Origin of the sequence: Arthrobacter gallicola, assembly GCF_014836775.1 — a bacterium.
Taxonomy (GTDB): domain Bacteria; phylum Actinomycetota; class Actinomycetes; order Actinomycetales; family Micrococcaceae; genus Arthrobacter_B; species Arthrobacter_B gallicola.
Genome location: NZ_JACSQD010000006.1, coordinates 230,506 through 285,404, shown reverse-complemented (window position 1 = coordinate 285,404; position 54,899 = coordinate 230,506). Strand labels below are relative to the sequence as shown.

Here is a 54,899-nt window from a genome sequence, read left to right as displayed (position 1 = left end):
CCTCGAGCACGAGCTTGAACCCGGACTCCGGCACCTCACCAAGAGGTACCAGGTCCACCGCGTCCTGCTCCGGATCGGCGTCCTGCCAAAGCTGGACCATGCCTTCGCCCAAGGGCCCGTCGCGCAGCCAGGTGCGCGGCACGATGTTCCAGCCCAAAGCCTCAGACACCAGGTAGGCGGCGACTTCACGGTGGGCCAGGCAACCGTCGGGGAAATCCCACAGCGGCTTCTCGCCCGCAATGGGTTTATAGACAACTTCCGCGTCGCCGATGCTGCCTAGGAACGTGGCGTTCGACGCCGTCGTAATCCGCCCGGTGAGTGTCAGCTCATCGGTGAGCAGGTCAGGCTCCGGCATTAGTTTTCGGGGAGGGCGCAGGTGTGGCCGTCGTCGTCGATCGGCTGTCCGCAGATCACGCAGATCGGACGCCCGGCGCCCACCACTTCCCGCGTGCGCTTCGCGAAGGCCCGGGCAGTGCCCACCGGCATCCGCACCCGCAGCACCTCGGCGGCGTCAGCATCGTCGTCGTCGCCTTCCTCGAGGAGCCCGTCGTCGTCCTCATCAACTTCCTCGAGGGGGTAGGCCTCGATGACGACCTGCGCCGTCGTCGGATCCCAGCCCAGGCTCATCACGCCGGCGCGGAACTGTTCCTCCACAGTGTCCAGATCGTCGTTGTCGACCAGCTCCAGGGGAGTGTTCGCGGGCACGTGGAAGGGGTTGCCGTCGATGGTCATCAGCTGGTCGAGGATCTCATCGATCTTCTCGGCGAGCTGGTCCGCCTGCAGCTTCTCCATGGCGATGCTGATGAGCTGCTTGCCTGCCCGCGCCTGCAGGTAGAACGTGCGCTGACCGGGGACGCCGACGGTGCCGACTACTACGCGGTCCGGCCAGTCGAAATCGTGAACGGTTGTAGGCATAGGACTACTTTAGGCTCCTTGGACGCGCGGTGCTGCGTGGCCTGCGCCACCACCGACCGGCGCATCCTGCGCTCCGTGGACAGCAGCCAGCCAGGAGAGGTCTCCGGCGTCGGTATTGGTGGCGTGCACGGTGGGCCGCCCCGGGCCGTAGCGCACGATCGACACGGACGCCGGCCCGACGTCGATCCGCTGGAACAGATCCAGGTGCATACCGAGCGCGTCGGCCAGGACCGACTTGATGATGTCCCCGTGGCTCACCGCCACCCAGACGGCGCCCGGACCGTGCTCGGCCTCGAACGCGGCGTCGTGCCGCCGGATCGCCGCCACCGACCGGGCCTGCATCGCAGCCATGGACTCACCGCCGGGGAAAACGACGGCGGAGGGCTGGGTCTGCACGACCTTCCACAGATCCTCTTTCGCCAGGTCAGCCAGGGTCTGCCCCTGCCACTGGCCATAGTCGCATTCGGTGAGGTCGCCGTCGACCGGCGCATGCGGGCTGCCCGCCTGCTGGTCGAGGATGAACTGCGCGGTCTGCCGGCAGCGCTCGAGCGGACTCGACACCACTCCGACCAGGGGCACGACGGCGAGCCGTTGCCCGGTTGCGTCCGCCTGGTTCCGGCCGACGTCGTCGAGGCTGACCCCGGGGGTCCGCCCGGCCAGCAGGCCCGAGGCATTCGCTGTGGTGCGGCCGTGCCGCACGAGGATTACTGTTGCCATGCCCCCAGCGTAGTTCCCTGCCGCCCTAAGGCGGCGGCAAGGCGGGGACAGCTGACACCGTGGGGTGAGGGGCCGGCGTCGTCACCACTGAAAGGATCTCCGATCTCGAATCCGACATCAACGATGGCGAAGACCGTCGGCGCGGTCGTGACGAGGAATCCCGCTAGAGGGGGCCGTGGGTGTGTGCCGTAGTGCGTAGCCCCGTTAGGTTCGTTCATTGTGTGGTGTGACACGGCGCACTTAAACTGTTGTCGGGCGGCCCGGTCCAGCCTGAACACCGTAAGGGGCGATCCAAATGGCCGACTTTTTTACGGCTGAACCCGGCGAAACCGCGGCTCCCCTGCCGCCGGGGCCCATCCTGTGCACCGGGACCGCGGGAATGCGGCGCATTCACCGATTTTTCCTCTGGGCGTACGACGAGGCGCCCGGCCTGGTGCAGTCCACCGCGGCTGGAGATACCGTCCGCGCTGCGTACGTGGGGGAGGTGCTCGGAAACTTCGACGGTACCCTTCACATCCACCATGAGGGCGAAGACCTGCTGATGTATCCGCAGCTGGCCGACCGGGCGCCGGCGTGCGCGCTGCATGTAGCCCAGATGCTGGAGCAGCACCGGAAGGTGACGGACCGGCTTGAGGGGATCGACCCGGTCCGGCGGCGCTGGATGCAGACGGCAGGCAAAGCGGTCAGTGAGGAACTCGCTGAACGCTACGAGGACCTGTCCACTCTGCTGAAAGTGCATCTGCGGCGCGAAGTCACTGAGGTAATGCCTGCTGTGGACAGGGTCCTGAACGAAAAGGAAATGAACGCGGTCGGCCAGCACGGGATCGACCAGCTCGACAAGAAATTCCTGGTGAGCTACCTCGGTATGGTGTTGGCCACGAATCCTCCGGAAGACCGGAAAGAACTCTTCAAGGAAATCCCTGCGCCGGTTCGTCTCGCCTACCGCGTCGTCGGGCGTCGAATGTATCGGCGGCAATATTCGACACTTTTTCCCGGGCGCGACATTCCCGAGACGCTTTAGTCAGGTTGTCGGAAACCCCTCTGCGCCGTCGTCCGCCCGTGGACTCCCCGCCACCGATCAGTCCGCACTCACCCGGTCCTCGCGCTTGCGCCGGGCCCGGGCGGCAAGGAACAACAGGGATCCGACCGCTACATAGGCGGCGGAGCCGAGCCAGATGGGCCCGGTTTGCTGTGCCAGGAGCACGATGCTCGCAATGATCGCGAGGACCGGCACGAACCGGGGCGCGGAGAAGTGGTCGTGGTCGACTTTGTCCTTCTTGAGGACGAGCACGCTGACGTTGGCGGACAGGAAGACCAGGAGCAGGAGCAGCACGGTGGTTTCGGCCAGCGAGGCGACATTCCCGGTCAGGGTGAGGATGATCGTCAAGGCGGCAATGACCACGATGGAAACCCAGGGCGTGCGGCGGCCCGGCAGGACGCGGCTGAAGGCCCGGGGAAGCAGTTCCGCTTCTGCCAGTCCGTAGCCGACACGGCTGGCCATCACCATAAACAGCAGCGCACCGTTGGCGATGGCGATCAGCGCGATGAGACTGAACAGCCAGGGTGGGACGCCGACACCGCTCGCGGCAACGACGTCGAGCAGGGGTCCGGTCGAATCGGCCAGCTCAGCCGGGGGCAGGACGATGACCGCGCTGAGCGCGATGAGGAGATAAACCAGCCCTGCGGTACCAATGGCGCCGAACAGGGCGCGGGGGTAGGACTTGGAGGGTTTCCGTACTTCCTCGGCCATGTTGGCCGCTGCCTCGAAGCCGAGGAACGAGAAGAAGGCGACGATGGAGGCGGCGAAGGCCCCTTCTAGGGGTGGTATGTCCGGCGCGAACTCGAGGAGCCGGGAGGGCTCCCCGTTGCCGGAAGTGAGCACGATGGCGCCGACGAAGATGACGATGGCGAGACCGGTGACCTCAATGATGGACGCGACGAGGTTGGCGGTGAGGGACTCCCGGACACCGCGCAGGTTGATGAGTGTCAGCGCGATGATGAACGCGACCGCTGCGGGAGCGGAGGGCACATCGATGAGTGCGTTCAGGTAATCGCCCGCAAAGGCGTTCGCGAGGGCGGCGGCCGTGGTGATGCCCGAGGCCATCATCAGGAATCCAACGAGGAAGGACAGGTAGGGGATGCCGAAGGCCCGGTCCACGTAACGCGCTGCACCTCCGGCATGCGGATACTTGGTGATCAGCTCCGCGTAGGTCGCGGCGGTGAGCATCGCGGCGACCAGTGCGATCAGCAGGGGCAGCCAGATGGCGCCGCCGACATCGGCGGCCATGGTGCCCACCAGGGTGTAGATGCCGGCGCCGAGGGTGTCGCCCACGATAAATGCGAACAGCAGCGGCGTACCAATTGCCCGCTTCAACCCCGTTTGGGGTTTCGATGCCGTGCCGGGATCCTTTGTCATTGGCCTATTGGAATTCGTTTCCCATTCCAGCGCAAGAGAGCGTCCCAGCTTCCGGAGCCTGAACTGTTATTCACCTGGGCGAGGCGCCTGCCCGAAACCGCTACGCCGGCGATCGGGCCGCCGGGTGCCGGCCCTGGCCGCAGCAGCGCCTACTGGCTAAGGTGAGCGGATGGCAGCACGGCTCTCGCGTCTCCTGACAGCGACCACGGTATTTCTCCTGGTGGCGCTCCTGGTGCTGATGATCGTGGACGGGTTGACGGCGGCGAACCTCGGCCCGTGGAGCAACGCGGTCATCTGGGCGCTCGCCGTCCTGATTCTGATTCGCCTGCTGACCCGCGCTGGATCCTGGCGTTCGACAATTGCAGGTCCATTGGCTGGTTCTGCATCCGTTCAATCACGAATGTTCGGTTTCACCCCCGGAAGCTCACCGATTGAGCATTCCAGCGGCCCTGCTTACACCATCTCCGAGATAGAAAATGATGAAAATCATCGGTGCGGCCGAGACGGTGGGAACCTTTAAAGTCCCCCGCACGTGGTCGAGGGATCGAGCATTCTTCTATGCGATCCAGGTGTAGTTCCCATCGGATCGGACTTCCCAGACGGCAGTGACGGGTGGTTCGCCGTCGTCGTAGGGTGAACGCACGATTACGGTGACTATGTAGACCAATCTGTCCGGGTCGAGGGCTGCCTCATAGGTCAGGTTTGGCCCCCGCCCCCACATGGACGCGATGATGTCGATTGCGTCATCGGGAACGACGACGTCCAGCGTGGGCCATGCCGCTGCTTCTTCGGGCGAATAGCCATAGTCCAGGAGGGCTTCTCTCGCTTTCGCGAGGTCCTCTGCGCTTGCCTGTGGGCCCAATGGCTGCGGTGCGATCGCCTGCTTAGTCGGTGTCTCCTGAACCTCCGGTGCCGGAACCGGCGTAGAGGGGGAAGGAGCTTCCGTCGTGGGCGCCGGGGATGAGGAAGCGGCGGTTGGCACCGACGGCGTCGGCGTGACGGACGTGCTGCTGCCCGACGGCGTCGCTTCTGCTGGCGAGCCGCTGGCCGTGCAGCCGGCTGTGGTGAGTACCAGGGCAATCGCAATGGTCCCGGTGACTGTGTATCTATACTTGTCCGCTCGCATGATCCCCCCCATTTTTAGCCTTTGGCCGGTGCTTATATCCACGGAGGACCTCCGGTATGACGGGCTCCGGATTGGCACCACCTCGCCCGGAGGTCCTCACCTCAATCAGTCACGTGTTCAGCGTGCGCGCCGCGCTGAACCTAGCTACTGGTCCTTGTGCTTCGCCTTGAAATTCTCGTTGTCGGCGTTCAGACCCTCAGCCAGATTGGAATGGACTCTGGTGCGCGGGTCGGACTGGTCCTGGTTGCCGCTGCCATCCGGAACGTCTTCTCCCAGATTCTGCATGAAGTTGTCAGCGGCGTTCTCGATCGCATTCTCCGGTTCAGCCTTCGGATCCTTCGCATTCGCGTCGGCCACGATGCCCTCCTCTGCCTCGACTATCAGTAACCTTACGATCCCCACTCTAGGTACCAAAGTCGTCTTCTGGCCAGTCGGCCTCCTGCAGCCCGGGATCCTGCAGTCCGGGTCGTCGGGCGGCAAGAGCCGATTGGGCATCCTTCAACGAACTTGTTTGTAACGAACATGTTCGCTACGCTCGCCGTATGAAGAAACCAGCAGTAAGCCGCCGCGAGCGGCCAGCGAAACCGGCGCTGTCCCGCCAGTGGATCATCGACACCACGATCGAGATCATGCGCACCGAGGGGCTGGAAAAGGCGACGATGCGCCGGGTGGCGCAGGCGCTGGACACCGGCCCTGCCTCGCTCTACGTCTACGTGGCCAACACGGCCGAGCTGCACGCGGCGGTCCTGGAGGAGTTGACCGGCTCAGTGCCCGCAGCGGAAGAGGGCGACTGGATGACCCGGCTGGACGCGCTCTTAGGCAGTTACGCAGATATTCTCTTCACCTATCCCGGTCTGGCCCGCTCCGCCCTCGTGCTGCGTCCCGTCGGCCCGCACTCGCTGGCACTGTTCGACCGCGTTCTTGGCCTGCTCCTCGACGGCGGCATCGAACCGGAGCGTGCGGCCTGGGGTGTTGACCTGCTTCTGCAGTACGTGACCGCCACCGCTGCCGAACACAGCCCCGCTGCGCCGTCGAATGCTGCCGCGAGTGAGTACGCGGATGCGGAGAAATTTGCCGCAGCCGTCCGCGGCGCCTCCAAGACTCCTCGGCTGGCCGCCCATATGGACGCCGTGCTTAGCGGCACCCCCGACCAGCGTTTCCGATGGGCACTTCGAGCGCTCGCAGCCGGTATCGCCGCCACGCCAGTCCCCGGCACGGGTGCCTGACCCGCCCATCGAGCATTCACCGCAAGGAGCAGCGCTTATGACAACACACCATCCCATCGCTATCATCGGGGGCGGCCTCGGCGGTCTCACCGCCGCCCGCGTCCTCCACACCCGGGGCATCGAATCCGTCATCTTTGAGGGTGAGCCGCACCGTGACGCGCGCACCCAGGGTGGCATGCTCGACATCCACGACTACAACGGTCAGTGGGCGGTCCACGCCGCAGGACTCATGGAGCCCTTCAATGGCATCATTCACCAGCGCGGGGAAGCGATGCGCGTCCTTGACCACACCGGCAGGGTCTATATAGACGAGACCGACGACGGCGCCCTCCGCCGGCCCGAGGTGGACCGCGGGGACCTGCGCAACCTCCTCATAAACTCCCTCCCCGGCGACACCATCCGCTGGGGGCACAGGGTGGCCGGCGTACATCCGGTCTCCGGCCGGCCCGGCACGCACGAGGTCCGGTTCACGAACGGCAAAACCATCACGACCGACCTTCTGATCGGTGCCGACGGCGCCTGGTCCAAGGTCCGCCCGCTGCTTACCGACGCACGTCCCGAGTATGCCGGCGTCTCGTTTATTGAAGCCGATCTCCGCGGCGGCGCCGAGAAACATCCCCTCGAAGCGGCCGCAGTGGGCTCGGGCATGCTCTTTGCGTTCAAAGACACCACCGGGGTTCTCGGCCATCTGGAAACGGATGGAACCCTGCACACCTACCTGGGCCTGCGCTGTCCGGAGGACTGGATCGATTCCGTTGATTTCTCCGACGACGCCGCGGCCAAACGCGCGGCACTCGGCCTGATCGAAGGCTGGGATGATGGCCTGCGCGGGCTCATCGCCAAGGCTGACTCGGGGCTAACGCCCCGCCGGATCCACGCGCTGCCCGTAGGTATCCGTTGGGAACGCAGGCCAGGGGTAACGCTCCTGGGCGACGCCGCCCACCTCATGTCTCCATTCGCCGGAGAAGGCGCAAACCTGGCCATGTTTGACGCAGCTGAGCTCGCCTTGGCTATCGCCGCCCACCCGGGGGACACTGAGGCGGCCCTCGCCGCGTACGAGGCCGAGCTGTTCCCACGTTCCGAGGAAGCGGCCAGCGAGTCAGCCCAAAGCCTGGACATGCTCTTCCGGAAGGGATCACCACAACCGCTCGTGGAATTCTTCCAATCCGTGGGGTCCCACACCGCTGTTCCCGAAGTTCATTAGGCTTTCGCATCGGTACCCGCCTGCGGACCCGGCACGGCGGTACGCTGCTGGCATGACCACCCCACCAGAAAGCCGTCGGATCACCGTCCGGATGTTCCCGGACTACGCCGGGAGCGTGCTGTGGCTCGGTGAACCGGTGGGCTACGAGCGCACGGGACTGACACCGGAACTCATCCACGCTCTCCAGTCCTGGGAAGAGTCCTACTACCAATCCCTGACTCCCGATCTCGACTGGATGTCTGCGGACGCTGCCCACCGGTTTACGGCCGAGGGCAACCGGCTGGCGGGGCTCGTGGCGGACGAGCTCGGCGAAAGGTACGACGTCGCGTTCACCTCCTACGAAGACGGCGCGCCGGCCGGGATCTTCCACTCGCCCGTCCCAGCCAGCAACGCGAAGGCAGCCGCAGCGTTCGACGCCTTGGCCGCCGCACTTCACGCGAAACTGAATGATGAGGATCGCGGCCAGGACCCGGCGCGGCAAGGGGAAGCTACGGGGTGGTATGCGTGGTCTCCGCTGGCAGACACCTCGTTCGGCCCTCGGAGACGGGAGCAGGAAGAGTAACCGGAAGCCGGAGTTCGCCGGGCTCAAGCAGCGAAGGACTCAGCCAGATTCCCTGGCCATCACCGGCTCTTCGCTTACGTCGGCGGAACGGATCACCAGGGACGCCGTGATCAGCGTGGCGGAAAGCAGCACACACGGCACCAGCAGGAGCAGGTAGACCAGCGACACCAGCACGGCTGCCGGTGCTGTTTCCCAGACCTCGGGAAGCAGCAGGAAATTGCTGCTGTCCCCGATGCCGAAGTTCCGGTTAATGAAGGGTCCCAAAGCGATCAGGACGACGGCGGCGAGACCCAGCCGCGTCCCAAACCTCATGGTTGATCTGGCTAAAGCTGGCCCGGACATCGCGCTCCCAAGGGTTGGACGGAGAAGCATTCCTGAACTGCACCTGTGTGGCCCTGAGTACGGTCTAAGCCCGCAGCGGTATCAAGGCGCCGGCGTCCTCCAAATAGCCCGGTGCTATGGAGCTGCCGCTCGTTCTGTGCTCCACTATCGTTACGGCCCGAGCGATGTGATGATCGTGAAGCCCACCCCCTCGGACCCCCGGCTTGGAACTCCGGCCCGATCCGAAGGAGACGACAATGTGTCGTTGGCTAGCATATTCCGGTTCCCCCGTCCGCTTGGATGACCTGCTCTACAACCCCACCAATTCCCTCGTGATGCAGAGCAAACACTCGAAACTGGGTGCCGAGACCACAAACGGGGACGGGTTCGGCGTCGGCTGGTACGGCGCTGGACCAACGCCCGGACTCTTCCGCAGCACCGAGCCCGCCTGGCACGACCGCAACCTGCGGGAGCTCGCGGCCCAGGCCTCCGCGGGCCGGGTCTTCGCGCACATCCGCGCCACCACCGGCACGGCCATCCAGCAGACCAACTGCCATCCGTTCCGCTACGGCCAGTGGCTGTGGATGCATAACGGGGTGCTCGGCGACTTTCTCAAGGTGAAGAGGGATTTGGCCCTGGCGGTCGACCCCAGCCTCTATCCACTCATCGAAGGTTCAACGGACTCCGAGATGTTCTTCTATCTCGCGCTGACCTTCGGGTTGGAGGAGGACCCCCGCGCAGCGGTCGCGGAGGCCGTGGCCTACATCGAGGACACCGGGCTGCGACACGGTGTCGAACATCCCGTGCAAATGACGGTTGCAACCACCGACGGCGACACCACTTGGGCCTTCCGCTACTCCAGTGTGGGTAACGCCCGATCGCTCTTCATCAGCAGCGACGTCGCGACCCTTCAGGCCCAGTACCCGGACCATGAACTGCTCAGCGGACTTTCGGAGGACGCCCGGCTGGTGGTCTCCGAGCCGCTGGGAGATCTCTATGGTGCGTGGCAGGAAGTGCCGGAAGCGGCGTGCGTCGTTGTGCACGGCGGGGAGCAGGCGCTGTACCCGTTTGTGCCCGCGTCTCCACTCCCCGAAGCAGTTTGAGCCGGCGGCGGGCGCTGATGGGCGGGTGCCTTACTCGTTGAGGACCTTGCTGAAGAGCAGGAAGTCGCCGTCCTGGCCTGCGGTTTTGTAGCCCGCACTCTGGTAGAGGAGGCGGGCCGGGTTGCTTTGGTGAACGCCGAGTTTCGCCACGCTGGATCCGCCGAGGCTGGTCCTCTGCTCGAATGCCTCCAGGAGGAGCCGCCCGAGTCCCTGGCGGCGGTGGCTGTGGAGGACCTGGATCGAGACCAGCGTTGCGGTGCCGCTGTCGGGGAGCCACATAGCAAACCCCAGCCGCTGTCCGTCGGCGTCCACGCAGAACAGCGTGTGGGGAAGACAATCAATCCAGAGCGCGAGGTTCCGGTCGAGGGCAGCCAGCCACCCCTGGAGTGCAGCCGGCTCGATGCTCTCGATGTACTCGCGCTCCTGCCGGAGGATGAATGGCAGGTCGTTGACTTCGGCGGGTCGAAGGCGTGTTTGCGGGGTCATGGAACAGAGCATCTCACGTCAGGTTCAGGCCTTTTCACCACCCGCGGCACTGAAACCGCCTAGTCCGCCACGTGAATCCCCAGGTCGGTCCGGCCGGGCAGGATGTCTGCGCGCAAGGCGCGGGTGCCGCGGTAGTCGCCGTCGCGCAGGGTCCGGAAACGGCGCGGAGTCTCCGCATCCAGGGCGTCAAGCCGTGCCCTTAGCCGCTTAACCTCCTGGTCAAGGCGGCCGGTGTCCAGTGCATCGGCGTCGTACACCACGTGCAGATCCAGTGTCTCGATGCCCGTGTACCAAAGCACCCCGTGGGTGATCGGGAAGAGCAGCGACTCCAGATCCCCACTGATGCCGCGCGGGCCGATCGAGCCCTCATCTTCCCCGGCAGTCACGACGACGAGCGCCCGGCGCCCGACCAGCCCGCCGTCGCCGTACCGCCGCGGGACACCGAGCTCCGGGTCGAGGTCGCCGTAGGCGAACCTGTCGGTGAGTACGCGGTCGAACCAGCCCTTCAGGATCGACGGGGGACCGTACCACCAGAGCGGGAACTGCAGGATCAGCAGCTCGGCCGCCGCGAGTTTGGCCTGCTCGGCCTGCACCTCAGCCGGCAGCTGGCCGACGGCATAGGATTCCCCGGCCTGCTGCGCAAGGTTACCTGGCACGCCGGCCAGCTCACCGAGGTCGCCGTCAGCCAGGACGGGATTGAACTCCTGGGCATACAGGTCGGAAGTTGCCACCTCGTAGCGGGTGGAGAGCGCTTCGACTCCCTCGCGGAAAAGCCGCCCATTGAGGGACTCAGCGCGGGGATGGGCGGTCACCCAGAGGGCGCTGCCGGGCGTCGGGGGATGGGAAATTGGCATATCAGTCCTCCTGGGTGGAGCCGTTGCTGCCGACGACGGCGAGAACGACCGTGGTGAGCGTGCCGCTGGCCTTCTCGGCGCTGATCCTGCCGGCGAGGGCCGACCGGGCCAGCGCGTCGCCGGCACCGATGATGGACTGCAGTCCCGCGAGGTCGATGGGGCCGGCGAGCGGTTCCAGGGCCGTACGGCACATGGCCAGGTAGGCATCCTCGGCCTCCTGCCGCACGCCGGCAAGGGTGGAGAAACCCGCAAGGGCGGCGACGACGTCGGCCAGCTCCCGGCCTTCGGCCAGGCAGCAGTCGATATACGCACCCGCGACCAGCCCCGCCACCACAGGGAGTTTTGGTTCCGCATCTGCGAGGGCGGCGGCCAGCGTGTTCCGTTGCCGGGCTTCGAATTCGCGGTATAGCTCGGCGAAGACTCCTGCCCGGTCGCCGAAATGGTCATACACCAGCGGCTTGGTCACTCCGGCCCTTTCGGCCAGCCGGCCCAGGGTGAAGCCGTCAGTTCCGGCGTCGCGGATGAGCTGGCGGGCCACCTCCAGCAGCTGAATCCGGCGCTCCGGTTTGGCGAGCCGCCGCCGTGGTGCTGCGGTGTCGGTCATGCTGGCTCCCATCGTCGGTAAGTTACTGGTAGTAACTTACCGTTGGTAACCGCAGGCGTCTAGGGGCCCACAACGAATTAACCTGGATAGACACTTTCAACAGACGCGGCTAATTGCGCGTGGGGTAAGCGGAAACCGTCGTACTATACGGGGACCTAAACCACCGAATGAGGCCCAATGCCCTGTGAAGGCTGCACGACCGCTCCAAAACTCGATTTCGATTTCAGTATGGCCTTCCAGCCGATATACGACGCCGGTGCTGGACGCGTCTGGGGCTACGAGGCGCTGGTTCGCGGCGTGGCCGGCGAGGGGGCCTATGAGGTCCTGGCAAAGGTTTCGCCGGAGCAGCGGTACCGGTTCGACCAGGACTGCCGGGTCAAGGCCATCGAACTGGCCTCGCGGCTTTTCCCCGCGGGAGAGGAGCTGATGCTGTCGATCAACTTCATGCCGAAAGCAGTGTACGAACCTGCTGCCTGCCTCCGCGCGACCCTGCAGGCGGCCCGGCAGTTCAGTTTTCCAATGGCCTCCATCATGTTCGAATTTACCGAGAATGAGGAGGTTGCCGACCCCGCTCACCTCACGAACATCATCACGGAATACCGCAAACACGGTTTCACCACCGCACTCGATGACTTTGGCGCCGGGCACGCGGGGCTGGGCCTGCTGGCCGACTTCCAGCCGGACCTGATCAAAATCGATATGAAACTCATCCGCGGTATCGACACCAGTCCGGCCCGCCGCGCCGTCGTGGCGGGAATTATCGCCATCGCCAAGGAACTGGACATTGTGCTGCTGGCAGAGGGCATCGAGACCGAAGCTGAATTCCGGGTCCTCGAGGCAGCCGGAATTCGCTTGTTCCAGGGATATTGGTTTGCGAAACCAGCCTTCGAGGAGCTCCCGCCGGTGCGTGCCGGTCACCTGACTGTCTGACGGCTGGCTCCATGGCCAGCTTTGTTCTTCCTAGCCGCCTAGCTTTCGGAGCAATTCTGCGAGGGTCGCTTGCTGGTCGGGCGTAAGTGATTCAAGGATTGAACGCTCCACAGCGACGTGGTCGGGGAGTACGGCGTCGACAAGGTGGCGTCCTTTGGTGGTGAGGTGGACCTGCTTTCGGCGCCCGTCGCTCTCACTGGCCGCTCGTTCGATCAGGCCGTCGGCCTCGAGCTTGTTTAGGCGCTGGGCGATTGCACTCGAGGTCACCATTGAGCTTTCCAACAGGTCCTTGGGGGACAGGGTATAGGGAACACCTGACCGGCGGAGAGTTGCCAGGACGTCGAATGTCGCCGCATCAATGCCGTGCAGAGCGAAGTTGCGTCCCAGTTGCTCGTCTATTCGATGCGCTGCCCGCGATAGACGGCCGATGACGGCCATGGGGCTTACATCCACGTCGGGGCGTTCGCTGGCCCACTGCTCCAACACCGTCGAAACATGATCCTGGTTCTGTTCCTTCGCCATCCGACCACCCTAGTCAAAAGCTAAGCACTAAGGTAATTTAGCTTAGTGCTTAGCAATCGATGGATGGTCCTGCTCCTAACAGCCGCCGCGCCCTGTGTGTGGGGAACAACGTACATCGTTGCCTCCGAACTGCTCCCTGCTGATCGTCCACTGCTGGCCGCGGTCCTGCGATCCCTGCCGGCCGGGCTGCTCCTGGCAGTCCTTATTCGGAGACTGCCGCGAGGAAGCTGGTGGGCGCGCTCAGCTGTCCTGGGGGTCCTGAACATTGGGGTGTTCTTCGCCTTCCTGTTTATCGCCGCCTACCGTCTCCCCGGAGGAGCAGCGGCAACGATCGGTGCCGTGCAGCCGCTCATTGTCGCTGTCCTAGCGTCCCGTTGGATCGGTGAGAAGCTGACCCTGTCCAAGGTCGCTGCCGGCGTTATAGGTCTCGCGGGCGTCGCATTGCTGGTCCTGCAAGCTCAGGTGCGTCTCGACATGCTTGGGGTGACGGCGGCTCTGGGTGGTGCGCTCGCAATGGCCTGCGGCGTCGTACTGACCAAGAAATGGGGAAGACCTGACACACTGTTGGCCACCACTTCGTGGCAACTCATCGCCGGAGGCCTTTTCCTCGTACCCATCGCTCTCCTTGTCGAGGGTCCACCGCCGTCAAACCTGACCGTGGCCAACACCGTCGGATACCTTTACCTCGGGATTATCGGAACGGCTCTCGCTTACACACTGTGGTTTCGTGGTGTGCACCTGCTGCCGACCTCAAGTACCGCCCTACTCGGATTGCTCAGTCCACTGGTGGCCACCGTGGCAGGGTGGGCACTTCTGGAGCAGCGCCTGACCGCTGGCCAGGTGCTCGGGGCGCTCCCTCCCTTGATCCTTAGCGTGGGGCGCGGTCGCGGATAGCTCTTAGCGGAGCCCTGCCCGGCTACGGCTCCTCAGTCCCCGGCTCCACTCTCGACCAGGCGGCCGCGCCCCCGGAATCTGGAAAGACGGTTTGTTTCATGGCGCTGTTCCCGGCCACATTGGTCGAGACGTAGTACGCCAGCAGGTCAGGAACATTGGGATCGTATGGTGCATAGAGCCCCGGAGCCAGGGCCACCACCTGACCGTCCACCAGCCGGTCGCCGAGCCAGGCGGCAACGCGGTAGTCCACAGATGCGGCGTTCACCAGCAGGGGATAACCGGGGTACGCGGCGCTGATCCCGCCTTCAGCCTCCAGGGCAGGAGCGACGGGCACGGCAGCGCCGCCGGTGTCATAGGGTGCGCACCAGGTCAGGAGCTGCGCGACGGCGCCGGTCCAGGTAAAGGGATCGAAGGTCTGGGCGGTATCCCACTTATCGGTCCGCGGCACGGCGGCTTTCATGGGAACCGAGAGCTCGTCCAGCAGTGGGCCCATGTCCTGCGGGGCCTTCTGGGCTATTGTCTGGACCTGGTCGTTGAGCAGGCGGGCGGGCTCCGGGTCGACATGGATGCCGTATATCCCGGCCTCCATCCAGACAGCGGAGATCGCCTGGTACAGGGGTCCTTTGCCGCTGGTTCCAAGGAGCCCCAGGCACGCTTCCTTCTCCGGGTCCTCACCCCCCGTTTCGACGGCGGCTGAGGCGATTGCCGGGGCAGATGATGCCTGAGCGGTGGCCGGGGCAGAGGAAGGCGGGGAACTGGGCTCCGCGTCCGCCGCGCTGCAGCCGGTGAGGAGCAATAGCGCAAGGGCAGGGACAGCGACAGTTTTTCTCATGGTTCCCCCGGGACTCGTAGACAGTCGTCCCACCCTAGCGGCTCATCACCCCGGCCAGCGCCTGCCGGCTGGGGCAGGCGCTGGCTGCGGCCGCGGCAAGGACGCCGTCGGACGGTCGGGAGAACTGGCCTTCAGGGGTCTTACAAGCCCTTACCCGAGGGAGAAACCAGGATTTTCACCGCGGTTTCGTTGCGGTTGATGAGGGTGTCAAAACCCTCGTCAACCAATCCGTCAAGACCGATCTTGCCCGTAATGAACGGAGAGAGGTCGATCTTGCCGGACTCCACCAGTTCGATGGTCGCCGGATGGGAGTTGACGTAGGCGATGGTGCCGCGCAGGTCGATTTCCTTCATCACAAGCTTGTGCATGTCGAACTCAGCCCGCTTGCCCCAGATGGACACCACCACCAGCACTCCGGTGGGGCGCAGTGCGTCCATCAAGGTATCCAGGACAACCTGGACGCTGGTGCATTCAAAGGCGACGTCGGCGCCCTTCCCACCGGTAAGCTTCCGCACCTCCTCGGCCACGTCCACCTCGGAGGGGTCCAAGGCATAGTCGGCAACGCCGGCTTCGACGGCCTTCTGCCGGCGCAGCGGGCTCAGCTCGGAGATGGCCACGGTGATGCCCTGCGCCTTGAGGACCGCAGCGGTCAGGAGCCCGATCGGGCCAGCCCCGCCCACCAAGGCAACGTCACCGGCTTTAGCTCCGGAACGCTGCACAGCGTGGTAACCCACCGAGAGCGGCTCAACCAACGCGGCCTGGTCCAGCGGAACAGACTGATCGATGGGATGGACCCAGCGGCGCTGCACTACAACCTTTTCGCCCAGGCCGCCGCCCCGGCCGGCGAGGCCGATGAAGTTCATATCCGGAGAGAGGTGGTAGTCCTTGCTGTCCGGACCAGTGTTGACGTCGTCCCGAATAATGTACGGCTCGACGACGACGTGCTGGCCGACCTCCAGATCATCAACACCCTCGCCTACGGCATAGACCACACCGGAAAACTCGTGCCCCAGGGTGACGGGCAGGGTCTCACCGGAGATGGGGTGCGAATGGCCGTGCGCGGGAGCAAAGATGGGCCCCTCAAGGTACTCGTGCAGGTCGGTGCCGCAAATACCGCACCAGGCGACGTCGATCCCCACGGTTCCCGGGGCTACCTCCGGCTCCGGCACATCGTCAATCCGAATGTCTCCACGGTCGTAATAGCGCGCGGCTTTCATTGCTGCTCCTTACATCGAACTGAGCGCGGGTAAGTTCCCCCGCTCCGTTAAATGCTAGGCCGCGGACTCGGACGCGCAGGGACTGGGAAAGTGAGTTCTGCGCCACTGGCGCTGCCCGTGTCAGGGTTTGGCGTAGTCGGCGAATCCCTGCCAGTCGATGATGACGCAGGGATCGTCACCCACCACCCAGGCGTCGTGCCCGGGAGCCATGGTGGCGAAATCGCCCGGCCCGTACTCCATTTCTTCGCCGTCATTCATGACCACTTTCATCCGTCCGGAAACGAAGTACCCCATGTGGGAGGCCTGACAGCTCTCAGTTTTGGCGATGGGTTTCACGTGCAGAGACCAGCGCCATCCGGGGAGGAAGGTGGCGCGGCCAACGGCGCCCTGTTCCAGATTGACGAGTTGAAGTTGGCCCGTGTTCCCTTCGAAAGGACGCGTCTCCTCCGGTGAATCCAAGCTTTTGCGAACTAAACCGGGCATCATGACCTCCTGTGGTCGATCCAGCTGGTTGTCCTGGGTAGGCTCCGAAAAACTGCGCTGCGGCGGTTTTATACCTCCCGGATTGCTCGATTATTCGCCTGGTTCCGGATCCAGCCCCGCCTTTGCAGGGCACCCGGCGCGCTGAGCTACCACTTCGATTAAAAGACCCAACCGAACCACTTGCCTAGGGCTCTCCGGTTCCGGTTCACCGCTCCAAACGGGAGGAACCGGCCGACGCCGTCACCAACCACCGCGTGTGGGTGTGTGGCCCTTCCGGGCGTCGTCGGGCATGGCCATTTCGGCGCGCAGGCCCAGCAGGCGGATCGGGCGGCCGGCTTCAATTGCACCGGCCAGATCCAGGGCCCGGGCCAGGACCTCGTCCCGGTCGAAGGTTTCGGGAATCTTCCGGGCGTGGGTTTTGGTGGTGAACGGCGCGTAGCGGACCTTGAGGGTCAGCCCAATCACCGGCCGTCCCTCGGCCGCCACGTCCTTCAGGACGTCCCCGGCCAGCTGCGTGACGGCGTCGTGAATCTGGGAAGGTTCGGTGAGGTTGGACTGGAAGGTGGTTTCCCGGCTGTGGCCGCGGGCGACCCAGGGGGTGTCATCCACTGTGCTGGAGCCGTCACCGCGCCCCAGCGATGCGTACCAGGGGCCCATCTTCGGTCCGAACTCCGGAACCAGGCTCTGCGGATCAGCTGCAGCGAGTTCGGCGACAGTCTGAATGCCGAGTTTGGCCAGCCGGCCGGAGATCTTATTGCCGACACCCCACAGCTCCTTGGTGGGCTTAGCGCCCATCACGTCGAGCCAGTTCTCTTTGGTGAGCCGGAAGACGCCGGCCGGCTTACCGAAATCGGTGGCGTTTTTGGCGCGGACCAGGGTGTCGCCGATCCCCACGCTGCAGTGCAGCTGGGTCCGCTCCAGCACGGCGACCTGGATCTGCCGGGCATACGCCTCAGGGTCTTCCGCCGTGATGCCGACGAATGCTTCGTCCCAGCCCAGGACCTGTACGACGGCGCCGGGCTGGGCCCGCAGGGTGGCCATCACGTTTTCGGAGGCCTCCAGGTAGGCCTCGGCGTCGACCGGGAGGAGAACGGCGTCGGGCACCTTCCGGGCCGCGATCCGCAGCGGCATCCCGGACCCGACGCCGAACGCCCGGGCCTCGTAGGACGCGGTGGACACCACAGCCCGTTCGGTGGGATCACCGCGGCCGCCGACGATGACCGGCTTACCCGCCAGCTCCGGGTGCCGGAGGACCTCGACGGCCGCGATGAACTGATCGAGGTCCACATGCAGCACCCAGGGGATGGAGTTCACGCGCCCAGTGTGCCCGCCCGCTACATCACTGGCAAGGACCGATGCCAGCTGCGCCGCTGGTTCAGCTCTCTTCGCTCACTCGGATGAGGACCTTACCGGTGGTGCCGTTTTCCACGGCGTCGTGCGCGGCGGCGGTTTCCTCCAGCGGGAACCAGGTCAGCGGCAGCCCGGCCGATTCGCCCACGGGAAAAACGCCGTCCCGGAGCGCGGCAGTGATGTCCTCCACGGCGGCCTGGATGGCCCGTTCGCCCACCGTGTAGATCAGCACGCCCTGCCAGCGGATGTTCTTGATGAAGCTTGCGACGATCGGGGCGGTGAACTCTTCGCCGTTGTTGTTGGCGTAGTAGGCGATGGTGCCATGGTTGGCGATCACCTCCACGTCCAGTGCCGCGTTCTGTGCCGGAGAGACCTCAACGATGTGGTGCACGCCGTCCGGGGCGATCTCGCGGATGCGCTCCGCCTGGGCGGGATCAGGGTAGCGGACGATGTGGTGCGCGCCGGCGGCGCGGGCCAGCTCAGCCTTCGCATCGTTGCTGACGGTGGCGATCACGGTAGCGCCTGCCCAGACCGCGAACTGGATCGTGGCATGTCCCACGGCTCCGGCACCGCCCTGGACCAGGATCATGCGTCCGGCGAGGGCTCCCGGGGTGAGCCGGGACGGGCCGTCCTCATGTACGGTCAGGGCGCGGTGGGCCGTCATGGCCGGGACGCCGAGGCTGGCGGCCACTTCAAAGCTGACACCTTCCGGAAGCGGCACCGCCCGGTCGGCGGGGACCACGGTGAATTCCTGGGCGGTTCCGGTCGGGCGGCGGTGGGCTGCGAGGTACAACCAGACCCTGTCGCCCACCTGCAGATCGGCCACTCCTTCACCGACGGCGTCGATCACTCCGGCGCCGTCCTGGTTCGGCACCACCTCGTCAAAGGCGATGCTGCTGCCGGCACGGGCCTTCCAGTCAGTGGGATTCACGCCCGAGGCGACAACGCGCACCCGCACTTCGCCCGGACCGGGGACGGCAGCCTCGCGCTCAGCGAGGGAAAGGACGGAGGAGGGGCCGGTGGACGAGTAAACGATTGCTTTCATGAGCGGTAGAAGACTCCCGGACGGCTTTCTATTCCCGGAGGCGAAACACGGACCCTCAGCAGGCTTCGTATATCCGGATTCGGGGCCGCTGCACCGGCTAGGCTACCTAAGGTCGCGGCGGACCAGCCGCGGGAACCGACAGCTTATTGGGGGAAGCATGACAGAGAATATCCAGCAGGGCACCAACTATGGTTCCAGCACCGGCGCTGGTCCGGCCCCGGCGGGAGCCGCAGCGGCTCCGGCACGCCCGAAGACGGTAGACCTCGCTGTCAAGATGATCATTGCCGCACTGGTGGTCTCCATCATCGCCATTCCAACCGGGATCGCGGTGTTGAACTCCGAGGAGTACCAGGCTGCACTGTTTGATGAGTTCGGCTACTACGTTGATGTGCCCGCCACCGTCGCATCGGGCATCACGTTCCTCATTATTGCGGGCGTCATCAGCGCTGCCATCAGCCTTCTGATTGCCTTCTTCATCTACCGCGGCCATAACTGGGCCCGGATTGTGCTCACCGTCTTCACCGTCCTGTCGCTGATCAACCTGAGGAGCCTGTTCGCCGACGGCGTGCCGGTGATGTCGAGTGCGCTCATGTCGCTGGCGGCGGCCGTGCTGATGCTGGCCGCGACGGTAGTGCTGTACCTGGCGCCGTCGGGAAGATACTTCACCGCGATGAAGCAGTACCGGAAGGGCAAAACAGCTCAGCTGGGCTAAGCCCTGGCCCCGCCCGGGAGGTTCGGCACTTTGGACGGAACGACGTCGACACCTCCCGGCGGGCTCTGCGGCTTCTCCGGTGCGGACTACAGGCTCAGGAGCCCGCCTGCGCTGTTGCCAGACCGATGAACTGATCCAACGCCGGTGAGGTTTTGCCTGACCGCAGGAACAATGACGTGGTGGCCGGGGGCGCGTCTTCGATCGGAATGAAGCGCAGTCCGGGGCGGTCATACGTGTCCGCCGCCGCAGTCCCGGCGATGTTGACGCCCAGGCCTGCGCTGCACAGTTCCAGGACCTCCTCGAAGTTCCGGGCAGCAGCCAGCATCCGGGGCGCGCCGCCGACGGCGTCCAAGGCCCCGAACCAGCGGGTGGATGCCTCGGTATCCCGGACGGTGACGAACGTTTCCTCCGTCAGATCGGCCAGCTTTACGGTTCCACGTCCGGCCAGCGGGTGTTCTTCGGAGGCGACGAGCACGCAGGGTTCCTGCCAGAGCGGGACAGACCGAAACTGCGGAGGCAGCTCGAGGCCGAGGTCGATGATGAAGGCGCAGTCCACCTCATTCTTTTCCAGCGCATCAAAACAATGCAGGAATCCCAGCTGCCGGATATCCCATTGCACGCGGGGCATCTGCTGGGCCGCGGCCGCCATAATCGTCCGGAAGCTCCTGCTGGACACCATCAGGCCCACCCTGAGATGGGCTTCGCCCGCGGCTTCGCCACCCCACGCCAGAACCCTGTCCATCGCCGCGGCGGCTTCCTGCGCCAGCGGCAGCAGCTCCCGCCCGTAGTCAGTAAGGGCAACGGTGCGGGAGGAACGGTGGAACACGGGGTGGCTCAGTCTGGTCTCGAGGTTGGAGATCTGCTCGCTGAGCGCCGAAGGGCTCAGATGCAGCTGCGCCGCTGCCCGCCCAAAATGCAGTTCCCGGGCAACGGCTAAGAAGCACCGGAGGTGGTGAATAGTGAGGTCCATGCTGCCGCTCGTCTGTTTGGTCAGGCCCTGCCACGAAGTGACCGGTTTGGGACCTATCCTGCCAGCAGAGTGCGCGGCAGCACGGGAGGCGTCACGCTGGCGCGGGCCGGCCAGGCGTCTACAGTCCGGTAGCCCGGACCCGTTCCGGCGGCCCGCCCACGACGACGAGGTCCAGATCCGGGGTGCCCTGGATTCCGCGCATAACCACGGAAGGATCGATCAGTCCTTCGGTGTGCACGAACTGATCAGTGGGGACCCCGGTGACGTCGAAGAACGGCTCGAAAACGTCCGATGTCAGCAGCCCGAGCATCTGGGTGTTGTGGGCAGCGATCGCGAAGCTGTGCACCGTGCCGGCCGGGGCGTGCAGAAAGTCGCCGGCCGTGAGGAGAAGCTCCTTGCCGTTGACCCACAGCCAGATGCGTCCGGTGAGGCAGAGGAAGTTCTCGGTGTGCTGCTGGTGGAAATGCCGGATGATGTAGGGCTGCGGTGCGGCCAGGGTGTTGACCGCGAAGTAGCGGCCGCCCGTGGTGCGGCCCCTGGCAGCGTAGGCATTAAGGGAATCCGGCCAGCCGAGCCGGTCGCCGCCGCGGGAGCGGAGGAAATATCCCTGGTTCGCTGCCGGGAGGGTGTCGTCCCAGGTGTCCTCAGCGGTGACGCGCGGCAGATCATGCAGCGTGGCCGAGCCGGGCAGATACAGGTCGCCTGTTCCCGCTGTGGAGTAGACATGGCGGTCCACGGTCCGGCGCGATTCGGTGAGGGCGTCAAGCGCACCGGAGGGGGCGGAATAGAACAGGATTTTGGTCATGTGGGACAGCATCCAGTAGGCCACCGGAGCGCCCTCGGGAACATGGATCGAGTCCCCAGGCACCAGGATCCGGGATTGCCCCGAGAGCCAGAACTGGGCGCTTCCCTCGACGACGAAGTACGAGCGCTGGTGCGAGGGAAGGCTGTGGAAGGGCGACTCCGCCCCACGGGGGCCGAGGATGAAGGCCGCGTCGAACAACCCGCCCGTGTCCGCGCCGCGGGCAATAACCGTCCACAGCTGGCCGTCGCACTCGTAACGCAGTCCCTCCCCGGAGGCGAGGTAGTAGGGCACAGGTTCGCCGGGCAGGGCGTTCACCACGGGCTCGAGACCGTGCATGGTCTCAAGATCGGTACTGGTCAAGGGGTTGTCCTTCCGTAGATTCTGGAGTTTCAGCGAAAAGGTGGCGGCGGAAGAAAACCTCAATGTCCTCGAAGCCGAACCCCGCCTCCTTCACATCCGGTTCAGCCGAAGTGCGCCGCAGCGAGGGCGCCGGTTCCTCGGCCAGCAGCCGCCCGTCGTCCATGACCGCTCTGAGCTGCACGTCCAGCAGGCCGGGCGGATTGAGGAATCCGTGCCGGTAGCCGTCAACGAGGTAGAGCTCGCTGGAAACACCCGCAGCGGAGAGCGCCGCATGCAGCAGCTCGCTCTGCCGGTGGGAGACCAGGGTGTCACCCGTGCCGTGCGAAATCTGGAAAGGCGGCGCGGCCGCGCTGACCCAGCTGAGCGGGCTGGCGTACCGGGCGAGGTCCGGGAGCGTGTCCGGGTGGCCACCCAGGAGCCGGGCCTCGGGCGACGATGCTCCGTTCATCCCCGGGATGGTGGCCTCAGCTTCGGCAACGACGGCGGCCAGGTCGACCGGTCCGTAGGATTCGGCTACAGCCTGCACGGCTGCACCGGGCTCACCGTCGGTAGCGGGTTCGCCGGGCAGCTGTGCAAGGTGACCGGTGAGTCCGGCCAGGGCAGCAAGATGTCCGCCCGCCGAGGCACCCCAAACCCCGACGGCGCGCGGCTCCAGGCCAAGCCGCTCCGCGCCGGCACGCAGGAAGCGGATGGCCTCCCGTACATCGAACAGCTGGGCGGGGAACAGAGCCTGTCCAGACAGCCGGTATTCGATGCTGGCGACGGCGCAGCCGGTTGCTGCGGCATGCCGGGCTAGGTCCGGTGCCAGGGTGCGGTCACCGGTGAACCAGCCGCCGCCGTGCAGCCAGAGCACCACCGGAACCCGGTTCTGCGCCCGGGGCGGATAGTAAAGATCCAGCAGCAGGTCACCGGAAGGCCGGGAGGCATAAACGATGTCCGTAACCACGCGGACCTGTCCGCCGTTGGCGGTTTCTGGATCGGACAGATTCATACGTCCATCCTGTGCGGCGGAGGACAGCGGAGGCCAGCGGGTTCTTCCGCAGCACCGTTCGGCGGTTCCGAACAGTGATTTAGGGTCGGTGGTTCCGAACCATGGTTCCGGATCGCCGGGCGGACTCAGGCTGGCTGGGAAACCGGCGATCTCCGCGGCGGCGAGGAGAAGGACCAGGCCAGCAGGCCAAGGGACATAAACGGAGCAATAAACCCTGCAGCGGCAACAGCGTTCAATCCGATGAAGGCAGCGGCCAAGCCTGCGCCAACCACCACGCAGAAACGCTGCAGTGCGGGTCCCGGGACCAGCCGGGCGCAAGGGAGGGCCAGGGCGAATCCGAAGAGTACCCCGGCAAAAACGGTCAGCGGCCACTGCGAGGGATGCCCTGCACCTGCCGCCTGGGCGGCTGCTTCGACCAGGAGACTGCCGCACACCAGAAGAGTTGACCACACAATGACCCGGCCAAACCGCCGGTGGAGCACGAACCCCACCGCCACGGCCACCGGGATGGCATTCAGTGCACCGGCGGCCAGCCCGAGGTTCATGGCGGCAGTGGAATCGGCGGCCAGCTCCGGCCAGCGGCTCCCGGTGAGCGCAAACACCGCGCAGCCCACACCAAGAAAAAGCGTCGCTAACCCAATCCCGGCAACCGCCGTCCGCAGCCTGCGCGACGGCGGTAAATGTCTGGGAGCCGCGGGTCCCGTGCGGCGGGCGGCTGTTGCTGCTTGGTAGGGGAGGGGTGCGCCGGGCCGCACCGGGCCTGCGGAGGCACTCTCCGCGGAGGCCGCGTCCGTGGTGGCCGAACCGGAAGCCCGGAGCGAAACAGCTAAGAGAGCCGCGGCGGCAAGCGGGGCAAGCAGGAAGGCGGTCAGATAAAGCACGCCCAGCGATAAGGCCGCCAACGCAGCGAGCAGGGTGGTTTTTGCTCCCCGCGCGTAGACGGATTCCGGTGGATTCCAGAGTGCGCGCACCGGGGCAATGAGGCTGACCGTTCCCGCGGTCCAGGCCGCGGCAGCCAACGGAGACCAGGCGCCGCTGAACCAGCCTGTCTGGGGGCCGGCATCGGTGAAACCGGTCGACCAGCTGGCTGCGGCCACAGTTGCCAGCCCCAGCGCGGGGACCGTGCTGACAGCGGTGAAGAAGGCAGCCGGTGCAGCCATCCGGCCGGACTGCTGCCAGAGCACAATAACGGAGAATGCCAGCCCCAGCGGGCCGACGAATACCGACGCCACGAGCCGGACGAGATCCGCCCCCGGCCACAGGATGGCGTCACTCAGCACGATGAGGGTGGAAATTAGGAACGCGGCAAGCGCTACCGCTGCGCAGACCGCGGCCCAGGAGCGGGTTGCCCTGTTCCCCAGACGTTGCGCACGCATGGACCAGGCTTCCGCAAAGGATGGGAATCTCGCGCTCATGGCTGACAACCTACCGCCGATCCGGCTTCCTGGCTGTGATTCGTGCAGACTGAATTCCGGCACTGACCGCGCACCTCCGGTGAAAGCCCTGCCAGGACCAGCCCTGCGCCCGGTGGCGTTCAATGGTTTCCGGCACCCTCACCTGGCTGGGGGAGGGGCCTGCCGCATCACGGAAGCCGGCACACTACAGTTGCACCATGCCTGAACTGGTCGAGCCCACCATCGAGCTCTACGCGGCCTGGCGTGACGCCATCGAAGAGTGGGGCCCGGGGATGCATGAGGATGGGTTCGGGCTGCTGGCCAGCGACGCCGTTGATTCCGCCGAAGGCATTGAGCGCCATGGCGGAACTATCGACGAAGCTGATGCCCCACGGTCCTCTCCCGTGCGGCGCTACTGGATCTCGCTGGTGCCGGACTAACCGATCAGCACCGGCCGGCAGAACCCCGGGCCTGGTGACAGCCACCCGCCTCCCCGGGACGCGTACGCTGGAAGGGTGCGCAAAGAAACCCTGTGGGAAGCAAAAAAACGCCAGAACCCGGACCATTCGGCCTGGTACATCGAACGCTTTGAAAAGATGCGGGAGCAGGGGGCGGACCTCGCCGGTGAAGCCCGGCTGGTTGATGCCATGCTGCCGCGCGGAGCCCGGATTCTCGACGCCGGCAGTGGCCCGGGACGGGTGGGCGGCGAACTCGCCCGCCGCGGACACGACGTCGTCGGGGTGGACGTTGACCCGGACCTGATCGCAGCCGCGAAGAAGGACTTCCCGGACGTTCCCTGGTTCACCATGGACCTGGCTGAGCTGGACCTGCCTGCCGAAGGGATCTCCGAGCCGTTCGACCTGATTGTCAGCGCCGGCAACGTGATGACCTTCCTCGCGCCGGGTACCGCACCGGACGTCCTGGCACGCATGCGCGAACATCTGGCACCAAACGGGCGGATCGTCGTCGGCTTCGGCGCCGGCCGTGGTTATGACTTTGGGACGTTCTTCGAAGACGCCTCGGCTGCCGGTCTGACGCTGCAGCAGAAGTTCTCCACCTGGGACCTGCGCCCGTTCGACGTCGAATCCGACTTCCTGGTCGCCGTCCTGGGGCGCCGCTAACCGGCGGCAGGAGGGGCAGTCGGCCTTTCCGGATCAGTATTTGGCACGGCGATGGGGGTTGCCTCACCATGTGGTTGACTACGTCCGTCATGATAATGATGTCCGCGGTTTCATTGCTGATGCCTGAGCACCAGACTGGGGCCCTAAGATTGTCTAGCGATGTATAGCTATAGTTTTATACTGGCTTAGACTTCGTTACATGCAGAGTGAGCTTAACCCCTATGCGCCCGGGTCCGGTCTCCGCCCGCCCGCTATGACCGGCCGCAAAGCCGAAATCAACGCCTTCGACCTTATCGTTGCCCGCAGTAAGCGGCAGTTGCACAGCCGGGGCATGGTACTCACCGGCCTACGGGGCGTGGGCAAGACCGTTTTGTTGAATTCGCTGCGCGCCCACGCGGACCATATGGGGTGGTTCACCATCGGGCTGGAGGGAATGTCTGGGAGCACCGGCGCCTCGATCATCCGTGAAAAACTCGCCCGTGAGCTATTGATGGCTTCGCGCAAACTCGTACGGCGGTCGGCGACCTCGAGGATCAAAGAAGCCGTGAAAACCATTAGCTCCTTCTCTGCCACGGTCGGCGTAGCAGGAGCGGAATTCGGCTTCGAAACGACGCAAGGACGGGCCGACTCGGGATCAATCGAAATCGATCTTGAGGAGATGGTCGAGGACCTCGCCCTCGCACTGAAGGAGGAACGAAGCGCGTTCGGCCTATTCATCGACGAGATGCAGGACCTGGACTCAGAGTTGCTCGCAGCCTTGATCACGGTTCAGCACCAGGCCGGCCAACGGGAATGGCCGTTCTACATCATCGGAGCCGGCCTGCCGAACCTTCCTGCAGTGCTCAGTGAAGCACGCTCCTACGCCGAGCGGCTCTTTGATTACCGCCGGATAGGCCCGCTGGATGAATCCGCTGCCCGCCAAGCACTGGAAGAACCGGCCGTAAAATTCGGCGCGCGATTTGAACCAAAAGCCGTCGAAGAACTAGCTCTGGCCGCCGTCGGCTATCCCTACTTCATTCAGGAGTATGGAAAGGCGATTTGGGATCTGGCGCCCGCGACTCCCTTTACGCAGACGGACGCCGTTCTCGCCATTGAAGCCGGACGCAGTCAGCTCGATTCCGGCTTTTTCCCTGCCCGCTGGGAACGGGCCACCAGGAGTGAACGTAATTATCTCCGCGCCATGGCACAGGACGGGGAACAGTCCTGCAGTACCAAAACTGTTGCCGAACGCCTTCAATCGAGCCACCAAAGCCTTGGGCCAGCTCGCGCAGGCCTCATTGCCAAAGGTCTCATCTACGCCCCGGAACATGGACTGGTGGCCTTCACCGTCCCTGGAATGGCCGAGTTCATCCTCCGCCAGCACGACGGGAATGAGTAGGTCGTGATCCCAAGCAGCGTCCCACATTAATTGGGTCTCTCAACCGGAGATGAGCAGATCCCCGGATCAGCGACAGCGGTGCATACCGGTGAAGCTGGTGCGGTGGTCCCTGATCAGGGCGTAATCGGCCTTCGGGTCCAGCTGTACCCGGTCGCGAGTGAAAGCAACTTTCGGTTCCGCGACGCCAAAAGCGGCGGACTGCATTGCTCCTAGTGAGACGCATCACTACGGTTGTAGGATGTCCAACGTTGGATTTCGTTCGAGCTGTGTAAAAGCCCAGTTCAGGACGGTCCCGGCGGAGGGCTGGCTCTACCGCCGGTTTGGCGGCAGCAGCCCCAAGCCGGTGTGCTCACCGGCCCAATGAAAGGACCGGAATGTCCCGAACAAACCGCCGAAGGCCCTTCAAATACCTGACCGCTGCCGCACTGGCCGGCGTGGTAGCCCTCTCCGGCATGGTGGCAGCAGCAGTCCCCGCTGCGGCAGCCCCCACCGATCCGCCCGGAACCTTCAGCGAACAGAATCTGGGCTCCACGGTTGTGAGTCCGTTTGCCGCCTACCGGATTCCGGCGCTCAGCTACCTCGGCAACGGAGTGGTAATCGCTGCCTGGGACGGACGGCCCAACAACGCGGCGGACTCGCCCAACCCCAACTCGATCGTGATGCGCCGCAGCACCGACGGCGGGGCCACCTGGGATACCCAGCGCACCATCCTGGCGGGCTTCGCGGACGCGGCCAACAACGGCGCCGGCAAGTACGGCTACAGTGATCCCAGCTTCGTCTACGACGCGGAGACCGGAAAGCTGTTCCTGTTCTCGGTGTATTCGAAGAACACCGGGTTCGGCAGCGGCTCGTTCGGCAACGATGACGCGAACCGCAACGTGCTCAGCGCCCAGGTGACCGAATCCAGCGACGGCGGCATCACCTGGGGCGAACCCCGCCTCATCACCAACGTGGTGAAGCCTGGATCAAGCACCACCAACCCACAGCCCGGGGACGTGCGCGCCATGTTCGCCAGTTCCGGCGAGGGCATCCAGCTGCGCTACGGCGCCCACGCCGGACGGTTGGTCCAGCAGTTCGCCGGGGACATCCGGCAGAGCGACGGAACCAACGCCATCCAGGCTTACAGCGTGTACTCGGACGATCATGGGGCCACCTGGGTCAAGGGCGCCAATGTCGGCACCCGGATGGACGAAAACAAGACCGTGGAGCTTTCCGACGGCCGCGTGATGCTCAACTCGCGCTCCAATAACGCAGCGGACAACGCCCGCAAGGTGGCCATCTCCAACGACGGCGGCGCCACCTATGGGCCCGTCACCCTGGACACGGCTCTGACCGACCCCGCGAACAACGCCGCGATCGCCCGGCTCTTCCCGGATGCTCCGGCCGGCAGCGACGACGCCAAAAAGCTGATCTTCACCAACGCCGACCATCCGGACAGCCGGCAGAACGTTTCCGCCCGGGTGTCCTGTGACGACGGCGCCACCTGGGGTGTGCCGCGCACCATCCGCTCCGGCTTCTCTGCCTATTCCACCGTGACCAGGCTGGAAAGCGGCCAGATCGGTGTCCTGTATGAATCGAGCTACAGCAACGGCATAACGTTCGCCAAGTTCAGTGACAGCTGGCTGAACAGCTGCACCCCGGCCCCGGCGCCCAGCACCACCACCATTGCCGGGGTGGAGATCGCCGGAACACGGATTGACACCTCCCGGGACCTCGCCGCCAACCCCTATGCGGCAGGCGAAGCAGTCAGCTACAGCTTCACCGTGACCAACAAAAACACCGGCACCGTCGCCGTCACCCCCACAGCAGGCAACTTCACGCCCCTGATCCCGTCGGGGGCGGGCAACTGCCGCTATCAGTCCCTGGCCGCGGGAGCCTCCTATACCTGCAGCACTCCGGCGCACACCGTGACAGCGGAGGAAGCCGCCCAGGGCTACTTCGTGCCCGATACCACCTGGACAGTTTCCGGTGCAGCCACCGGCACGGACCGGGTGCTCGGCTACCCGGTGGCACTCAAAGCCGGAATCCAGGCCCCGGCAGCGTCACTCGCCGGCGTGACCGTCACCGGCAGCCGCACCGATACGGCACGCAACACCGCCGCGAACCCCTACACCGCGGGTGAAACGGTTCCGTACCGGTTCGCCGTCACCAACACCGGAACAGCCGGGGCGTCCGTGACGCCCACGGCCGGCAACTTCAGCCCGTTCCTGCCGCCGGGTGCGGGCAACTGCCGTTACCAGCGCCTGGGCGCCGGTGCTGACTACACCTGTGCCACCCCCGCGCACACGGTCACCGCCGCAGATGTGGAACGCGGTTATTTTGTTCCGGACACGTCCTGGAGCGTCACCGGTGCGGGCAGCGCAGCGGGACGGCTGCTGGGCGAGCCGGTCCGGCTGAAATAACCCGCTGAACTGGCACAAGCCAGTAAAAAACTCCGGGGCTGCCGGCCACCACATGGTGTGCCGGCAGCCCCGGAGTTTTAGGACGGACTGATTCCGGCTAGCCCCGGGGGTGCGGAACGGTGCTGGCGGGAGTAACAGTGCTGGCCGGGGGAACGGTGCTGGCGGGAGAAACGGTATTCGCCGGCGCGGTGTTGACCGGGGGAACCGTTCCAGCCGGAGTAACCGGTGGAATGACGGCACCTGTGACGGGGTCAGTGACGGGCGCGGCCGGGCCGTCCTCATCCTTCAACTGCCGGACCTCAGACTTGAAGATCCGCAGGGACTGGCCGACGCTGCGCGCCAGACCGGGGAGTTTGGGTGCGCCAAACAGCAGGATTGCCAGAACGATGATGATGACAATGTGCCAGCCTTCGAGTCTCATATCAGTGAGCCTTCCGCGGAATTTTTGGTGGTGGAGGGGGTGGAAATCTGGGTAACTCCGGCAGCCGGAGCCGGGCCGGGCGCGGGAACGGTTGCCGAGGACGTACCGTGCAGCGCCCGGTTCAGCGCCCGGTCCCGGTCCCGCAGGCACTGACTGCCTGCAGCAGAGTCCGGACAGTTCAGCTCAAAGCCGTGATAGGCACCGGGATAAACGTGCAGCTCGGCGGGAACCCCGGCCTGGAGCAGCCGCACCGCAAAGGCGATGTCCTCGTCCCGGAACAGGTCCAGTTCACCGGTCTGGATCAGGGTGGCCGGCAGGCCGGAAAGGTCCTGCGCCAGCGCCGGTGCCGCGTACGCAGACGGATCAGACGCCGCTGCGCCCAGATAGCAGTTCCACGCGAACTCGCTGTGGGCGCGGTTCCAGGTGGGAATGGACGTGAATTCGCGGGCCGAACCGGAGCTGTGCGTCGGATCGAGCATGGGGTACATCAGATAGAGGTACGCGAGCGGCGGTCCGCTCCGGTCCCGGTGCAGCAGCGCCAGCCCGGTAGCCAGTCCGGCGCCGGCACTGGAGCCGGCCAGGGCTACGCGCTGCGGATCCACACCCAGACCCTCCGCCGCGCCTAACAGCCACTGCAGCCCCGCCAACGCGTCCTCCAGGGCAGCCGGAAACGGATGCTCCGGTGCCAGCCGGTAGTCAACGGCCACCACCACCGCTGCGGTACGGGCGCACAGGGCCGCACAGTACACGGTATCCAGCTCCACGCTGCCGGCGATCATTCCGCCGCCATGGAGCCAGAACACTGCCGGGTGCGGGCCCGGTCCGGACGGGGTGAACACCCGCAGGCTTGTGCCGTCCGCCGAGACGTCCCGGACCTCCACACCTGCCGGGAGGACTGCGGCCGCCGGCGCCTCGGCACGGGCGCGGAACTCTGCCAGTTCAGCCAGCGTCAGCGGCGGCGGAAACGCCTCCGAATACGCCAGCCCCGGCAGCAGTTCCGGGTCCACCCGGTCCCAAAAGGAGCTCACCGCACCAGCGCGTCAGCGAACCAGCTGGTAATGGTGGCCGGATGGGTGATCGCAGTGCCCACAACGACGGCGAATGCTCCCGCGTCCAGTGCGGCGCGGCCCTGTGCCGGGGTGTGGATCCGGCCCTCGGCGACGACGGGAAGTCCCAGGTCCAGGGCCGCGAGTTCGTGGAGGAACTCCAGGTCCGGGCCGGAGGTCTTCTCCCGCTCGCCGGTATAACCGGCGAGGGTGGTGCCGATGATGTCCGCGCCGGCCTCAGCGGCAGCAACGGCGTCGGCCACGGACCCGCAGTCGGCCATCACCAGGGCGGGGGACTGTTCGTGCACGCCGGCTATGGTCTGCGCCAGGGAGAGCCCGTCCGGGCGTCCGCGGCGGGTGCCATCCAGTGCCACGATGTGCGCACCGGCGCTGGCACAGGCCAGGGCATGGTGCAGCGTGGGGGTGATGAAAACGCCGTCGTGGCCGTCTTTCCACAGCCCGATCACCGGAACTTCGACGGCGGAGCGTGCCGCCTGGATATCGCTCAGTCCCTGCACCCGCACCGCGGCCGCGCCGCCGGTCACGGCGGACTGGGCCACCTGCGCCATGGTGCGCGGATCACGCATCGGTTCGCCCGGGTAGGCCTGGCAGGACACGATCAGAGAGGAGCGGAGGGCTTCGAGCTTAAACATGGGTGCCTTCGATAGCGGGGAGGAGATTCAGGGCCCGGCGGGCGGCACCGCGGATGGCCGCCGTCGTGCCGAGCTGTGCGGGAACAATCCGCAGGGCGGCCAGCGGGGGCAGCAGCTCGCGGCGGGCCTCGGCTTCCATGACGTCCCACCAGAGCGGGCCCGCAAACGCCAGCCCGCCGCCCACCACAACGACGGCGGGGTCCAGGATGTTGGCGAGCCCGCCGATCGCGGACCCGGCTGCGGCCGCGCCGCGGCGGATGGCCTCCGACGCGGTGGGATCGCCGTCGGCCGCCAGCCGGTACACACCGCGGGTGTCCGCCGGGCCGGACTCAGCGGTGCTTCCGCCCAGCCGGCGGTAGAGCGCGTGGATGGCCGGCCCGGAGGCCACGGCCTCCACATGCCCGGAACCGGCACAGCTGCAGGGCAGCGGCTGGCCGGCCTCGACGGCAAACGGGGACGCGAAGTGGCCCACATGACCGGCCGTGAAGCTGGCGCCTTCGATGCATTCGCCGTTCAGCACATAGCCGCCGCCCACACCCGTGCCCATGCCGATGAACAGGACGCTGGGCACGCCCGCGCCGGCGCCGAGCCAGCTCTCGCCGAGGGCATGGGCATGGACGTCGTTCAGTGCGGTGGCCGGCAGACCCGTCCGCGTGGAGAGTTCGTCCGTTAGCGCTGTCCCGGCCCAGCCGCGGATGGCGTCGGTGGCGGACACCACGACGCCCCGGCCGGAGTCGATCACCCCGGCCGAGCCGATGCCCAGCGCGTCGACGTCCAGGCCGAACCGGTGCGCCTCGCCCTGGAGGGACCGGACCAGTGCGGCGGTATTTTCAAGGACCGCAGCCGCACCCGACTGCGCGGGCGTGGCGACGGCTGCGGAGAACACAACGTTCCCCGCGCCGTCGACAATGCCGCCCGCGGTCTTGGTGCCGCCCAGGTCGATCCCGATGACGTGGCGCATGGAACTCAGAGGAGTCCGTTGTGTTCGAGGACCGTGCGGATCACAGCGGTCTCGGCTTCATTGAGCGCCAGCATGGGAGCGGACATCACGTTCGTTTCGATGACGCCCATCAGCATCAGCGCGGTCTTGAACGCGCCCAGCCCTGCGGCGCCCGGGGAAACCCGGCCCGGGGTGGGTGCGTAGACAATGTTGAACAGGTTGGCCAGCCGGTCCTGGATCCGCGCGGCTTCGGCGTAGTCACCGGACTGGGCGGCCGAGTAAAGGGCCGCGTAGCCGGCCGGGTCAACGTTGCCGAGGCCGGGAACCGCGCCGTGGGCGCCGCCCAGCAGGGCACCGTCCACCACTACCTCATGGCCGGTGAATACGGCGAAGTCCGGCAGATCCTTGGTGGCCAGCAGCAGCTGGCGGAAGGAAACGTCGTCGCCGGAGGAGTCCTTTACACCCGCCAGGACGCCGTCCTGGGCCAGCTGGACCAGCATGGGCAGCGGCAGCTTGTAGTGGGTGCGGACCGGAACGTCGTAGGCGAACAGGGGGACGTCCAAGGCCGCGTGCAGGGAACGGAAGTGGGTCTCGGTTTCGGCGGCATCCGAGATGGCGTAGAACTGCGAGGTCGCCACGATGGCGTCCGCGCCCAGTTCGATCAGGCGGCGGCCTTCTTCGATGACGCGCGGGGTGGTCTGCTCACAGGCCCCGGCGATCAGGGGCACAGCGCCCGCGTTGACGCCGGCAACCGTGCGCATAATGACGTCGCGTTCCTCATTGGTCAGGTAGGGGACCTCACCGGAGGAACCGAGGATGAAGAGCCCGGACACGCCGCCTTCGAGGAGGTGCTTGATGAGCTTTTCGAGCGAGGCGGTGTCGACGGCGCCGTCTGCGGTGCGGGGGGTGACAACGGGGGGAACAACGCCGTGGAAGCGGGGCGTGGATGCATGTGACAAGGGGTTCTCCAGTGCTTGGTTCTAGTACTAAACGTGCAAAAGGCTGGGCGCTGCTCCGAGCAGGCTCTTGGTGTAATCGTTGGTGGGCCGGTCGAAGACCTCGCGGGCGGGGCCCTCCTCGACCATGCGCCCGTAATACATCACGCAGATCCGGTCCGAGACATACCGGACGGTCTGGATATCGTGCGAAATGAAGACCATGCCGAGGTTCAGTTCCCGTTTCAGGTCCGAGAGCAGGTTCAGGACCTGCGCCCGCACCGAAACGTCCAGGGCCGACGTCGGCTCGTCCGCCACGATCACCGACGGATCCAGGCACAGGGCCCGGGCGATGGCGACGCGCTGGCGCTGCCCGCCGGACACCTGGTGCGGGGTGACCTCGGCGGCGGACTGCGGCAGGCCGACCAGGCTCAGGAGCTCGCGGACCTTGGCCAGCCGGGTCTGCTGGTTGCCGATCCCGTGCACCTGCAGCGGGTCGGTCAGGATGTCCTGGATGGTCATGCGCGGGTTCAGGGCGGTGGCCGGATCCTGGAACACCACGCCGACGGCGCGGCCGAAGGTCTTCTTCGAGGAGGAAGCCCGGCTGTTCACCTTGGTTCCCTGAAAGAGGACTTCTCCGGCCGTAGGCTCCTGCAGCCCCACCAGGACAGAGGCCAGGGTGGACTTGCCGCAGCCGGACTCACCGACGATGCCCACGGTTTCCCCGCGGTGCACGGTGAAGTCCACGCCGTCCACGGCCTTGACGATGTTGGGCCGGAACAGGGACCCGGTGCGCGCCCGGTGGTGGACCTTGATGCCCTTCAGCTCCAGGACCGGGCTGTTGCTGTTATCGGTGCTGCTCATGCTTCCTGCCTTGCGCTCGTGCCGGATTCCACGAGGTCCTGGGGGCGGGACGTCTCATGGCTGGCCCAGTAGTGGTTCGTTTCGCCCACCTGGACAAACTCCAGGACCTGGTTCGGATCGGCGTCGGGCCGCAGCGACCGCTCGGCGAAACGGTCTCCCCGGGCGAAGTCGCGGGGGGAGGGAACGGTGCCCTGGATCTGGTGCAGGCGTTCGGCGCCGGCCTCAATGGACAGCACTGCACCCAACAGGCCGCGGGTGTATTCGTGCCGGGGATCGCACAGCAGGTCCGGAACGTCGCCGGACTCAACCACCTGTCCGGCGTACATCACCGTGACCCGGTGGGCCAGTGAGGCCACCAGGGCCAGGTCGTGGCTGACGAACACCATGGCGAAGCCGAGCTGTTCGCGCAGCTCGTTGAGCAGGTCAACGACCTGCTTCTGCACGGTCACATCCAGCGCGGTGGTCGGTTCGTCCGCCACCACGATCTTCGGGGACCGGGAGAGCGCCATGGCGATCAGCACACGCTGCCGCTGCCCGCCGGAAAGCTCGTGCGGGTAGCTCTTGAGCGTGCGGTCCGGATCCAGCTTCACCAGCTCGAGCAGTTCGCGCGGGCTCTTGCGGCCGCCGCGGCGGGTCAGCTGGGCCATCTGGTCCTTGATGAGCATGGACGGGTTCAGGGAGCTGAGCGCGTCCTGGTAAACCATGGCAATCTGCTCGCCGCGCAGTCCCTTGTAGAGCTGGTCGCGCTCCTTCGGGTCATTGGTGAGCAGCTCCTTGCCGTTGAACCGGATGGAACCGGTGAGCTGCGCGGTGCGGGGGAGCAGGCCCATGATCGCCAGGGAGGTGATGGACTTGCCGCAGCCCGATTCGCCGACCAGGCCCATGGTTTCGCCCTCGCGGACGGTGAAGCTGACCCGGTCCACGATGGCGGTGTCGCCGTAGCGTTCCGGGAAGCGGATGGAGAGGTCCTTCACTTCCAGGATCACCGGGGCGTCCGCGGCCACGGCGGGCAGCCGGTCGGTGCGGGACGCCTCGACGGCGGCGAGCATTTCCAGCTCGGCGGCGAGGGCTTCCAACGAGCCGGGTTTGTGAACGTTGGCGCCCAGGGAGGTCTGGGCTTCTTCCGCGGCCGGCCGGCCGCCGTCGGACTCTGTCAGCGAGGTACCGGCTGCATCCAGGGCGGAGGGCTGGGCGGCGGTGGCAACGGCCTCCACGGCGGCAGGTGCCTGTGCGCCGTTCCGGGGCTTGCGGATCCTCGGGTTGACCATGGCATCGGTCAGCCCTTCGGCGAGGATGTTCAGGGCCAGGACGGTCAGCAGGATGGTGATGCCGCCGAAGGTGGTGGGCCACCAGGAGCCGCTGAAGACGACGTTGCGGCCGTCTGCCATCACGTTGCCCCAGGATGCGGCGGGCTGCTGCACGCCGGCGCCCAGGAAGGATAGGGAGGCTTCCAGGATGATGGCGTCGGCGACCATCACGGTGGCGAAGACCAGCACGGGGGCGGCGCAGTTGCGGGCGATGTGCTTGAGCAGAATGTAGGTGCGGCTGGCGCCGATCACGCGCTCGGCGCGGACGTAGTCCTCACCGTACTGGGCCAGCACGTTCGCCCGGACCACGCGGGCCAGCTGCGGGGTGTAAACAATGGCGATCGCGAGGATGATCACCGGAACGGTGGAGCCGAAGAGGTTCAGTGAGTGGTCGCGCAGCGCGAACAGCAGGGCGGCGGCCAGAGCGATACCGGGGAAGGCCATCATGATGTCGAGGATGCGCATCACGGTTTCGCTCACGGCCTTGCGCGACGTCGCGGCGACGGCGCCGAGGATGGAGCCCAGGATCAGGGCCAGGGCGACGGCGCCGAGGCCGATGGCGATGGACACCCGGGCTCCGTAGAGCAGGCGGGAGAACACGTCGTAGCTGGAGCCGTCGGTGCCGAAGAGGTGCTCGCTGCTCGGCGGGAGCACGGGTGCGCTGGATTCGTTCTCGCCGAACGGGGCAAAGAAGGGCCCGACGATCGCGACCAGGACGATAAACGCCAGGAATCCGAGGGCGAGTTTGGAACTGAGGTTCAGAGCGGTGAAGCGTGCTCCGGTATTGCTGAGCCGTTCGGCCAGTGAGTTGCGCATGGTTACACCGTCCGGATTCGGGGGTTGATGGCCAGGTAGAGCAGGTCAACCACAATGTTGACCAGGACAAAGGCGACGGCGATGGTGAGCACCGCGCCCTGGACCAGGTTGGTGTCCGACGTCGTCAGGCCCACCACAATCAGGTCGCCCATGCCGTTGAGGCTGAAGATTTTTTCGATGACGACGGCGCCGCCGAGCAGGTAGCCGACGCGCAGGCCCAGCACGGTGACCGGGGTGACCAGGGCGTTGCGCAGGACGTTGCGGGCCACCACGGTGCGGTAGGGGACTCCGTTGCCGATGGCGGTGCGGACATAGTCGCGGTCCAGCTCCTCCACCATGGAGGTGCGCACCACGCGGATGAGTGACGCCGAGACGGGAATGCCCAGGGCCAGTGCCGGCAGGGCCATGGAGTAGAGCCAGCCCACGAACCCGTACTGTTCTGCCCAGGCCAGCCCGCCGGTGGGGAAGATGGATCCCTCAGGCAGGGCGAACCACTGGATCAGCAGGATCGCCAGCCAGAAGGACGGGGTGGCGATGGCCGCGATGGAGAAGATGCGGATGGCCTGGTCCGGCCAGCGGTCCCGGTACAGGGCGGCGGTGATGCCGAGCGTGAGGGCCAGGACAACGGCCAGCACGATGCCCAGGAAGGTCAGCTGCAGGGTGACCGGGAAGGCGGAGGCGATTTTGGTGGCCACGGACTCTTCGGGCGGATTGGTGACGCCGAAATCCAGCCGGATAACGCCGCCCAGGTAGCGCAGGAACTGGACGACCAGTGAAGCGTTAAGGCCGCGTTCTTCGCGCCAGGCCTCTTTGGCTTCCTCGCTGGCGTTCTCGCCCAGAACGGCGGTGGCGCGGTCTGCTGGAACCACGGACAGCACGATGAACACCATGACCGTCACGCCCAGCAGCATGATCGGCAGGGCAGCAAGCCGGCGCCCAAGCAGGCGGATAAACATTGTCACTCGATTACTCCAATGCGCAGGAAAAAAGTCCGGCGGGGCGCCGTTGGGGGCGCCCCGCCGGGGATGTGCCGTTACTTGCGGCCGACTCCAACAAAGGAGACACCGGTCGTGGGCAGCGGCTGGAAGCCGTCCAGCGCGTTGCCGTCCCAGGCGGTGGGCAGCTTGCGGTGGAACAGCGGGTACAGCGGGACTTCCTCGGAGACAATGTCCACTACGTTGCCGTGGATGGCCTTGGCCTTGTCGGCATCGAGCTGCACGGCCTCGTCCAGCTTGGCCTGGACATCCGCGTACTCCGGGGTGGTGTTCCAGCCGGCGCGGTTTTCCATCCAGGTGGCACCGCGGTAGAACCAGCTGAGCAGGATGTCGCCGTCGTTGCCGAAGACCGAGGGGTCACCCGGTGCGCAGAGCACATCGAAGTTCTTGCCGCCCACCTTCTCCGGGGCGTAGACCGCCGCGGACTGCAGGATTTCCAGGGTGGTGGTGACGCCGATGGCGTCCCAGTATTCCTTGATCAGCGGCACCACGCGGGTTACCCACCCGGTGTCGGTGGAGGTCAGCGTGATGCTGATGTTCTCCGTGCCGGCCTCCTTGAGCAGGGACTTGGCCTTCTCGGCGTCGTACCCGTACACACCGGCAGCCTTGGTGTAGGAGGGGTGGCCCTCCTGGAAGTAGGACGACGCCGGGGTGGCGTTGCCCAGCAGCGCCTTGGTAATGACGGCCTCGGTATCGATGGCGTAGTGCAGTGCCTGGCGGACGCGCTTGTCGGCAAACTTCTGGCAGTTGAACATCAGGAACAGCAGGCCGAAGGACTGAACGGACTCCACCTCGACCTTGCCGGCAAGCTGGTCCACATCCAGGTACGGGACGTCCTCAATGGCCTGGGTCCGGGACGGAACGGCAGCCACACGGGCGGCCGGATCGGCCAGCAGCAGCCAGGTCATGTCCGCCACGCGGGCCGGGTACTTGCCGTTGTAGTCGTCGAACTTCTTGAAGACGATCCGGTCTTCCTTGACCGCGGAAACCAGGCTGTAGGGTCCGGAGCCGACCGGCTTGAGGTCGAAGCCCGCGGGATCTGCGGTCACAACGGCCTTCGGCACGATCTTGATGACGGAAATACGGGGGCTGAAACCCGGGAACGGGTATTTGAGCTTGAACTGGACGGTGGAATCGTCCTTGGCGGTCACAGCGTCGATGAAGGGGATGAACCCTGCAAACAGCGACTTGTTCGCCGGGTCGAGGACCCGCTCGTAGGAGAAGACAACGTCTTCCGTGGTGACCGGATCGCCGTTGTGGAACTTCGCGCCGCTGCGGAGCTTCACCTCGTACGTGGTGTCATCGACCTTGACCGGCTCTGCTGCCGCCAGTGCCAGGTACGGTTCCCGGGTTGCCGGGTGAAGTTCGGTCAGGCCCTCAAACACGTGCAGGTTCGCGGCCAGGGGGGTGGCTCCCGTGGAGAGCATGGGGTCAAACCCGGTTGAGAGCTGGTAGGAAATACCGGCCTCGATCGATCCCGTGCCTTCAGCGGCGGCAGCGCTGCCGCCCGTGGCTGGGCTTCCACCGGGGCTGCATGCCGAAAGGGAACCTGCGAAAGCTGCGGCGGCACCCATGACGCCCGCCAGCTTGAGGAAGTTGCGGCGGCTTGAGTCGTTCAGCAGCGCGCTTGGTTCAAAAGAGTTGCTCATCTGTTGCCTCGCCATCCATGTCACTTATCGGACGTAGGATGTCCGATGCTTGTTCAGAACTGTAAGGTTCCTCACAACAGCACGTCAAGCGAATCACAATTAAGACTCAGCCAGCCTGTCCTAAACGTAGGACATCCTATATCCTGTGGATGAAGCGGGTAGTTCTCTGGCGTACATGCCGCCCAGCCCGCGCGCCCACCTTTCCGTTGTCTCAGGAGGATCCATGAGCCCCTACGCCTCACCACCGGCGGCCCGGTTCAGTGCTCAAAACCGCTCACGGGCGCTGCAGTCCGACATTATGGAGCTGATCCTGGAGCGTGATTTGAAAGCAGGGGACGCGCTTCCCACCGAAGCGGAGCTCGTGGCCGCGCTGGGCATCGGCCGGAATACCCTGCGTGAGGCCCTCAAAGTGCTCCAGGCACTGGGCGTTGTGGAGATCCGGCACGGGTTCGGCATGTTCGTGGCACCGGCCAACTTTGACGCGCTGGCGGACGGCCTGACCTTCCGCGGCCGGCTCTCGCTGCGCCATGAGGGCAAGGAAGCGCTGCAGCTGGTGGATGTCCGCCAGGCACTCGAAGCCGGGCTCATCGGAGAAGCGATGGATCTGTGGACTCCGGAGCATCTGGCCGAGATCGAGGCTACGGTCCGGGACATGGAAGCCGCCGCCGCCGAAGGCAGGACTTTCACCGAGGTTGACGAGAGGTTTCACTACCAGCTCTTCGAACCGCTGAACAATGAGCTGCTCTCCAACCTGATGTCCGTTTTCTGGAAGGTCTACCGCCAGATCCACCTCGAACTGGGAGGGGATCCAGTGGTCAACCTCGTGGAAAACGCAGCCGTTCACCGCGGCATTGTGGAGGCCGTCAAGGCCGGAGACAAGGACCTCGCGTCCGAACGGCTCAGGCGCCATTTCGACGGCATCCGGGCCCAGCTGGCGAAGCTGCGTGATGCCCAGTGAACAACTCAATCCTGCCCAGCTCCGCTGCCATCCCCGTGACGTGCCTGGAACCTGGTGACCTCGGTCCGGCTGCCGCCGATTGTGTTTTCGAAGCCCTCGCGTCTCGGCCGAAGCCGGTGATCGGTGTGGCCACCGGGTCCTCGCCGTCGCCCCTGTACCAGGCCCTCGCTGCCAGTCGGCGGGACTTCAGCAGCGCGGCATGGTTTGCACTCGACGAGTACGTTGGCCTGCCGGAAGGCCATCCCGAGAGCTACGCGGAGGTGCTCCGCCGCGAGATCATCGACCCGCTGGGGCTCGATCCCCGCACCGTCCACCTGCCCAATCCGCACACCGGAGACCACCAGGCGGCCTGTGCCCGGTATGAACAGCAGATTGTGGAGGCCGGCGGAATCGACCTGCAGATCCTGGGGATTGGGCGGAACGGGCACCTCGCCTTTAACGAACCCGGTGGGGCACTGGATTCGCGTACCCGGCTGGAAACCCTCACTGAAGACACCCGCACTGCCAATCAGCGGTTCTTCGACTCTCTCGAGGACGTTCCAACGCACTGCCTCACCCAGGGGCTGGGCACCATTCTGGATGCCCGGCATCTGCTCCTCATTGTTCAGGGTGCCGGCAAGGCTGAAGCACTCCGGGCCGCGTTGCAGGGTCCGGTCAGCCCGGACTGCCCGGCCTCCGTCCTGCAGCTGCACGGCCGGGTCACTGTCCTCGCCGACGCCGCCGCTGCGTCGCTGCTCTAGCCGAGCCAGCTCCCACCGAAAGGGCACCGAATGACCATCAACCCCGCGCAGCCTCACCGCACCCAGGCAGAGGCGGACCGTAGTTCCGCGCAGCACGGGCACCCTGCCGGCGACCGTGCGCGCACTATCCTGCGGGGGACTGCGCTGCGCGGAGACGGGGTTAACGGGGCCCGGCTCCTGGGGGACACCGCGGTTGTGGTGGACGGCGAAGAGTTCAGCTATGTGGGACCAGGCAGCGCAGTGTCACCGCGTCCGGGCGATGTCACCGTGGAGCTTGCTGCCGGTGAGGTGATGATCCCCGGACTGATCGATCTGCACTGCCACGGAGGCTACGGCGTCGACTTTTCCGGGGCGGATGCGCAGGAGGCCCGCCGGGCTGTCGAAGCGTTGCACGCCACCGGCACCACCACGGTGATGGCCAGCCTGGTGACTTCTGCTCCGCAGACTCTCCTGCGGCAGCTTGCCCTGCTCGCGGACCTGGCGGAGGAAGGCCTGGTAGCGGGGCTGCATCTGGAGGGCCCGTTCCTCGCTGAAGCCCGCTGCGGTGCCCAGGACCCCCGGTGGCTGCGGGATCCGGACCTCGGACTGGCCCGGGAATTCATCAGCGCAGCACGCGGCCAGCTGCGCACCATGACCTACGCACCGGAACTGCCCGGGGCGGCAGCGCTGGTGGAGCTGCTGGCCGAGAACGGTGTGGTTCCGTCCCTGGGTCATACCGCCTGCTCACCGGCCGAAGCCGGCCAGTCCCTGGAGCTGGCCAGGGAGTTCCTGGTCACGTCCGGTCTGCCGGCGGCGCGTCCCACGGTCACTCACCTGTTCAACGGGATGGACCCCATGCACCACCGGGCCCCCGGGGCATTGTCGGCCTGCCTGCGGGCAGCGAAAGCCGGCGGTGCGGCGGTGGAGCTCATCACCGACAACACGCATCTGGATCCCTACCTCGTGGGCACCATGTTCGAGCTGCTGGGCGCGCAGAACATTGCCCTGGTCACCGATTCCATGGCCGCGGCTGGGCTGGCTGACGGACAGTACCAGCTGGGTCCTTCCGAGGTTACGGTGCGGGACGGGGTTGCCCGGCTGGCTTCCACCGGATCCATTGCCGGCGGTACGGCCACCATGCTGGATCTGGTCCGCAATACCGTCCGCGCCGGAGCCAGCCTTGAGGACGCCATCACCTCGGCTGCGGTGGTTCCGGCCGGGGTTCTGGGCCGCGGGCGGGAGATTGGTGTTCTCGCCGCCGGCGCCGCCGCTGATCTGCTGGTGCTGACACCGGCGCTTGAAGCTGCCCGCGTGATGCGCCGCGGCCAGTGGCTCGTTCCGCAGCAGGCCTGACTTAGGTCAGACGCTCAATCAGGTGGACGGTCACGTTGTCACCGATGTCCTTGCCGAGCTTTTTCCTCAGCTTGGCGCTGATGGAGAGCATGTGGCCGCCCGTTCCGGTGGGCATCATTCCGCCCCGTACCGGCTCATCGTCCACTGTGGCAACAACCTTGACGGTCTTTCCGGTGCCGAAAAACCCGGCGGATCCGGGCATCTCCACGCAGGACCAGACATCACCCTTGATGTTCACCCCAATGGGGGCGGTAAACGTGTGATCGAGGGGACCCGGGACTTCAGCCATCGTGTTCTCCTGTTTCTATCGGTGGGCCAACCCTACCGTTTCGTTCAGGAAGAACCGGGCAACGACGACGGCGGCCCGGCGGAAGGTGCCAAAAGCACCTGCTGCCGTGCCGCCGTCGTCATAATCCGCGGCTGTGCCTGTGCCTGTGCCAGCGCCGGCACTGCGCGGACATAAGCGCTACTTTGCGGAGACCAGTTCCGGGTGATGGATCGAGGCGACCTGCGGGTGGGCACGCAGCCAGCCCTTGAGCACGTTGGCGCCGTAGGAAGCGAGCATCGGGTTCTGCGGATCATCGGAGATGCCGCGGGACTGGGCTGCGAGGGCCGGCGGCAGCTGCACCGGATCGATCACCGCATCCAGGCGCGGGGACCAGAAGAACGGGATGGCGTAGCGGTCCACGCCGGGCGGCGGAGCCTGCACGCGGTGGATCGTGGCGGAGAGGTAGCCCTGCGTCGCGACCTCAAGCATCTCGCCCAGGTTCACCACCAGGGCGCCGGGGATCGGTTCGACCGGCAGCCATTCCTCGGACTCGTGGGGCTTCACTTCCAGGCCGCCCACCTCGTCCTGCAGCAGCAGAGTGACAAAACCGTAGTCGGCATGAGCGCCGACTCCCTGGGTTCCGGCTTCCTTCACCACGCCGCCCACGTAGTGGATGAGCTTGGACATCCAGGCCGGGGTGCCCTCGAACGGCTCCGCGAAGTGGTCCTCGGGCAGTTCAAGCGAGACCGCGATGGCGGACAGCAGCTCCGCACCCACCGCGGACATCAGCTCGGCCCACTCCATTGCCGTTTTGCGCAGCTCCGGCAGGACGGTGTCCGGGAAGAGGTTGGGCCCCTGCACCAGCCAGAACGGCTGATCAGCGGGATAGTCCGCCACGGCGTCCCGCTCCGGACCGAAGTCCACCTGCTCGCGGGCATCCGGGCGGCCCTGGGTCAGTTCGGTGCCGAGCCGGGTGTAACCGCGGAAGTTCGGCGACTTCCGGTTATCCAGCTCCAGCCGGTCTTCCAGCGGCAGGTCGAAAAAGCGCTTGGTGACATCGAAGAGGTCCTTTACCCGTTCTTCGCCGGCTCCGTAGCCCACCAGCTGGAAGAACCCGATCTTATGGGTCGCTTCGCGCAGCTGGTCAATGAACTGCGGATTGAAGGATCCGTCCGCGGAGCGGGCGGTGCTGAGGTCCAGGACGGGAATCGATGTGGGGTGATCGCTCATTCCCGCAAATTAGCACCGGAGCTTGTCAACTGGGAATCAAATGTTACGCAACATGGAGTCATAAGGCTGTGACCTGCGGGTTTGTTGATTCCGCCAGCCTGCTGCGCGTCATATTCGGGGTTCCTCGCAGGAAACTGGCCGGCGACTTCCGCTCGCCGGACCCCCGCTGGACGTGCAGGTATGGCGACCAAAATCGCCGGAAGGTCGCCATATCTGCACATCGACGGTCGGCCGGCGCCCCCGGAACCTACACGACGCCGGCGTCGTCCTTCGCCAGCCCGGCAGCCATCGCAACCCACCGGGCCAGGAACGCCTCTCCGGCGTCGTCGTGGATCAGTCCGGGCGCCGAGAGCACCGGGTACGGCTTAGCGGGCACTCCGTCGGCTGGCCGGACATCCACGTGCGCGACGTCGAAGCCCAGGGTATGCAGCTCATCGGCCATCGCGTAGTCCGTCCGGGAGTCTCCGACGGTCCGCCAGGTCCGGGGAACCGGCGTCCCGGCAGCTTCCAGCAGGGACAGCGCCCGCCTGGCGCCGAGGTCCTTGCCCACGCCGAGCGCCTCGATATCGGTGGAAATGATGGTGGGATCGATCCGGTAGTCCACGGAATCGTCTGAATCAGGAGCGTGGTGGTCCAGGCGGCACACACCCATGTCGAAGCTGGACATCAGCGCCAGGGCATCGGCGTCGAACGTTTCCTGTTCCGTAAGGTAGTCGGCGTTCGCGACGTCGACGTTCTGTTCCACCGAGACCATGGCGAGCTTGGTCTCGTCGAAGAACATGTGGGCGGCATACTTTCGTGTCACCAGCTCCCGCACGGCATCGGCGTACGGCTCAGGCAGGGCCAGCGCCTTATCGACCTGAACCGCACCCGGTCCGGTGCCGTCGAAGGTGAACCACACCGCTCCCTTCTCGCAGACGGCGTGCACCTGCACATCGCCGGGAAGGCCTGCGGCGATCATCGGTTCCATCACCTGAGTGCGGATGAACGCGTCGGAGCGCCCGGTGTTAAAGACCACGGGCCAGCCGGCGGACGCCAGCGAAACCAGGTGGCGGACCACGGCGGGGGTGACAGTTCGGGACACCGGGGAAGCGATGGGGCCGTCCACATCGAGGAGCAGGCCAAAGCGGGAGACAGATGGGTTCACCCCTCCAGTATTCCCGTTCCGGGGGCTTCCACCGGCATCCAGTCACCTCAAAGCCGCGTAATACCGGGCCTGCCGCCGGGGAGTCCTGTTTCCTTGGGTGCTTAACTTCTCTAGTCTGGGTTAGTGATCTTCAAAGCTGTTGGCGATGTACGCCCCTACCCCGACCACGGATACGTAACACCCAAGGACTGGGCAGCGGTACCTCCCCGGCAGGTTCGGTTGGATGAGTTGGTGACTACCAAAGCCACCCTTGATCTCGGCGCGCTGCTGGCCGAGGATTCCACCTTCTTTGGAGACCTGTTCCCGCACGTCGTGCAATGGAGGGGCACTATGTACCTGGAAGACGGACTGCACCGGGCCGTACGGACCGCGCTGCACCAGCGCACTATCCTGCACGCACGCGTGCTCGTGATCGATGACTAACCAGCCCCCTCGCGGGCAACCTGACGGCGCTCATGCAAAGGGCGACCCGGCACAATGGCACGGTCACAGGATCGTGACCGAGGAGGACCTTGGCACGGTCTTCAATGACGGAGAAGACGACGCCGCGGAGCGCCGCGCGAAACGGCGGCGCGCCTTCCACGGGGTGGTCCTGGGACTACTGATCGCCGTCGTGATCGCAGCAGCCATTGTGGTGCAGGGCATCGCCGCAGGCTGGATCAATCTCCCGCGTCCGGACATCCGGCCGGCGGCGCAGACCGACTGTCCGGCCGGACCGTACCTTTACCAGGCGCCGGATACCGTGACGGTAAATGTCTACAATTCGACGCCGACTCCCGGGCTGGCCACCGAAGTGGCCGAAGCCTTGAAAGCGCGCGGTTTCAACGTGCAGCAAACGGGGAACAGCACGGTGAACCGGGAAGGCATGACAGCGATCATCCTGTCCGGACCCGGCGGTGAAGCGGCTGCCTTCACCGTGCAGCAGCAGATCCCCTCCACGCACTACATCCAGGACGACCGAAGAGACTCCTCGGTGGACGTGGTCCTGGGCTCCACGTATGACGGCCTGGTGCCGGTGGAAAAGGCGCAGGCAGCCATTCCCGGCCCCATCAGCTGTCCGTGGGCCACCAGTTCCCCGTCAGCGGAGTCGCAGTAGCCTGACCCGGAGCACTGTAGACACCGGAGCACTGCAGCCTCCTGTGCCCGCAGACAACGGAGAAACCAGGCTGGCGCTAGCTGCAGCCGTCCGCTGAACAGGCGGCGCCGTCGGCAGATGCGGCCGCCGCTGCGGGCTGCAGCGGCTGGTGCCCGGCTTCCCATGCCTGGGCCAGCGCCTGTTCAAATAGCTCGGCGGGCTGCGCTCCGGAAATGCCGTACCTGCGGTCCAGCACAAAGAACGGGACACCACTGACACCCAGGGCCCGGGCCTCGGCTACGTCCTGCTCCACCGCCTCGGTGTAGCCGGTGCCGGCGAGCGTGGAGCGCACGGTCTCCGGATCCAGGCCCGCCTGGGCGCCGATCTCTGCAAGGACATCATGACTGGCGATGTCCAGGCCCTTTTCAAAGTGCGCGGAGAGCAGCGCCTCCTTGACGGCCGCCGCGGCCTTCTCGCCACCGGAGTCCCGTACGAGGTGAATGAGCCGGTGAGCGGTGAAACTGTTGGCCACCACCAGCTCGTCGAACCGGTAGTTCAGGCCCTCGCCAGCGGCTTGGGACGAAACATGCTCCAGCATTCCCGCCACCTGGGCCGGGTCCATGCCCTTGACCTTGCTGAGGTAGTCCACCTCGCTGCCGTCGAAATGCTCGGGCACGGAGGGATCCAGCTGGTAGCTGCGCCAGCGGACCTCCACCTCCGCCGCATGCTCGAAGCGGGACAGGGCGGTCTCAAAGCGCCGCTTGCCAATAAAACACCAGGGACATCCGATATCGGACCAGATTTCAACCAACACAAAGGTCCGCAACGTCCGGAACCCTCCGGTTTATTCCTCAGCGCCATCCAGGACTGCTCGGGGCTGCCGCGGCGGGGATTCCCCGAAACGCCGCCAGCAGGTAGGGTGCGGCGGGATGACAACCTGGACTGGGGCACGAACTGAGGCAACCGGGGGAACCGCAGCACGCGCGCCCGCGGTGCTGCTGACGGTCGCCGTTTTACCGCTGGAGGAACCTGACCCGGCGGAAGCTCCGCTGACTCCGGCCGAACTGCTGCGCGCCCGGGCCTTCGCAATACCGGCGGTGCAGCGCCGTTTTGTCGCCTCCCGGCAGGCAGCCCGCCGGTTCGTGGCCGCGCTCGCCGGCGTCGACCCTGCGGTGGCCGCCGCCGACTACCAATGCCCGCAGTGCCGTGCTGCCTCGACACAGAGCCACGGAATTCCGCGCTACCTGGTGCACGGAAAGCCAGTGCCGTTCCAGGTCAGCTTCAGCCGCTGCGGACCGTGGCTGCTCGCCGGAGCCAGCGCCACCGGGCCTGTGGGAGTGGATCTGGCGGATGTCACCGGGTTCGGTGATCCCCGCCTGGACGCGGTGATTGCTACGGAGGCCGAACAGGCACAGTACGACGCCGTTGGGCCGGCTGAGCGGGCAGTGCGCCAGGCTCGGTTGTGGACCCGGAAAGAAGCGGTCCTTAAAGCCTCGGGGGACGGGCTGCGGATCGCGCCGCACCTGGTTGACGTGGGAGTGGAGCTCACCGCGGATTCCACCGTGGCCGCCGGGCCGTCCGGGGGACGAATGTCAGTCATGGACCTGGATACCCGGATGCTTTCACCCGGGTTGTTCGCTGCCGCGGCCGTGCCGGCCGCTGGGGAGGTCCGGGTCGAGTACCGCAGCCGAGCCTAACCCCGGCCCCCATGATCAGGCTCCAGCTCAGGATGTCCCCGGTCCGTTTTCAGCTGTGGGCACTTGCCTGCCCCGTTCCAGCACCCGCCGGCGGGCCGCGCCGGCGGCCTTTCCCACCAGCTCTTCCAGCGGCCCCTGGCTGTGGAACCTCCGCCAAATCAGGGCGAATGCGATCACCGCAGCAACCTGCAGCACCAGGGAAACTTCCGGCTGGTCCTCGTAGAAGCCGCTGCCCAGGATCAGCAGATGGCCCGTGTACAGGGTCAGCGTCATACTGCCTGCCGCAGCGAGCGGAAGCAGGTAGCGTTCGGCAACCCGGCTGAGCAGGAGCATGGCACCGAGCACGGCCGCGGCAACTCCAATGGTGTACAGGAGGTCCAGTGGAGTGGTGGAGTGCGGAGCAAGGATGGCGAACCACCAGAACGTCGTCGTCGGCAGGTATCCGGATGGTCCCCAGATGAGGACATCACGGACCGCTTCGGTGTCCATGTCCGGGGTGGCGGCCACTATCTGTTCGAGGCCGCCCAGCGGTCCCAGCAGCAAGGCAGAGACCAAGGCAGCGGCGAGGGCGGTGCCGGCGCCCGCCACCAGGATCGCCGTCTGGGTTTTCCATTCCCCGAGCCGCAGCCGCCCGATGGCGAGCCCGGCACAGATGTACGCCATCCAGGGGATGGCCGGATAAGTCCCGGTCAGCAGGAGCTGGGTCACGGTTTGCCACGGGTCCGTGAACAGGGCCGTAAACGTTGGGTCGAACCCGGGTGCGGGCAGGTAGCCGCGCAGGAGTGCCATCAGGGTTGGGCCCAGGATGGCGAAGCCCGCCGCCGCTGCAAAGAGCGTCCGCGCGGAAAGACCCAGCAGGGGAACCGCCAGCAGGAACATCACGCCGTAGTAGGCCAGGATGATGAAAGCGGGCATATCAATATAGGCGACTGTTAGTCCGATCGCGCCGACGATCACCGCCCGCACCGCGGTTCCCCGGCGTACCGCCGCCAGATCCAGGCCCCGCTTGGGACGCACTCCGCCAGCCGAAAGTGCCAGGGTGACTCCGGCAAGCAGAGCGAACAGTGCAGCCGACTTTCCAGCGAACAGAGACCAGGACCAGGTAGGGCCGTAATCGTCCGACACCTCCGGGAGCACATGGATCGCCATCATGCCGATCAGAGCGATTCCCCGCGCCGCATCAATTCCCGTAAACCTAACTTTTGGCGTGGTGCCGGAAGTGCTCATGGATCCCCTTCAAATGCTGCGTCGACGGCGGTTCTTTCCGCCGGTTGAGCGCCGCTTGCCCGTCACTTTGCCTTGGACGGCTGGTCTGAGGCAAACAATGTGGACTGTGCTGAGGCTATGCGCTTTCTGGGAGTTGCCTGTGAACCTTGAGTATCACGAGGTCAGCGGCGGAGGAACGAGTAGAGCACCAGTAATGGCTTCCGGTCCGGCTACGTACCGGACCGTAGAGGGCAGGCCGCGGTACTCATGTTCAGGTCTGAAAGCCGTCCCTAGGCTACTTGAGGCCGCTTGATCGAGTGTCTTCTGAAAGACAGGGCAATGCGGCACAAAAGCCATGCCATGCCGTGCCACGAAGGAAGAAAAACCCGATGACGCTGTCCGAAGACCGGTCCGAACCACTGAGTACAACGAAGGGAATCCGTCAAAGCACCCGCACAGGCAGCACCACGGCGCCGGCCCGGACGGAAGCCGACCGGGAGCGGGTATTCAGCCGCACCACGCTCGCGCCGGACCGGGCCGTCTACTACGGCGGCCCCGCGCCGGAGCAGCGCACACTGGTCGACATTTTCACCGAAACGGCAGCAGCGTATCCATCGGCGCCGGCTCTCGATGACGGAACGGAAACGCTGACCTATGCCGAGCTCCACGACCGGGTCAACACCCTGGCCCGGAAACTCTGGTCAGCGAGCATCGGTGCCGGAGACAGGGTAGGGATCCTGGTTCCTTCCGGGACCATGGATCTGTATATCGCCATCCTGGGAGTCCTCTTTTCCGGCGCTGCCTATGTACCGGTCGACGCCGACGAGCCCTCGGGCCGCGCGGACGTTGTCTGGGCCGAAGGCGGAGTCTGCGCCGTGATCGGTGAAGGACTGCAGCTGACCGTACGGCAGGGTGTGCCCATCCACGGCAGCGGTCCGGAACCGCATCCCGAGGACGACGCGTGGATCATCTTTACCTCCGGCTCCACCGGCAAGCCCAAGGGTGTTGCGGTGACGCACCGTTCCGCTGCCGCGCTGGTTGACGCGGAATCCCGTCTCTACTGCGTTGACGAACCGCTCCGCCCGGGAGACCGGGTCCTCGCCGGACTCTCCGTGACATTCGATGCTTCCTGCGAGGAGATGTGGCTGGCCTGGGCGCACGGTGCCTGCCTGGTCCCGGCACCCCGCTCAGTGGTCCGCTCCATCATTGACCTCGGTCCATGGCTCCTGGAACGCAAAATCACGGTGGTCTCCACCGTGCCGACCCTGGCCTCAGTCTGGCCGGCGGAGATCGTCAGCCGAATCCGGTTGCTGATCTTCGGCGGCGAAGCCTGCCCCGTGGAACTCGGTGCCCGGCTTTCGGGGCCGGGCAGGGAAGTCTGGAACACCTATGGGCCCACCGAGGCCACCGTCATCGCCTGCGCTGCGCCGCTGGACGGCACCGATCCCGTCCGCATCGGCCTTCCGCTGGAAGGCTGGGACCTCGCCGTCGTGGATTCGGACGGCAACCCGGTGGCCTGGGGCGAGGAAGGCGAACTGGTGATTGGCGGCGTCGGCCTGGCCCGCTACCTGGACCCTGAGATCAGCGCCGTGAAGTACGCGCCGCTGCCCTCCCTGGGCTGGAACCGCGCGTACCGCAGCGGAGACAAGGTGCGGGCCGAGCGCGAAGGACTCATTTTCGCCGGCCGCCTGGACGAACAGGTGAAACTCGCCGGCCGGCGGGTGGAACTGGGGGAGATCGACCACGCGCTGACGGCCCTGCCGGGAGTCACCAGCGCCGCAGCCGCCGTGCAGGTTACGGCCAGCGGCAACGAGATTCTGGTGGGCTACCTGGTTGAATCCGCACCGGGGGAGGTGGACCTGGCAGGCGCCCGGACCGAACTCAGTACCCGGCTGCCGGCCACACTGGTTCCCACCCTGCGGATCATCGACGAGCTGCCGATGAAATCCTCCGGCAAGGTGGACCGCAACGCGCTCAGCGTCCCCGAAAAAGCGGTGGAGCAGCAGCTGGACGTCGAGGTGGAGCTCAACGCTGACCTCCGCTGGCTCGCTCAGCGCTGGACGGACCTCCTCGGCCCGCAGCCACTGACCAAGGACAGCGATTTTTTCGCCCTGGGCGGCGCGAGCCTCGCGGCCGCGCAGCTTGTCTCGGCGCTGCGGGAACGCTACCCGAAGGTTTCCATTGCCGATATCTATGCCAATCCCTCCCTCCTCGCGATGGCCGAGCGGCTTCGCCAGACCACGGACAACGGCGCCGCCAAGCGCGAGGTCCCGAACACCCCCTGGTGGACCGGACTGGTTCAAGCCCCGCTGATCGCCGGGCTCTACGCAATCACCGGACTGCGCTACGTCACCGGGATCGCGATCGTCTGCTGGGTCATGAGCAACGTGCTGGCCACGCCATGGACGCCTAATCCGCCGCTGCTGCCGCTGGTGGCCGCCTGGTTTGTGCTCTACAGCCTTCCGGCCCGCATGCTGGGCGCCATCCTTGCGTGCCGGACGCTGCTGTTCCGGATACGGCCCGGCGTTTATGCCCGCGGCGGAGGAACCCATCTACGGCTCTGGGCAGCGGAACGCATTGTCACGTACGGCAAGCTCGAACCCATCATGGGAACCCCGCTCGGACTCTGGTATGCCCGCGCACTGGGCTGCAGCATCGGGCGAAACGTGCACCTGGAAGCCATGCCTCCGGTGACCGGGCTGGCGCAGATTGATGACGGTGCCGCCGTAGAATATGAAGTGGACCTCGCCGGGCACTGGCTCGACGGCCACCTTCTGCACATTGGGCACGTCCGGATCGGCGCGCACAGCCGGGTAGGGGCGCGCTCCACGGTCACGGGAGACGCACGGATTGGTGCCGGCAGTGAGATTGAACCGGGAACCTTTGTCTCAGGGCAGGTGCCCCCGGGCGAAAAGTGGTCCGGATCCCCGATGGAATACCTCGGCTCGGCCGGTGAAGGCTGGCCCCAGAACCACGGAGCCAAGGGCCCGGCGGGGATGAACCTGCTGTACACGGCGGGCCTGTCCTGGCTCACCATCATGACGCTGCTGGCGGTACTCCCCGGCTCGATGCTGGTCCTCCTGCTGCTTCAGGACGCCCGGGACCTTGGACCGGCGCTGTTTGAACTGGCCCTTTGGGCCCCCGTCTTTGTGGTGCTGACCATGGGCACCTACCTGGCACTGACAGTCTTTTCCGTCCGCATGCTCCGATCGCTGCTGCCGGCGGGGATGCATCCCCTGGACGGTCCGACCGGCTGGGCAGCGTGGCTGACGAACCAGCTGCTGGCGAAGAACCTGATCTCCATGTACCCGCTGTACGCTGGTCTGCTGACTCCGGTGTGGATGGAATGGCTTGGCGCCAAGGTTGGCAAAAACGTTGAAATCTCCACCGTGGAAACCCTTCCGCACCTCACCGACGTCGGCGACCGCGCCTTCCTGGCTGACCACTCCATGGTCTCCGTGGCGAAGGTCAGGCAGGGCTGGCTCTCCCTTGGCCCGTCACAGGTGGGGGAGAAGTCCTTCGTTGGTAACTCCGCGATTGTGGGCGGCGGTGTCAGCGTGCCGGACAACTCGCTCATCGCCGTGCTGTCCTCAGCTCCGGCTGACATGCCGGAATATTCCTCCTTCTTCGGACGGCCGCCGGTCGAACTCCCCCGCCCGGTTGAGGAAGGCGACTCGTCACGGACCTATGACCCGCCGCTGCGGCTGAAACTGGCCCGCGCCGCCGTGGAGGCGTGCCGCATTATTCCGGCAATCATCACGGTCTGGCTGGCGCTGGCCACTGTTTTTGTCCTGGCGTTCATCTCTGATGAAGCCGGTCTGTGGGCAGCCGTGCTGTGGTCCGGTCCGGTGTTGCTTGCGAGCGGAATCGCGGCGTCCCTGGTGGCAATCGCGGCGAAGTGGCTGCTGCTGGGACAGTTCAAGGTTTCGGAACATCCGCTCTGGAGCTCCTTCGTATGGCGCAATGAACTGGCGGATGTCTTCTCTGAATCGCTTGCGGTTCCCGGCCTCGTCCGGATGTCTCTGGGCACGCCCATGCTCAACGCCTGGCTGCGCTGGATGGGCGCGAACGTGGGGCGCGGGGTGTGGTGCGAGACCTGGTGGCTGCCGGAATTCGATCTCATCGAAATCGGTAAGGGTGCAAGCATCAACCGGGGCACCGTGCTGCAGACACACCTGTTCCACGAACGGATCATGCGGATGGATTCCGTCTGGATCGGAGCCGGGGCAACCCTGGGACCGAACAGCATTGTGCTTCCCGGCAGCACCATCGAGGACGGGGCGACCGTCGGCAGCTGCTCGCTGGTCATGCGCGAAGAAAGCGTGCCGGCCCACAGCACCTGGTACGGAAACCCACTGACCCACTGGGACGCCGTCGCCGGATCAGCCGCCGCTCCGGTCCACCGGGATGCTTTGACCCCAGATGCTGATCCGCGCCGTCCACACGGCCGCAGGCGCGCCCTCACCGAATCACGATAGAGCAGGAGAGAAGATGTTCAGCGAAACAGCATTCCAGGAATCCCCGGTGGCGGAAGCTGCTTTCGGCCGCGTGCTCACGGCCATGGTGACGCCGTTCGACGCCGCCGGCAAACTGGACCAGCCGGGCGCAGCAGAACTGGTCCGCTGGTTGTGCCGGGACGGCTGGAACGACGGGGTGGTGGTCAACGGCACCACAGGAGAGTCCTTCGCCACTTCCAACTGGGAGAAGGCCTCCATGGTGCACGCCGCCTCCAGCGTTCTGCAGGGAACCGGTAAAAAGGTGATTGCCGGCGTCGGCTCCGGAGACACGGCACACAGTATTGCCTTGGCACAGGAAGCGGCGGCCCAGTACGCCGACGGCCTGCTCGTCGTGGCGCCGTACTACTCCCGTCCGTCCCAGGCCGGGCTGCTGCGTCACTTCCTGGCAGTTGCTGACAGCACTGACCTTCCGGTGATGCTCTATGACATTCCGAAGCGGACCGGGGTGGCGATCAGCCCCGAGACGCTGGCAGCCGCGTCCAGGCATCCCCGGATCGTGGCCGTGAAGGACGCTAAGGGTGACCTGGAATCCACGTCCAAGGTCATTGCCGAAACCGGCCTGGCCTACTACTCCGGGGACGACGCGCTCAATTTGCCGCTGCTCTCCGTGGGGGCGGCAGGATTCGTCTCCGTGGTTGGCCATGTCGCTGCGCACCGCCTCTCAGCACTCCTCGCCGCCTACAGTGAGGGACGGGTCAAGGATGCACTTCAGATCCACCGCAGCCTGCTGCCCGTCTACACCGGTGCCTTCCGCGCCCCCGCAGCCGCCTCCATCAAGGCCCTGCTGAACCGGCTTGGCCTTCCCTCCGGACCGGTGCGGCTTCCCTTGGTGGACCTCACCGGGCCGGAATTGGCTCTCTTCCTGCAGGACGTGGAGACCTCCGGGCTTTCCGAAGTGCTCCTGCCCGCACAAGTCCAATGACAGCGGATCCGGAGCGTTCTCCCACAGGAACAGCACAGGGACACCTGCCCGGTCACCGGGCAGGTGCGGCAACCGGCACGGTTCCGGCTAAGACCAGGCTGTTGGGGGTGGACGCGGCCCGTGGGCTGGCGTTGCTGGCCATGATGGCCATCCACATTCTGCCGTCCGTGAATGATGAGTTAGAGCCGACCTGGGCCTGGTCACTCTTCGCCGGGCGCGGCGTCGCCCTCTTTGCCTTACTGGCCGGGCTGTCGCTTGCGCTCTCCTCCGGAGGTGTCCGCCGCCTGAACGGGCCGGCCATGACCGCCACCCGGGCTGGAATTGCGGTCCGTGCGGGCATCATCGCAGTGATCGGGCTGCTGCTGGGATACCTGGACATTGAGGCCCAGGTGATCCTCGCGTACTACGGCGTGATGTTCCTGCTGGCGCTGCCGCTGCTGAGGCTTTCAGCGCGTGCTTTGATGTGTCTGGCGGGATTGACCGCACTGCTGATGCCCTTCCTGATGCAGGGGCTGCGCGACTACCTTCCCGACCCGGGGGTGGACCAACCCACCATCTCCGGTTTGGTCACCCATTTTGACGTTACGGCCGCCCAGCTTCTGCTTACCGGTGTGTACCCGGCCCTGCCATGGATGGCGTTTATCTGTGCGGGCCTGGCAATCGGCAGGCTGGATCTGCGCAGCCGCCGGGTGCAGACCGGCCTGTTCGCCGGCGGCTGCGGACTGGCGCTCCTCACCACCCTGGTCTCCGCGTTCCTGCTGGGACCGGGCGGGGGACGGAAGAGCCTGGAAGCGCTCTATGGCGATCCGGTAATGGTGAGCGACACTCTGACGTGGGGACCGGGAACAACCCTGCCCACAGATTCCTGGTGGTGGCTGGCCGGACTGGCGCCGTATTCCAGCACCCCGCTGGTCATCCTGAACACCATCGGCATCTCCGTTGCCGTGCTGGCGGCGCTGCTCCTGCTGGGTCAGTGGGCACGCCCGGTCTTCTTCCCCCTGGCGGCTATGGGGTCGATGACACTCACGCTTTACACCGCGCACCTGCTTCTGCTGGCCACCGGCCTGCTGGCAGACGCTCCGGAGATCTCCATGCTGGTGCAGGTTGGCCTGTTCACGGCCTTCGCGCTCGTCTGGGCGCGGAAGCGGGGGCAGGGGCCGCTGGAGCATCTGGTCTCATCGGCAGTGAACCGCACGCGTAAGACCGTGCTCGCCCGCGCTGGCAGCGCTCCGGCCACCGAC

The 54,899-nt window shown here is 65.9% G+C and carries 56 protein-coding genes (2 of these 56 only partly in view); 22 read left to right on the top strand and 34 right to left on the bottom strand.

What is annotated here, in order from left to right; all coding sequences use genetic code 11:
• The 3 genes in view from H9639_RS13855 to H9639_RS13845 are tightly spaced (at most 9 nt apart) and all read right to left on the bottom strand, a layout consistent with a single transcriptional unit that may run on beyond the window.
• Window positions 1-355 carry the 5' portion of an SCO1664 family protein gene (locus H9639_RS13855; RefSeq protein ID WP_191808659.1) on the bottom strand. Its footprint begins 413 nt before the window's first position, so only the first 355 of its 768 coding nucleotides appear in the window; the start codon lies at window positions 353-355; its stop codon lies beyond the left edge, outside the window.
• Window positions 355-915 (bottom strand): DUF3090 family protein, encoded by a 561-nt coding sequence (locus H9639_RS13850; protein WP_191808658.1) that lies wholly within the window; start codon window positions 913-915, stop codon window positions 355-357. Before H9639_RS13850 ends, H9639_RS13855 begins: the two co-directional genes overlap by 1 nt.
• 9 nt (window positions 916-924) lie before the next feature.
• Window positions 925-1,632, bottom strand: a complete 708-nt coding sequence (locus H9639_RS13845; protein WP_191808657.1) for a histidine phosphatase family protein — start codon at window positions 1,630-1,632, stop codon at window positions 925-927.
• 295 nt (window positions 1,633-1,927) lie between these two features.
• Here H9639_RS13845 and H9639_RS13840 point away from each other — a divergent pair, with 295 nt between their 5' ends.
• Window positions 1,928-2,653 carry a hemerythrin domain-containing protein gene (locus H9639_RS13840; protein ID WP_191808656.1) on the top strand — a complete coding sequence of 242 codons (726 nt, stop codon included), beginning with the start codon at window positions 1,928-1,930 and terminating at the stop codon, window positions 2,651-2,653.
• A 57-nt stretch (window positions 2,654-2,710) separates the two neighbouring features.
• Here H9639_RS13840 and H9639_RS13835 read toward each other — a convergent pair whose 3' ends face one another.
• Window positions 2,711-4,048 carry an APC family permease gene (locus H9639_RS13835; protein ID WP_191808655.1) on the bottom strand — a complete coding sequence of 446 codons (1,338 nt, stop codon included), beginning with the start codon at window positions 4,046-4,048 and terminating at the stop codon, window positions 2,711-2,713.
• 169 nt (window positions 4,049-4,217) lie between these two features.
• Here H9639_RS13835 and H9639_RS13830 point away from each other — a divergent pair, with 169 nt between their 5' ends.
• Complete coding sequence (locus H9639_RS13830; RefSeq protein WP_191808654.1) at window positions 4,218-4,568, top strand: hypothetical protein; 351 nt, start codon at window positions 4,218-4,220, stop codon at window positions 4,566-4,568.
• Window positions 4,569-4,604: 36 nt separating this feature from the next.
• Here H9639_RS13830 and H9639_RS13825 read toward each other — a convergent pair whose 3' ends face one another.
• Together H9639_RS13825 and H9639_RS13820 are read right to left on the bottom strand one after the other, a co-directional pair.
• On the bottom strand, window positions 4,605-5,174 hold the full coding sequence (locus tag H9639_RS13825) for a hypothetical protein (RefSeq protein WP_191808653.1): 570 nt from the start codon (window positions 5,172-5,174) through the stop codon (window positions 4,605-4,607).
• Window positions 5,175-5,318: 144 nt separating this feature from the next.
• Window positions 5,319-5,531 (bottom strand): hypothetical protein, encoded by a 213-nt coding sequence (locus H9639_RS13820; RefSeq protein ID WP_191808652.1) that lies wholly within the window; start codon window positions 5,529-5,531, stop codon window positions 5,319-5,321.
• Window positions 5,532-5,716: 185 nt separating this feature from the next.
• Between H9639_RS13820 and H9639_RS13815 the strand changes: the two genes are divergently transcribed.
• From H9639_RS13815 to H9639_RS13805, 3 genes are read left to right on the top strand one after another with little or no spacing between them, the layout of a single operon-like run.
• On the top strand, window positions 5,717-6,400 hold the full coding sequence (locus tag H9639_RS13815; RefSeq protein WP_191808651.1) for a TetR/AcrR family transcriptional regulator: 684 nt from the start codon (window positions 5,717-5,719) through the stop codon (window positions 6,398-6,400).
• Between the two features lie 37 nt (window positions 6,401-6,437).
• On the top strand, window positions 6,438-7,604 hold the full coding sequence (locus H9639_RS13810; protein WP_191808650.1) for an FAD-dependent oxidoreductase: 1,167 nt from the start codon (window positions 6,438-6,440) through the stop codon (window positions 7,602-7,604).
• 52 nt (window positions 7,605-7,656) lie between these two features.
• Window positions 7,657-8,166, top strand: coding sequence for a hypothetical protein (locus tag H9639_RS13805; protein ID WP_191808649.1), 510 nt, complete (start codon window positions 7,657-7,659; stop codon window positions 8,164-8,166).
• A 39-nt stretch (window positions 8,167-8,205) separates the two neighbouring features.
• Here H9639_RS13805 and H9639_RS13800 read toward each other — a convergent pair whose 3' ends face one another.
• Complete coding sequence (locus H9639_RS13800; protein WP_191808648.1) at window positions 8,206-8,478, bottom strand: hypothetical protein; 273 nt, start codon at window positions 8,476-8,478, stop codon at window positions 8,206-8,208.
• A gap of 266 nt (window positions 8,479-8,744) precedes the next feature.
• Between H9639_RS13800 and H9639_RS13795 the strand changes: the two genes are divergently transcribed.
• Window positions 8,745-9,590, top strand: a complete 846-nt coding sequence (locus H9639_RS13795) for a class II glutamine amidotransferase (RefSeq protein ID WP_191808647.1) — start codon at window positions 8,745-8,747, stop codon at window positions 9,588-9,590.
• Between the two features lie 30 nt (window positions 9,591-9,620).
• Here H9639_RS13795 and H9639_RS13790 read toward each other — a convergent pair whose 3' ends face one another.
• From H9639_RS13790 to H9639_RS13780, 3 genes are read right to left on the bottom strand one after another with little or no spacing between them, the layout of a single operon-like run.
• Window positions 9,621-10,076, bottom strand: a complete 456-nt coding sequence (locus H9639_RS13790; protein WP_191808646.1) for a GNAT family N-acetyltransferase — start codon at window positions 10,074-10,076, stop codon at window positions 9,621-9,623.
• A gap of 59 nt (window positions 10,077-10,135) precedes the next feature.
• Window positions 10,136-10,930 carry an NAD(P)H-dependent oxidoreductase gene (locus H9639_RS13785; protein ID WP_191808645.1) on the bottom strand — a complete coding sequence of 265 codons (795 nt, stop codon included), beginning with the start codon at window positions 10,928-10,930 and terminating at the stop codon, window positions 10,136-10,138.
• 1 nt (window position 10,931) lies between these two features.
• The gene (locus H9639_RS13780) at window positions 10,932-11,534 is read right to left on the bottom strand and encodes a TetR/AcrR family transcriptional regulator (RefSeq protein WP_191808644.1); all 603 of its coding nucleotides are present in this window, start codon (window positions 11,532-11,534) and stop codon (window positions 10,932-10,934) included.
• Between the two features lie 228 nt (window positions 11,535-11,762).
• Here H9639_RS13780 and H9639_RS13775 point away from each other — a divergent pair, with 228 nt between their 5' ends.
• Window positions 11,763-12,464 (top strand): EAL domain-containing protein, encoded by a 702-nt coding sequence (locus H9639_RS13775; protein ID WP_263598556.1) that lies wholly within the window; start codon window positions 11,763-11,765, stop codon window positions 12,462-12,464.
• A gap of 30 nt (window positions 12,465-12,494) precedes the next feature.
• On the opposite strand, the gene H9639_RS13770 is transcribed toward H9639_RS13775, so the two are convergent.
• On the bottom strand, window positions 12,495-12,986 hold the full coding sequence (locus tag H9639_RS13770) for a MarR family winged helix-turn-helix transcriptional regulator (protein ID WP_191808642.1): 492 nt from the start codon (window positions 12,984-12,986) through the stop codon (window positions 12,495-12,497).
• 45 nt (window positions 12,987-13,031) lie between these two features.
• On the opposite strand from H9639_RS13770, the gene H9639_RS13765 reads away from it, so the two are divergent.
• Window positions 13,032-13,880 (top strand): EamA family transporter, encoded by an 849-nt coding sequence (locus tag H9639_RS13765; protein WP_318242095.1) that lies wholly within the window; start codon window positions 13,032-13,034, stop codon window positions 13,878-13,880.
• A gap of 22 nt (window positions 13,881-13,902) precedes the next feature.
• Here H9639_RS13765 and H9639_RS13760 read toward each other — a convergent pair whose 3' ends face one another.
• From H9639_RS13760 to H9639_RS13740, 5 genes are all read right to left on the bottom strand, one after another.
• Window positions 13,903-14,712 carry a hypothetical protein gene (locus tag H9639_RS13760; protein ID WP_191808641.1) on the bottom strand — a complete coding sequence of 270 codons (810 nt, stop codon included), beginning with the start codon at window positions 14,710-14,712 and terminating at the stop codon, window positions 13,903-13,905.
• Window positions 14,713-14,852: 140 nt separating this feature from the next.
• On the bottom strand, window positions 14,853-15,929 hold the full coding sequence (locus H9639_RS13755) for a 2,3-butanediol dehydrogenase (RefSeq protein WP_191808640.1): 1,077 nt from the start codon (window positions 15,927-15,929) through the stop codon (window positions 14,853-14,855).
• Window positions 15,930-16,049: 120 nt separating this feature from the next.
• Window positions 16,050-16,412 carry a cupin domain-containing protein gene (locus H9639_RS17080; RefSeq protein ID WP_191808639.1) on the bottom strand — a complete coding sequence of 121 codons (363 nt, stop codon included), beginning with the start codon at window positions 16,410-16,412 and terminating at the stop codon, window positions 16,050-16,052.
• A gap of 240 nt (window positions 16,413-16,652) precedes the next feature.
• The gene (locus tag H9639_RS13745; RefSeq protein ID WP_449657900.1) at window positions 16,653-17,726 is read right to left on the bottom strand and encodes a DNA polymerase IV; all 1,074 of its coding nucleotides are present in this window, start codon (window positions 17,724-17,726) and stop codon (window positions 16,653-16,655) included.
• 61 nt (window positions 17,727-17,787) lie between these two features.
• The gene (locus H9639_RS13740) at window positions 17,788-18,807 is read right to left on the bottom strand and encodes an NADPH:quinone reductase (RefSeq protein ID WP_191808638.1); all 1,020 of its coding nucleotides are present in this window, start codon (window positions 18,805-18,807) and stop codon (window positions 17,788-17,790) included.
• 157 nt (window positions 18,808-18,964) lie between these two features.
• Between H9639_RS13740 and H9639_RS13735 the strand changes: the two genes are divergently transcribed.
• Complete coding sequence (locus H9639_RS13735; RefSeq protein WP_191808637.1) at window positions 18,965-19,519, top strand: hypothetical protein; 555 nt, start codon at window positions 18,965-18,967, stop codon at window positions 19,517-19,519.
• 94 nt (window positions 19,520-19,613) lie between these two features.
• On the opposite strand, the gene H9639_RS13730 is transcribed toward H9639_RS13735, so the two are convergent.
• The 4 genes from H9639_RS13730 to H9639_RS13715 all read right to left on the bottom strand — a co-directional run bounded on the left by H9639_RS13730 (window position 19,614) and on the right by H9639_RS13715 (window position 24,060).
• Window positions 19,614-20,489, bottom strand: coding sequence for a LysR family transcriptional regulator (locus H9639_RS13730; RefSeq protein ID WP_191808636.1), 876 nt, complete (start codon window positions 20,487-20,489; stop codon window positions 19,614-19,616).
• 118 nt (window positions 20,490-20,607) lie between these two features.
• Complete coding sequence (locus H9639_RS13725; RefSeq protein ID WP_225219595.1) at window positions 20,608-21,654, bottom strand: quercetin 2,3-dioxygenase; 1,047 nt, start codon at window positions 21,652-21,654, stop codon at window positions 20,608-20,610.
• Window positions 21,635-22,645, bottom strand: a complete 1,011-nt coding sequence (locus H9639_RS13720; RefSeq protein WP_191808635.1) for an alpha/beta hydrolase — start codon at window positions 22,643-22,645, stop codon at window positions 21,635-21,637. The genes H9639_RS13725 and H9639_RS13720 overlap by 20 nt, the downstream gene beginning before the upstream one ends.
• A 125-nt stretch (window positions 22,646-22,770) precedes the next feature.
• Window positions 22,771-24,060 carry a hypothetical protein gene (locus tag H9639_RS13715; protein WP_191808634.1) on the bottom strand — a complete coding sequence of 430 codons (1,290 nt, stop codon included), beginning with the start codon at window positions 24,058-24,060 and terminating at the stop codon, window positions 22,771-22,773.
• 197 nt (window positions 24,061-24,257) lie between these two features.
• On the opposite strand from H9639_RS13715, the gene H9639_RS13710 reads away from it, so the two are divergent.
• The 4 genes from H9639_RS13710 (at window position 24,258) to H9639_RS13695 (ending at window position 28,940) form a co-directional block, all read left to right on the top strand.
• Window positions 24,258-24,479 (top strand): hypothetical protein, encoded by a 222-nt coding sequence (locus H9639_RS13710; RefSeq protein ID WP_191808633.1) that lies wholly within the window; start codon window positions 24,258-24,260, stop codon window positions 24,477-24,479.
• Window positions 24,480-24,554: 75 nt separating this feature from the next.
• The gene (locus tag H9639_RS13705) at window positions 24,555-25,160 is read left to right on the top strand and encodes a class I SAM-dependent methyltransferase (protein ID WP_191808632.1); all 606 of its coding nucleotides are present in this window, start codon (window positions 24,555-24,557) and stop codon (window positions 25,158-25,160) included.
• Window positions 25,161-25,359: 199 nt separating this feature from the next.
• Entirely contained in the window at window positions 25,360-26,538 is a 1,179-nt protein-coding gene (locus H9639_RS13700) for an ATP-binding protein (protein ID WP_191808631.1), read from the top strand.
• 374 nt (window positions 26,539-26,912) lie between these two features.
• Complete coding sequence (locus H9639_RS13695) at window positions 26,913-28,940, top strand: sialidase family protein (RefSeq protein WP_191808630.1); 2,028 nt, start codon at window positions 26,913-26,915, stop codon at window positions 28,938-28,940.
• A 97-nt stretch (window positions 28,941-29,037) separates the two neighbouring features.
• On the opposite strand, the gene tatA is transcribed toward H9639_RS13695, so the two are convergent.
• From tatA to H9639_RS13650, 9 genes are all read right to left on the bottom strand, one after another.
• Entirely contained in the window at window positions 29,038-29,361 is a 324-nt protein-coding gene (gene tatA, locus H9639_RS13690) for a Sec-independent protein translocase subunit TatA (RefSeq protein WP_191808629.1), read from the bottom strand.
• Window positions 29,358-30,389: an alpha/beta hydrolase gene (locus H9639_RS13685; protein ID WP_191808628.1), complete on the bottom strand. Its 1,032-nt coding sequence runs from the start codon at window positions 30,387-30,389 to the stop codon at window positions 29,358-29,360. The genes tatA and H9639_RS13685 overlap by 4 nt, the downstream gene beginning before the upstream one ends.
• Window positions 30,386-31,060, bottom strand: coding sequence for an N-acetylmannosamine-6-phosphate 2-epimerase (locus H9639_RS13680; protein WP_191808627.1), 675 nt, complete (start codon window positions 31,058-31,060; stop codon window positions 30,386-30,388). The genes H9639_RS13685 and H9639_RS13680 overlap by 4 nt, the downstream gene beginning before the upstream one ends.
• Window positions 31,053-32,021, bottom strand: coding sequence for an ROK family protein (locus tag H9639_RS13675; protein ID WP_191808626.1), 969 nt, complete (start codon window positions 32,019-32,021; stop codon window positions 31,053-31,055). Before H9639_RS13675 ends, H9639_RS13680 begins: the two co-directional genes overlap by 8 nt.
• A 5-nt stretch (window positions 32,022-32,026) precedes the next feature.
• Window positions 32,027-32,959 (bottom strand): dihydrodipicolinate synthase family protein, encoded by a 933-nt coding sequence (locus H9639_RS13670; RefSeq protein ID WP_191808625.1) that lies wholly within the window; start codon window positions 32,957-32,959, stop codon window positions 32,027-32,029.
• 27 nt (window positions 32,960-32,986) lie between these two features.
• Window positions 32,987-33,799 carry an ATP-binding cassette domain-containing protein gene (locus H9639_RS13665; protein WP_191808624.1) on the bottom strand — a complete coding sequence of 271 codons (813 nt, stop codon included), beginning with the start codon at window positions 33,797-33,799 and terminating at the stop codon, window positions 32,987-32,989.
• Entirely contained in the window at window positions 33,796-35,922 is a 2,127-nt protein-coding gene (locus H9639_RS13660) for a dipeptide/oligopeptide/nickel ABC transporter permease/ATP-binding protein (RefSeq protein ID WP_191808623.1), read from the bottom strand. The genes H9639_RS13665 and H9639_RS13660 overlap by 4 nt, the downstream gene beginning before the upstream one ends.
• Window positions 35,923-35,924: 2 nt before the next feature.
• Entirely contained in the window at window positions 35,925-36,884 is a 960-nt protein-coding gene (locus H9639_RS13655) for an ABC transporter permease (RefSeq protein ID WP_191749278.1), read from the bottom strand.
• Between the two features lie 71 nt (window positions 36,885-36,955).
• Window positions 36,956-38,566, bottom strand: coding sequence for an ABC transporter substrate-binding protein (locus H9639_RS13650; protein WP_191808622.1), 1,611 nt, complete (start codon window positions 38,564-38,566; stop codon window positions 36,956-36,958).
• Window positions 38,567-38,789: 223 nt separating this feature from the next.
• Between H9639_RS13650 and H9639_RS13645 the strand changes: the two genes are divergently transcribed.
• From H9639_RS13645 to H9639_RS13635, 3 genes are read left to right on the top strand one after another with little or no spacing between them, the layout of a single operon-like run.
• Window positions 38,790-39,524 (top strand): FadR/GntR family transcriptional regulator, encoded by a 735-nt coding sequence (locus H9639_RS13645; RefSeq protein ID WP_191808621.1) that lies wholly within the window; start codon window positions 38,790-38,792, stop codon window positions 39,522-39,524.
• Complete coding sequence (locus H9639_RS13640) at window positions 39,521-40,264, top strand: glucosamine-6-phosphate deaminase (protein ID WP_318242094.1); 744 nt, start codon at window positions 39,521-39,523, stop codon at window positions 40,262-40,264. The genes H9639_RS13645 and H9639_RS13640 overlap by 4 nt, the downstream gene beginning before the upstream one ends.
• Before the next feature lie 30 nt (window positions 40,265-40,294).
• Window positions 40,295-41,596 (top strand): N-acetylglucosamine-6-phosphate deacetylase, encoded by a 1,302-nt coding sequence (locus tag H9639_RS13635; protein ID WP_191808620.1) that lies wholly within the window; start codon window positions 40,295-40,297, stop codon window positions 41,594-41,596.
• Window position 41,597: 1 nt separating this feature from the next.
• Here H9639_RS13635 and H9639_RS13630 read toward each other — a convergent pair whose 3' ends face one another.
• The 3 genes from H9639_RS13630 to H9639_RS13620 form a co-directional block, all read right to left on the bottom strand.
• Window positions 41,598-41,885, bottom strand: coding sequence for a DUF1905 domain-containing protein (locus H9639_RS13630; RefSeq protein WP_191808619.1), 288 nt, complete (start codon window positions 41,883-41,885; stop codon window positions 41,598-41,600).
• Window positions 41,886-42,062: 177 nt separating this feature from the next.
• Window positions 42,063-43,094: an isopenicillin N synthase family dioxygenase gene (locus H9639_RS13625; protein ID WP_191808618.1), complete on the bottom strand. Its 1,032-nt coding sequence runs from the start codon at window positions 43,092-43,094 to the stop codon at window positions 42,063-42,065.
• A gap of 247 nt (window positions 43,095-43,341) precedes the next feature.
• On the bottom strand, window positions 43,342-44,241 hold the full coding sequence (locus tag H9639_RS13620; RefSeq protein ID WP_191808617.1) for a hypothetical protein: 900 nt from the start codon (window positions 44,239-44,241) through the stop codon (window positions 43,342-43,344).
• Window positions 44,242-44,364: 123 nt separating this feature from the next.
• On the opposite strand from H9639_RS13620, the gene H9639_RS13615 reads away from it, so the two are divergent.
• The gene (locus H9639_RS13615) at window positions 44,365-44,664 is read left to right on the top strand and encodes a type II toxin-antitoxin system VapB family antitoxin (protein WP_066299736.1); all 300 of its coding nucleotides are present in this window, start codon (window positions 44,365-44,367) and stop codon (window positions 44,662-44,664) included.
• Between the two features lie 73 nt (window positions 44,665-44,737).
• Window positions 44,738-45,337, top strand: coding sequence for a LytR C-terminal domain-containing protein (locus H9639_RS13610; RefSeq protein ID WP_191808616.1), 600 nt, complete (start codon window positions 44,738-44,740; stop codon window positions 45,335-45,337).
• A gap of 76 nt (window positions 45,338-45,413) precedes the next feature.
• On the opposite strand, the gene H9639_RS13605 is transcribed toward H9639_RS13610, so the two are convergent.
• Window positions 45,414-46,130: a DsbA family oxidoreductase gene (locus tag H9639_RS13605; RefSeq protein ID WP_191808615.1), complete on the bottom strand. Its 717-nt coding sequence runs from the start codon at window positions 46,128-46,130 to the stop codon at window positions 45,414-45,416.
• A gap of 115 nt (window positions 46,131-46,245) precedes the next feature.
• Between H9639_RS13605 and H9639_RS13600 the strand changes: the two genes are divergently transcribed.
• Entirely contained in the window at window positions 46,246-47,013 is a 768-nt protein-coding gene (locus tag H9639_RS13600) for a 4'-phosphopantetheinyl transferase family protein (RefSeq protein ID WP_191808614.1), read from the top strand.
• Between the two features lie 27 nt (window positions 47,014-47,040).
• On the opposite strand, the gene H9639_RS13595 is transcribed toward H9639_RS13600, so the two are convergent.
• Complete coding sequence (locus tag H9639_RS13595; protein WP_191808613.1) at window positions 47,041-48,240, bottom strand: heparan-alpha-glucosaminide N-acetyltransferase domain-containing protein; 1,200 nt, start codon at window positions 48,238-48,240, stop codon at window positions 47,041-47,043.
• Window positions 48,241-48,608: 368 nt separating this feature from the next.
• Here H9639_RS13595 and H9639_RS13590 point away from each other — a divergent pair, with 368 nt between their 5' ends.
• The 3 genes from H9639_RS13590 to H9639_RS13580 all read left to right on the top strand — a co-directional run.
• Window positions 48,609-52,697, top strand: a complete 4,089-nt coding sequence (locus tag H9639_RS13590) for a Pls/PosA family non-ribosomal peptide synthetase (protein WP_191808612.1) — start codon at window positions 48,609-48,611, stop codon at window positions 52,695-52,697.
• Between the two features lie 13 nt (window positions 52,698-52,710).
• Window positions 52,711-53,658 (top strand): 4-hydroxy-tetrahydrodipicolinate synthase, encoded by a 948-nt coding sequence (gene dapA / locus H9639_RS13585; protein ID WP_191808611.1) that lies wholly within the window; start codon window positions 52,711-52,713, stop codon window positions 53,656-53,658.
• A gap of 107 nt (window positions 53,659-53,765) precedes the next feature.
• Window positions 53,766-54,899, top strand: the 5' portion of a protein-coding gene (locus H9639_RS13580) for a heparan-alpha-glucosaminide N-acetyltransferase domain-containing protein (protein WP_318242093.1). The gene runs 150 nt beyond the window's last position; the window shows 1,134 of its 1,284 coding nt (coding positions 1-1,134); the start codon lies at window positions 53,766-53,768; its stop codon lies off the right edge, out of view.

Excerpts from the sequence above, each read along its gene's own strand:
- H9639_RS13850 (WP_191808658.1), bottom strand. The coding sequence starts at position 915 with ATGCCTACAACCGTTCACGATTTCGACTGGCCGGACCGCGTAGTAGTC.
- H9639_RS13845 (WP_191808657.1), bottom strand. The coding sequence starts at position 1,632 with ATGGCAACAGTAATCCTCGTGCGGCACGGCCGCACCACAGCGAATGCC.
- H9639_RS13840 (WP_191808656.1), top strand. The coding sequence starts at position 1,928 with ATGGCCGACTTTTTTACGGCTGAACCCGGCGAAACCGCGGCTCCCCTG.
- H9639_RS13835 (WP_191808655.1), bottom strand. The coding sequence starts at position 4,048 with ATGACAAAGGATCCCGGCACGGCATCGAAACCCCAAACGGGGTTGAAG.
- H9639_RS13830 (WP_191808654.1), top strand. The coding sequence starts at position 4,218 with ATGGCAGCACGGCTCTCGCGTCTCCTGACAGCGACCACGGTATTTCTC.
- H9639_RS13825 (WP_191808653.1), bottom strand. The coding sequence starts at position 5,174 with ATGCGAGCGGACAAGTATAGATACACAGTCACCGGGACCATTGCGATT.
- H9639_RS13815 (WP_191808651.1), top strand. The coding sequence starts at position 5,717 with ATGAAGAAACCAGCAGTAAGCCGCCGCGAGCGGCCAGCGAAACCGGCG.
- H9639_RS13810 (WP_191808650.1), top strand. The coding sequence starts at position 6,438 with ATGACAACACACCATCCCATCGCTATCATCGGGGGCGGCCTCGGCGGT.
- H9639_RS13805 (WP_191808649.1), top strand. The coding sequence starts at position 7,657 with ATGACCACCCCACCAGAAAGCCGTCGGATCACCGTCCGGATGTTCCCG.
- H9639_RS13800 (WP_191808648.1), bottom strand. The coding sequence starts at position 8,478 with ATGAGGTTTGGGACGCGGCTGGGTCTCGCCGCCGTCGTCCTGATCGCT.
- H9639_RS13795 (WP_191808647.1), top strand. The coding sequence starts at position 8,745 with ATGTGTCGTTGGCTAGCATATTCCGGTTCCCCCGTCCGCTTGGATGAC.
- H9639_RS13790 (WP_191808646.1), bottom strand. The coding sequence starts at position 10,076 with ATGACCCCGCAAACACGCCTTCGACCCGCCGAAGTCAACGACCTGCCA.
- H9639_RS13785 (WP_191808645.1), bottom strand. The coding sequence starts at position 10,930 with ATGCCAATTTCCCATCCCCCGACGCCCGGCAGCGCCCTCTGGGTGACC.
- H9639_RS13780 (WP_191808644.1), bottom strand. The coding sequence starts at position 11,534 with ATGACCGACACCGCAGCACCACGGCGGCGGCTCGCCAAACCGGAGCGC.
- H9639_RS13775 (WP_263598556.1), top strand. The coding sequence starts at position 11,763 with ATGGCCTTCCAGCCGATATACGACGCCGGTGCTGGACGCGTCTGGGGC.
- H9639_RS13770 (WP_191808642.1), bottom strand. The coding sequence starts at position 12,986 with ATGGCGAAGGAACAGAACCAGGATCATGTTTCGACGGTGTTGGAGCAG.
- H9639_RS13760 (WP_191808641.1), bottom strand. The coding sequence starts at position 14,712 with ATGAGAAAAACTGTCGCTGTCCCTGCCCTTGCGCTATTGCTCCTCACC.
- H9639_RS13755 (WP_191808640.1), bottom strand. The coding sequence starts at position 15,929 with ATGAAAGCCGCGCGCTATTACGACCGTGGAGACATTCGGATTGACGAT.
- H9639_RS17080 (WP_191808639.1), bottom strand. The coding sequence starts at position 16,412 with ATGCCCGGTTTAGTTCGCAAAAGCTTGGATTCACCGGAGGAGACGCGT.
- H9639_RS13740 (WP_191808638.1), bottom strand. The coding sequence starts at position 18,807 with ATGAAAGCAATCGTTTACTCGTCCACCGGCCCCTCCTCCGTCCTTTCC.
- H9639_RS13735 (WP_191808637.1), top strand. The coding sequence starts at position 18,965 with ATGACAGAGAATATCCAGCAGGGCACCAACTATGGTTCCAGCACCGGC.
- H9639_RS13730 (WP_191808636.1), bottom strand. The coding sequence starts at position 20,489 with ATGGACCTCACTATTCACCACCTCCGGTGCTTCTTAGCCGTTGCCCGG.
- H9639_RS13720 (WP_191808635.1), bottom strand. The coding sequence starts at position 22,645 with ATGAATCTGTCCGATCCAGAAACCGCCAACGGCGGACAGGTCCGCGTG.
- H9639_RS13715 (WP_191808634.1), bottom strand. The coding sequence starts at position 24,060 with ATGAGCGCGAGATTCCCATCCTTTGCGGAAGCCTGGTCCATGCGTGCG.
- H9639_RS13710 (WP_191808633.1), top strand. The coding sequence starts at position 24,258 with ATGCCTGAACTGGTCGAGCCCACCATCGAGCTCTACGCGGCCTGGCGT.
- H9639_RS13700 (WP_191808631.1), top strand. The coding sequence starts at position 25,360 with ATGCAGAGTGAGCTTAACCCCTATGCGCCCGGGTCCGGTCTCCGCCCG.
- H9639_RS13695 (WP_191808630.1), top strand. The coding sequence starts at position 26,913 with ATGTCCCGAACAAACCGCCGAAGGCCCTTCAAATACCTGACCGCTGCC.
- tatA (WP_191808629.1), bottom strand. The coding sequence starts at position 29,361 with ATGAGACTCGAAGGCTGGCACATTGTCATCATCATCGTTCTGGCAATC.
- H9639_RS13680 (WP_191808627.1), bottom strand. The coding sequence starts at position 31,060 with ATGTTTAAGCTCGAAGCCCTCCGCTCCTCTCTGATCGTGTCCTGCCAG.
- H9639_RS13675 (WP_191808626.1), bottom strand. The coding sequence starts at position 32,021 with ATGCGCCACGTCATCGGGATCGACCTGGGCGGCACCAAGACCGCGGGC.
- H9639_RS13665 (WP_191808624.1), bottom strand. The coding sequence starts at position 33,799 with ATGAGCAGCACCGATAACAGCAACAGCCCGGTCCTGGAGCTGAAGGGC.
- H9639_RS13660 (WP_191808623.1), bottom strand. The coding sequence starts at position 35,922 with ATGCGCAACTCACTGGCCGAACGGCTCAGCAATACCGGAGCACGCTTC.
- H9639_RS13650 (WP_191808622.1), bottom strand. The coding sequence starts at position 38,566 with ATGAGCAACTCTTTTGAACCAAGCGCGCTGCTGAACGACTCAAGCCGC.
- H9639_RS13645 (WP_191808621.1), top strand. The coding sequence starts at position 38,790 with ATGAGCCCCTACGCCTCACCACCGGCGGCCCGGTTCAGTGCTCAAAAC.
- H9639_RS13635 (WP_191808620.1), top strand. The coding sequence starts at position 40,295 with ATGACCATCAACCCCGCGCAGCCTCACCGCACCCAGGCAGAGGCGGAC.
- H9639_RS13630 (WP_191808619.1), bottom strand. The coding sequence starts at position 41,885 with ATGGCTGAAGTCCCGGGTCCCCTCGATCACACGTTTACCGCCCCCATT.
- H9639_RS13625 (WP_191808618.1), bottom strand. The coding sequence starts at position 43,094 with ATGAGCGATCACCCCACATCGATTCCCGTCCTGGACCTCAGCACCGCC.
- H9639_RS13600 (WP_191808614.1), top strand. The coding sequence starts at position 46,246 with ATGACAACCTGGACTGGGGCACGAACTGAGGCAACCGGGGGAACCGCA.
- H9639_RS13595 (WP_191808613.1), bottom strand. The coding sequence starts at position 48,240 with ATGAGCACTTCCGGCACCACGCCAAAAGTTAGGTTTACGGGAATTGAT.
- H9639_RS13590 (WP_191808612.1), top strand. The coding sequence starts at position 48,609 with ATGACGCTGTCCGAAGACCGGTCCGAACCACTGAGTACAACGAAGGGA.
- dapA (WP_191808611.1), top strand. The coding sequence starts at position 52,711 with ATGTTCAGCGAAACAGCATTCCAGGAATCCCCGGTGGCGGAAGCTGCT.